The organism is Flavobacterium sp. XS2P24 (genome assembly GCF_030010285.1).
GTDB classification, from domain to species: domain Bacteria; phylum Bacteroidota; class Bacteroidia; order Flavobacteriales; family Flavobacteriaceae; genus Flavobacterium; species Flavobacterium algoritolerans.
The window spans coordinates 1-47493 of sequence record NZ_JASCRU010000023.1; the positions used below are offsets into that span (position 1 = coordinate 1).

Below are 47493 nucleotides of genomic sequence, written 5' to 3' on the forward strand. Positions count from 1 at the left end.
ATTATACCTAAACGAGTTCGTTTACAAGCTTAACAGACGGTATTTTGAGGAAAAATTATTCGATAGGCTAGTAATAGCAAGTATTACAGGATTATGACTAAAAACGGACAATCAAAACGCATTTATTGATTGCGATATTCAGCTCCTAAATCGTAAAGAAACTGAACATTAGAAGTGGCGAAATTAAAATCACCGTTGTGCATTATTAAATTGTAACAGTATCATTTTATTTCCCTTTTTTAAACATTCTAGTTTTTAGCAAAATCTACTTTCCTTTTTTCCACTGTTTCATTTGTTCCAAATCGAGTTTTGCTTTAAAAAACATTCCGAAAACAGAAAAAGCATTAAAAATCAGGGCTTAAATTTCTCATTTTTAGCAGTATATTCAAAAAGTTGTAAACACTACAACGTTTTCGTTAAGAATTAAAAAAAATCGCATACTCATCACGTAAGAATTTATATAAATTAGCTAAAAAAGTGATTTATTATTAAAAAATTAATCGTAAAAATAAATTTATAATAATTATTCCATTTATTTTTTTGATTTTAATAAAATGAGTTTTAATCCCTAACCTTAAAAAAAAATCTAAAATTCATATTACAACTATTTTCAATTAATACTCCAAAATCTATTATTTAACCTAATTTATTCCTTTTATGAAAAAACAAAATTTCAAAGCGTATCTTTTATCAGCCTTATTAGTTGGTATGTATTCGTGTAATTCGAATGACGATCTGACAACTGATTCTGCTGCTGCAGCTTCACAATTCAAAGTAATCAATGTTACGCATCACGACGGACAACCATTCAGCACCGGAAAATCAGCTAATTCCACAACCGGAAGATATGTTGCAAATCCTGGCGGTGGTGTTATGATGCAAGCATTCTATTGGGACGTTCCTGCCGGCGGTAACTGGTGGAATACTGTTAACGCCAAAATAACGGCTTGGTCAAATGCCGGGATTGGTTCTATATGGCTTCCTCCCGTATCCAAAGCACAAAATGGTGCTTTCTCAATGGGATATGATCCTACAGATTATTTTGATTTTGGTAATTACAATCAAAATGGAACTGTAGAAACAAGATTCGGTTCCCGTACAGAACTAGAAAGTCTGATAACAAAAGTACACGCCGAAAACATGCAAGTATATGCTGATATGGTTTTAAATCACAATAGCGGCGGACAATTAGAAAACAATCCTTTTACAGGAACGCAAACCTATACTAATTTTACCGGTGTCGCTTCTGGCAAATTCCCTAGAACCAGTGCTGATTTTTATAAAAATGCATACGGAAATAATGATGAAGGTGCTTTTGGAGGCTTTCCTGACTTAGCTCACGTGGTACCAAATGTTCAAGACTGGCTTTGGAAAAGAGCAGACGGAGTTGGTAAATATTATAAAAATACGATGAAATTTGACGGATGGAGATTTGATTACGTTAAAGGTTTTGCTCCTTGGGTCATAAAAGATTGGAATGCAAACGTGGGTGGATTCTCCGTTGGTGAGTTATGGGATTCTAACGTAAACATACTGAATGATTGGGCAAATAATGCCAATAGTTCTGTTTTTGATTTTGCTTGTTATTATAAAATGAACGATGCATTTGACGGAAACAATTTAAATCTTTTAAATGATGACATGATGTGGAAGAGAAATCCTTACAAAGCGGTTACTTTCGTTTCTAATCATGACACCGATGAAATTTGGAAAAAAGAGTTAGCGTATGCTTATATTTTAACTCATGAAGGATATCCAACTATTTTTTATAGAGATTATGAGGAGTGGCTGAATAAAGCGAAAATGGATAATCTTATTTGGATACACGACAATAAAGGAACTGGAACAACTTCTATTTTATACACCGATACTGATGAATATATCGCTCGAAGAAATGGTTATAATGGAAATCCAGGTTTAGTGGTTTACATTAACAACTCATCAACTTGGCAAGAAAGATGGATTCAAACGAATTGGGCTAATGCACAAATCAAAGATTTTACAGGAAATTCAACTTGGTTTCCTACCACCCAAGGCGATAAATGGGTTAAAATTCAGTGTCCGCCAAATGGATATTCTGTTTGGTCAATCAATATGTAACACATAAACACCGTCAAGGCTGTCTGAAAAGGCAGCCTTTTTTTATCAGTTAGTAAATCTTCACAATACTAATATTGATTTAAAATCACATGAATTGCAACTTCAAAACTCACCTACTCCATTTAGAGTATACAATTTTTTTAATTGGCATTTATAAATAGTACTTTTGCAAACTATTTATACAAATATGGGCTTTTTAGAAGAAATACAACGCAGAAGAACTTTCGGGATTATCTCACATCCTGATGCCGGAAAAACAACACTTACTGAGAAACTCCTCCTTTTTGGTGGCGCAATTCAAGAAGCAGGTGCCGTAAAGAATAATAAAATTAAAAAAGGGGCTACCAGTGACTTTATGGAAATTGAACGCCAGAGAGGAATTTCGGTATCTACTTCGGTTTTAGCATTCAATTATAAAGACAAAAAAATAAATATTCTCGATACTCCCGGACACAAGGATTTTGCCGAGGACACTTTTAGAACATTAACTGCTGTTGACAGCGTTATTGTAGTAATTGACGTTGCCAAAGGTGTTGAGGAACAAACGGAAAAATTAGTAGCTGTTTGTAGAATGCGAAAAATTCCAATAATCGTATTCATCAACAAATTAGACCGTGAAGGAAAAGATGCTTTTGACTTGATGGATGAAGTGGAACAAAAACTGGGCTTAACCGTTACGCCATTAAGTTTCCCAATAGGAATGGGTTATGATTTTCAAGGTATTTATAATCTATGGGAACAAAACATCAACTTATTTAGTGGAGACAGCCGTAAAAATATTGAAGAAACTATCGCTTTCTCCGATGTTCAAAATCCAGAATTAGAGAAAATCATAGGGCAGAAACCTGCTGACAAACTACGTGAAGAACTAGAGCTGATCGACGAAGTATATCCAAAATTTGATCGTCAGGATTATTTAGACGGAAAACTACAACCTGTATTTTTTGGTTCGGCATTGAATAATTTTGGTGTAAGAGAATTATTGGACTGTTTTGTTCAAATTGCTCCATCGCCAAGACCAAAAGATTCTGAAACACGATTGGTAGATCCAAAAGAAGAAAAAATGACTGGATTTGTTTTTAAAATCCACGCCAATATGGATCCAAAACACAGAGACCGTCTGGCTTTTATAAAAATTGTTTCTGGAACTTTCGAAAGAAACAAACCGTATTATCACGTTCGCCAGAAGAAAAACTTAAAATTCTCGAGTCCGAATGCTTTTTTTGCAGAAAAAAAAGAAATTGTAGACATATCCTATCCTGGTGATATTGTAGGATTACATGATACTGGAAATTTTAAAATTGGAGATACATTGACCGAAGGGGAAATCATGAGTTTCAAGGGAATTCCAAGTTTCTCACCGGAACACTTTAGATATATTAATAATGCTGATCCAATGAAAGCCAAACAATTGGACAAAGGAATTGATCAGTTGATGGACGAAGGTGTTGCGCAGTTATTTACACTGGAAATGAACAACCGAAAAATCATTGGTACGGTTGGTGCACTTCAATATGAGGTGATTCAGTATCGTTTGGAACATGAATATGGCGCAAAATGTACCTATGAAAATTTCCCTGTTCACAAAGCATGTTGGGTAAAACCTAACGATCCAAAAAGCGATGAATTTAAAGAATTTAGAAGAATCAAACAAAAATTCTTAGCACATGATAAGTACGGACAATTAGTATTTCTAGCCGATTCTGATTTTACAATCCAGATGACACAAAATAAATATCCGAATGTAAAATTATACTTTACTTCAGAATTTGAATAAAACATATCTTTTAAAATAATTACAAAAAAAACGCTAATTAAAAATTAGCGTTTTTTTTATATACCTTTTAAAATAAACCTCCACTTAAGAAATCATACTGTCAGAATCTACGGCTTTCTTTAAAAAAGCTTTGATCAACAAACGGTTTGGAGCAGAACCAGATGTTATAACCTGTATTTTTGTATTTGTACTTTCTTTAGAGATTGTACCGTTTGGATCTTGTTTTGTCCCCATAAACCATAGTACAAAATTCATACTATTTGAAGATGAAACTGCTGAAACACTTTCTTTTTTTGAATTACTGTTAACTTCAACAGTATTACCATCAACTAGCTTTTGAGCAGATTGACCAAATACAGATACATTTGACATTAATACAAAAACAAACATTATCAAGAGATTAGAAATCCCTTTAGTGTCCGCTTTTAAAGAAAAATATTTCATAACAATTCGTTTTTTTATGATGGATCGGATTTAATTCCCTATCTCGAGAACGAAAGTATATCATTTATTTACGAGCAAAAAATATTTTCGATGAAGCACCTTAATAATCGTTTAAAACACAAACTTGTTATCAAGAGCCTGAATTTAATAGTTTCTTAATATCAATTTATCAAATAAAAAGTATTGTTAGATTTTTTTTCAGAAATACAAAATTTCAAAAGCGATTGCTGGAGAATTTCGAAATTGTTCCGAAATACATATTTAAATCAAAACGTATAGTTGCTAATTAAGTGACTAATATATAAACAAAAAAAGGCCCCATTTCTGGAGCCTTTTTTTTCTTTATAATTTATGCTTGTCCTGCCGGACCGAAGTTAAGCGGTATTGGTGCTTGTTCAGTGTCTTTTATTTCGCCATGAGCGACTTCAAAACGGTGAATATTTTCTCCTATTGCTTTCAACAATCTTTTAGCATGTTGTGGTGTCAAGACAATTCTTGATTTCACCTTAGCTTTAGGAATACCAGGCATGATGCTTACAAAATCTAAAACAAACTCTGATGAAGAGTGATTTATTATTGCCAAGTTGGAATAAATTCCTTCAGCAATTTTTTCATCTAGCTCAATATTAATTTGCTCTTGTTGTTGATTAGAATTACTCATATTTTAATAAATATATTCTTCTTTGTTAGCCATCATGTCGTTATAATCTTCTTTTGAACCTACAATTGTATTGTCATATTCTCTCATACCTGTTCCGGCAGGGATTCTATGTCCAACAATTACATTTTCTTTCAATCCTTCTAAGTAATCGATTTTACCTGCAACAGCAGCTTCATTCAATACTTTAGTAGTTTCTTGGAAAGATGCAGCAGAAATAAACGATTTAGTTTGAAGCGATGCTCTTGTAATACCTTGTAAAACTGGTGTTGCTGTTGCAGTAACAACATCACGAGCTACAACAAGATTTTTATCTGTACGTTTCAATAAAGAGTTTTCATCACGCAACTCACGAGGCGTAATAATTTGACCTTCTTTTAATGCACTAGAATCTCCAGCATCTTCAACTACTTTCATACCATATAATTTATCATTTTGAACGATAAAATCTTTAGTGTGAATTAATTGATCTTCTAAGAATAAAGTATCACCTGGATCCTGAACTCTTACTTTACGCATCATTTGACGTATCACTACTTCAAAGTGTTTGTCGTTGATTTTTACCCCTTGTAAACGGTATACTTCTTGAATTTCGTTAACCAAATACTGTTGAACAGCTGCTGGTCCTTGGATTCTTAAAATATCATCCGGAGTAATTGCACCATCAGATAAAGGCACCCCTGCTCTTACGAAGTCATTTTCTTGAACTAGAATTTGGCTTGATAATTTAACCAAGTATTTTCTAACGTCACCAAATTTAGATTCGATAACAATCTCACGGTTACCTCTTTTGATTTTTCCAAAAGAAACAACACCATCGATTTCAGAAACAACAGCTGGGTTTGAAGGATTACGAGCTTCTAACAACTCTGTAATTCTAGGTAAACCTCCTGTAATATCTCCTGATTTAGAAGAACGACGTGGGATTTTTACCAATACTTTACCTGCTTTAATTTTCTCACCATTTTCAACCATCAAGTGGGCTCCAACTGGTAAGTTATAAGAACGAATTAGTTCCCCTTCTTTACCGTAAACCAATAAAGTTGGAATTAATTTTTTAGCTCTAGATTCAGAAATTACTTTTTCTTGGAAACCAGTTTGCTCATCAATTTCAACCATGAATGATTGACCTTGCTCTAAATCTTCATAAGCAATTTTACCGGTAAATTCAGAAACGATAACTCCATTATATGGATCCCATTTACAAATCACATCTCCTTTAGCAACAGATTGACCGTCTTTAACGAAAATACTTGAACCGTAAGGAATATTATTTGTACTTAATAAGATACCTGTTCTTTCATCGATTAATTTCAATTCAGTAGAACGAGATACAACAATATCAACTGCATTACCTTCGCTATCTTCTCCTTTAACAGTTTTTAAATCTTCGATTTCAAGTTTACCATTAAATTTGGTAATGATGCTTGATTCTTCAGAAATACCACCCGCAACCCCACCAACGTGGAATGTACGTAATGTCAACTGTGTACCAGGTTCTCCAATAGATTGTGCTGCAATAACACCAACTGCTTCTCCTCTTTGTGTCATTTTACCAGTAGCTAAATTTCTACCGTAACATTTTGCACAAATACCTTTTAACGCTTCACAAGTTAATGGTGAACGCACTTCCACTTTCTCGATTGGAGAAGCGTCAATTGCTTTCATTATAACTTCTGTGATTTGTTGTCCAGATTGAACTAAAACTTCATTGTTTAAAGGATTAATTACGTCTTGTAAAACAACACGTCCTAAAATTCTTTCTCCTAATGATTCAACAATTTCCTCATTCTTTTTCAATGCTGATACTTCAACACCTCTTAATGTACCACAATCTTCGATGTTAACAATAACATCTTGAGATACATCATGCAATCTTCTTGTTAAATATCCTGCATCGGCAGTTTTCAATGCCGTATCTGCAAGACCTTTACGCGCACCGTGAGTAGAGATAAAGTACTCAAGGATAGAAAGACCTTCTTTAAAGTTAGAAAGAATCGGGTTTTCAATAATCTCACCACCACCAGCAGTCGATTTTTTAGGCTTAGCCATCAAACCACGCATACCAGTTAACTGACGGATTTGTTCTTTGGACCCCCTTGCTCCAGAATCAAGCATCATATACACTGAGTTGAAACCTTGTTGGTCTTCTCTAATGTTTTTCATTGCTAACTCTGTCAATTGAGCATTTGCTGAAGTCCAAACATCAATAACTTGGTTGTAACGTTCGTTATTGGTGATAAGACCCATGTTATAATTTGCAGAAATACCTCCTACTTGCTCTCTTGCGTCGGCAATTAATTTAGGCTTCTGATCTGGAATTCTAATATCCCCAAGAGAGAATGACAAACCACCTTTGAAGGCAAATTTGTACCCCATGTCTTTCATGTTATCCAAGAAAGCCGCTGTTGTAGGTACATCAGTAGAACTTAAAACGTGACCGATAATATCTCTAAGGTTTTTCTTAGTCAATACATCATTGATATATCCAGCTGCTTCCGGTACTACTTCATTAAATAATACACGACCCGCAGTTGTTTGTATAATTTGGTATACTAATTCACCAGCTTCATTAAAATCTTTTGCTCTAATTTTTACTCTAGCATTCAATTCTAATCTTCCTTCATTCAAAGCAATATTTACTTCTTCAGCAGAATAAAAGGTGATTCCTTCTCCTAAAATTTTAAGCTCTGGAGTAGATAAACGTTCTTTGGTCATATAGTATAGACCCAAAACCATATCCTGAGAAGGTACTGTAATTGGCGCACCATTTGCAGGATTCAGGATATTGTGAGAACCCAACATTAAAAGTTGAGCTTCCAAAATAGCTTCTGGTCCTAACGGTAAGTGAACTGCCATTTGATCCCCATCAAAATCCGCATTAAATGCAGTACAAACTAAAGGGTGCAATTGGATTGCTTTTCCTTCAATTAATTTTGGTTGGAATGCTTGAATACCTAATCTGTGCAAAGTAGGAGCACGATTCAGTAATATTGGGTGACCTTTGATAACATTTTCAAGGATATCCCAAACTACAGGCTCTTTCTTATCTATTATTTTCTTAGCTGATTTTACAGTTTTTACAATTCCTCTTTCTATCAATTTACGGATAACGAAAGGTTTGTATAATTCTGCTGCCATATCTTTTGGGATACCACATTCAGATAATTTCAATTCAGGTCCAACAACAATTACCGAACGAGCAGAATAATCCACACGTTTTCCAAGTAAATTTTGACGGAAACGTCCTTGTTTACCTTTAAGGGAATCAGATAATGATTTTAATGGTCTGTTTGATTCTGTTTTTACTGCAGAAGCTTTACGAGTATTATCGAAAAGTGAATCTACAGATTCTTGCAACATACGTTTTTCGTTTCTTAAAATCACTTCTGGAGCTTTAATCTCCATTAATCTTTTCAAACGGTTGTTACGTATAATTACACGACGGTATAAATCATTTAAATCTGAAGTTGCAAAACGACCTCCATCAAGTGGCACAAGCGGACGTAATTCTGGTGGAATAACTGGTACCACTTTCATAATCATCCATTCAGGACGATTCTCACGGTTCAAGTTAGACTCACGGAAAGATTCAACAACTTGTAATCTTTTTAACGCTTCAGTTTTACGTTGTTTAGATGTTTCATTGTTAGCATTGTGTCTCAATTGGTAAGACAATGCATCAAGATCTATTCTTGCTAATAAATCCATAATACACTCTGCTCCCATTTTGGCAACAAACTTATTAGGATCAAAATCATCAAGATACTGATTGTCAGCAGGAAGTGTATCTAAAATATTTAAATATTCTTCTTCTGTCAAAAAGTCTAGTCTTTGTAATGATTCACCTTCTGCATTTTTAGCGATACCAGCTTGGATTACTACGTATCTTTCGTAGTAAATAATCATATCTAATTTCTTAGATGGAAGACCAAGGATATAACCAATTTTGTTTGGAAGAGAACGGAAATACCAGATATGAGCAATTGGCACAACAAGATTGATGTGACCTACTCTGTCTCTACGTACTTTTTTCTCAGTTACTTCAACACCACAACGGTCACAGATGATTCCTTTGTAACGTATTCTTTTATACTTACCACAAGCACATTCAAAATCTTTTACTGGTCCGAAAATACGTTCACAGAAAAGACCATCACGCTCTGGTTTGTGCGTTCTGTAGTTGATAGTTTCCGGCTTTAATACTTCACCTCTTGATTCTTTCAAGATAGATTCAGGAGAAGCAAGCCCTATTGAGATTTTATTAAACCTTTTTACAGGGTTTTTATCTTTACTATTATTATTTCTATTATTCATCATAGTTTTTACTATTGATTTATTTGCAATTAAAAAATTGATTTTATGGAGACGTAGCCAAACTACTTCTCGACATATTACCTCGGATTACTTCTCTAAACTTCAACAAATTTTTGAAGTGCTAGTTATAAAATCTTTTGAGATTTTATAAAAAATCGGAACGGTTTACGGGTCTAAATCCTAAAAACTCTTATAAATGAGTAATCAGTTTTCAGGTACTACTACCTGAAAACTGAATACTGTAAACTTTTTTTATTCTTCTAAACGAATGTCTAATCCAAGACCTTTCAATTCATGCATCAATACATTGAATGATTCTGGTAATCCTGGTTCTGGCATAGATTCACCTTTTACGATTGCTTCGTAAGTTTTTGCTCTACCGATAACATCATCAGACTTCACAGTCAAGATTTCTCTAAGAGTACTTGATGCTCCATAAGCTTCAAGTGCCCAAACTTCCATCTCTCCAAAACGTTGACCTCCAAATTGAGCTTTACCTCCAAGTGGTTGTTGTGTAATCAACGAGTATGGACCTATAGAACGTGCGTGCATTTTATCGTCAACCATGTGTCCAAGTTTCAACATGTAGATAACTCCTACTGTTGCCGCTTGATGGAAACGCTCTCCTGTACCACCATCATATAAATGTGTATGTCCAAAACGTGGTATTCCAGCTTCATCAGTCAATTCATTGATTTGATCAAGAGTTGCTCCGTCAAAAATTGGTGTAGCAAATTTTCTACCCAAGTTCATACCAGCCCAACCAAGTACCGTTTCATAAATTTGACCAATGTTCATACGTGAAGGTACCCCAAGTGGGTTCAACACGATATCAACTGGCGTTCCATCTTCAAGGAAAGGCATATCTTCATGACGAACGATACGAGCAACAATACCTTTGTTACCGTGACGTCCCGCCATTTTATCCCCAACTTTCAGTTTACGTTTTTTAGCAATATACACTTTAGCTAATTTCAAGATTCCTGCTGGCAATTCATCTCCAACAGTAATAGTGAATTTCTCTCTACGTAATGCACCTTGTAAATCGTTCAATTTAATTTTATAGTTATGAATTAAATCATTAACCATTTTATTAGTTGCATCATCAGCAACCCATTGACCTTTACTTAAGTGAGCAAAATCTTCAACAGCATAAAGCATTTTTTGAGTGTATTTTTTACCTTTTGGTAAAACTTCCTCACCCAAATCATTCATTACACCTTGAGATGTTTTTCCGTTTACGATCAAGAAAAGTTTCTCCACTAATTTGTCTTTTAATTCAACAAATTTAACTTCAAACTCCATTTCAAGTGCTCCTAAAGCATCTTTATCTTGAGTACGCTTACGTTTATCTTTTACTGCTCTTGCAAACAATTTTTTGTCTAAAACAACACCATGTAAAGAAGGAGACGCTTTTAATGAAGCATCTTTTACATCACCTGCTTTGTCCCCGAAGATTGCACGAAGCAATTTCTCTTCCGGAGTAGGATCTGATTCCCCTTTTGGAGTAATTTTTCCGATAAGAATGTCGCCAGGTTTAACTTCAGCTCCAATTCTAATCATACCATTTTCATCTAAATCTTTAGTAGCTTCTTCAGAAACGTTCGGTATGTCGTTCGTTAATTCTTCGTTACCTAATTTAGTATCTCTAACTTCTAATGAATAATCATCAACGTGAATAGAGGTAAAAATATCGTCACGAACTACTTTTTCAGAAATTACAATCGCATCCTCGAAGTTATATCCTTTCCATGGCATAAATGCAACTTTAAGGTTTCTACCTAAAGCTAATTCACCATTTTGAGTCGCATATCCTTCTGATAATACTTGTCCAGGAATAACTCTGTCCCCTTTTCTTACGATAGGTTTAAGGTTGATACTTGTACCTTGATTGGTTTTTCTAAATTTAATTAGATTGTATGTTTTTTCATCTGGCTCAAAACTCACCATTCTTTCTTCCTCAGAACGGTCGTATTTGATAGTGATGATATTTGCATCTACATATTCTATAACCCCATCTCCTTCAGCATTAATCAATACTCTAGAATCAGAAGCTACTTGACGCTCTAAACCGGTTCCAACAATTGGAGCTTCAGGACGAATTAATGGTACGGCCTGACGCATCATGTTAGATCCCATCAAGGCTCTATTCGCATCATCATGTTCCAAGAAAGGAATCAAAGAAGCCGAGATAGAAGCAATTTGATTTGGAGCAACATCCGTATAATCAACTTTTGTTGGTTCAATTACCGGGAAATCACCTTCTTGACGTGCAATTACGTCTTCGGCAGTAATTTTTCCAGTAGCATCCATTTGAATATTTGCCTGAGCAATCATCATTCCTTCTTCTTCTTCTGCGCTCAAGTAAACTGGAGTAGACACTAAATCTACAGTTCCATTAGTTACTTTACGGTACGGTGTTTCGATGAAACCCATTCCGTTTACTTTAGCATAAACACCAAGAGATGAAATCAAACCAATGTTTGGTCCCTCAGGAGTTTCAATTGGACATAAACGTCCGTAATGCGTATAGTGAACGTCACGTACCTCAAAACCTGCTCTTTCTCTCGAAAGTCCACCTGGTCCTAGTGCAGATAATCTTCTTTTGTGCGTAATCTCAGCAAGTGGATTCGTTTGATCCATAAACTGAGACAACTGGTTTGTTCCAAAGAAAGAGTTGATAACAGATGATAATGTTTTAGCATTAATCAAATCTATTGGTGTAAACACCTCGTTATCTCTAACGTTCATTCTCTCACGAATAGTTCTAGCCATACGCGCTAAACCAACACCGAATTGTTGAGACAATTGTTCTCCAACTGTTCTTACACGACGGTTTGATAAGTGATCAATATCATCAATCTCTGCTTTAGAGTTGATCAATTCAATCAAATATTTCACAATAGTTATGATATCTTCTTTGGTCAAGACTTGCTTTTCCATTGGAGTATCTAAACCTAATTTTTTATTTATTCTATAACGACCTACTTCACCTAAATTGTAACGTTGGTCAGAGAAGAATAATTTATCTATAATACCACGAGCCGTTTCTTCATCAGGCGGTTCAGCGTTACGTAATTGTCTGTAGATATGTTCAACAGCCTCTTTTTCAGAGTTTGTTGGATCTTTTTGCAACGTATTATGAATGATGGCATAATCACCTTGATTAGCATCTTCTTTATGTAACAAAATAGATTTAACGTTAGAATCAATGATTTCTTCTACATTATCTTTGTCGATAATTGTATCTCTATCAAGGATTATTTCGTTACGTTCGATAGAAACTACTTCACCAGTGTCCTCATCTACAAAATCTTCATGCCATGTATTCAATACACGGGCAGCTAATTTTCTACCGATATATTTTTTTAAACCTGTTTTAGAAACCTTAATTTCTTCAGCAAGGTCAAAAATTTCTAGAATATCTTTATCTCTTTCAAAACCAATTGCTCTAAAAAGAGTGGTAACTGGTAATTTTTTCTTTCTGTCGATATAAGCATACATTACGCTATTAATATCTGTAGAAAATTCTATCCAAGAACCTTTAAAAGGAATTACTCTCGCAGAATATAATTTTGTTCCATTTGCATGGAATGATTGACCAAAGAAAACACCTGGAGATCTGTGTAATTGAGAAACAACTACACGCTCAGCACCATTAATAACAAAGGTACCACTCGGTGTCATATAAGGAATTGTACCAAGATAAACATCTTGAACAATAGTTTCAAAATCTTCATGTTCTGGATCTGTACAATATAGTTTTAACCTAGCTTTTAAAGGCACACTATAGGTAAGACCTCTTTCTATACATTCTTGAATTGTATAACGTGGTGGATCTACAAAATAATCAAGAAATTCTAATACAAAGTTATTTCTTGTATCAGTAATTGGGAAGTTTTCCATGAAGGTATTGTAAAGCCCTTCGTCGCCTCTTTCGTCAGATTTAGTTTCTAATTGAAAAAAATCTTTGAACGATTTAACCTGAACATCAAGAAAATCTGGATAATCAGGAATATTTTTTGTTGAGGCAAAATTCAATCTTTCAGTCTGATTTGTTATCATCAATGGACAAAATTTTGATTAAAAAAGTAATTTTTGGTGTAAATAATAATTTATTTACATTTAAATTTTACGACCATTACATCTTTAAAAAATCAATTTAAGATAACTACTTTCTTATTATCTATTGATTTATTTTCTCGTAATGGGCAAAATTATTGTATTAAAAAGTATAAATTGTAAGAATACAAGCTAGACTTTTGTTATACGAAAAATGGTTTAGGTCATTGGGTGACTAAACCCAAGACCTAAACCTTATTCTTTAAACTGAGTTTAACTATTTAAGCTCAACAACAGCTCCAGCTTCTTCTAAAGATTTTTTAAGCCCTTCAGCTTCTTCTTTAGAAACACCTTCTTTTACATTACTTGGTGCGCTATCAACTACATCTTTAGCTTCTTTCAAACCTAAACCTGTAAGTTCTTTTACTAATTTCACAACAGCTAATTTAGAAGCACCAGCTTCTTTCAATACAACTGTGAATTCTGTTTGTACTTCTTCAGCAGCAGCTTCTCCACCACCTGAAACTACTACAGCTGCAGCAGCTGGTTCGATTCCGTACTCATCTTTTAATATTGTTGCTAATTCGTTAACTTCTTTTACCGTTAGGTTAACTAATTGTTCTGCGAATTGTTTCAAATCTGCCATTTTTTCTATCGTTTTAAAATGATTTGTAAAAATATAATTTATTTATTGTGCGCTTTTTAAAATAAAACTGAGACTATAAAGTCGGTTTTATTATGCTTCTACTTCTTCTGTAGCCTCTTCGCTTTTTGCGAATTGGTTTTGAAGAGCAGAAATAACTCTTTGAGCTGGTGATTGAAGTAATCCAATGATTTCGCCGATAAGCTCTTCTTTAGATTTAATAGTTGCTAATGCATCTAATTGATCATCTCCAATATAAATTTCAGAGTTAATATAAGCTCCCTTTAATACAGGCTTAGCTGATTTTTTTCTGAAATCTTTAATTATTTTTCCAGGTGCATTTGCAACATCTGAAATAAATATAGCACTGTTACCTGTCAATACAGAAGGTAAGTCACCATAATCATTATCAGAAGCTTCCATTGCTTTTGCAAGCAAAGTGTTTTTTACAACCTCTAATTTTATACCTGCTTTAAAACAAGCTCTTCTCAAGCTTGAAGTATTCTCTGCATTAAGTCCTGAAATATCAGATATGTAAATGATATTTGTACCAGCTAACTGTGCAGTTAAATCTTCAATCGCGATTGATTTTTCTTCTCTAGTCATACTAAAAATTATTAACTACCAATTATACTGCTTTTGGATCCAATGCAATTGCAGGACTCATAGTGCTTGTAAGGTGAATACCTTTAATGTAGGTACCTTTAGCAGCAGTTGGCTTAAGTTTGATTAATGTTTGAATAATTTCGTGTGCATTGTCATAAATTTGCTCAGCTCCAAAAGAAACTTTACCAATTCCTGCATGTACGATACCAGTTTTATCAACTTTGAAATCGATTTTACCAGCTTTAACTTCTTGAACAGCTTTTGCAACATCCATAGTTACAGTACCTGTTTTAGGGTTTGGCATTAAACCTCTAGGTCCTAAAATACGACCTAATGGACCTAATTTACCCATAACAGCAGGCATAGTGATGATAACATCAACATCTGTCCAACCGTCTTTAATTTTTTGAAGGTAATCGTCAAGACCTACATAGTCTGCACCAGCTGCCAAAGCTTCCGCTTCTTTATCCGGAGTAACTAATGCTAATACTTTAACATCTTTACCAGTTCCATGAGGTAATGTTACCACACCTCTTACCATTTGATTCGCTTTTCTTGGATCTACACCCAATCGAACTGCGATATCAACAGACTCATCAAATTTTGCAGAAGCAATAACTTTTATCAATGCAGCTGCATCTTTTAAAGAGTATAATTTGTTCTTTTCAATTTTTGAAGCAGCCTCTTTTTGCTTTTTTGTCAATTTTGCCATGTCTTTCTCTTAATTAAAAAGGAGAATCTCCTGATACAGTTATACCCATAGATCTAGCTGTTCCAGCAATCATGCTCATAGCAGATTCGATTGTGAATGCATTTAAATCTACCATTTTATCTTCAGCAATTGCTTTGATAACATCCCAAGTAACGCTAGCTACTTTTTTACGATTTGGTTCACCAGATCCTGACTTTAGCTTTGCAGCTTCCAATAACTGGACTGCCGCTGGAGGAGTTTTTACAACAAAATCAAATGATTTGTCTTTATACACAGTAATTTGTACTGGGCATATTTTGCCGGGTTTATCTTGAGTTCTAGCATTAAATTGCTTACAGAATTCCATGATGTTTACCCCAGCAGCTCCTAAAGCAGGTCCAACCGGTGGCGACGGGTTCGCAGCACCTCCCTTAACTTGTAGTTTAACTACCTTACTAATTTCTTTAGCCATTTTTTAAAAAATTTAACACTACAATCATTGGAAGCGATTGTAATGGATATTATAGATGTAACAAAAAATTATACTTTTTCAACTTGCATAAAACTTAACTCTAATGGAGTTTTTCTTCCGAAAATCTTAACCATTACTTCCAGTTTACGCTTTTCTTCATTGATTTTTTCAACAGTACCGTTAAAACCATTAAAAGGTCCATCAACAACCTTAATAGTCTCTCCTATGTTAAAAGGAATAGAACGAGTATCTGTATTCACAGCCAGCTCATCTACTTTACCTAACATTCTGTTTACTTCAGAAATTCTCAATGGCACAGGCTCTCCACCTTTGATTTCACCTAGAAAACCAATAACACTTGTTATAGACTTAATAATATGAGGTATCTCTCCAATAAGATTAGCTTCAATCATAACATAACCAGGAAAATAAACTTTGTCTTTGATTATTTTTTTCCCCTCTTTTACTGTAACTACTTTTTCAGTAGGCACTAAAACTTGCGAAACATAATCTCCCATTCCTAGTCGCGCGATTTCGGTTTCAATATAAGCTTTCACTTTATTTTCTTGCCCGCTTACCGCTCTAACAACATACCACTTCTTAATATTATTATCTGCCATAACAAAAAAAATTATGCTTTTATCCAGTTAAAAAATCCAGCCAAAGCTTTTGCGAAAATTTCATCTACTCCCCAAGTTGCCAAAGCGAATAATACTGAAAAAACAGCAACAACAATCGTTAGACGTTGCACCTCAGCCCAGGCTGGCCAAGTAACATTTGACTTTAATTCCTCAAATGCTTCTGATATGTAATTAACAACTTTTGTCATTATGATTTATTTTTTTTGCACGGGCGGAGGGATTCGAACCCCCATCAACGGTTTTGGAGACCGCTATTCTACCCTTGAACTACGCCCGTAGAATAAAAAGTAGTGTCATCGTTAAACGACACTACTTTTTGAATTTATCTTTAGTAGATTATCCTACAATTTCAGTTACTTGACCAGCACCTACTGTTCTACCACCTTCACGGATAGCAAAACGTAAACCAACGCTCATTGCGATTGGGCTTAACAAAGCAACATTAATAGTTAAGTTATCTCCTGGCATTACCATCTCTACACCTTCTGGCAAAGTAATAACTCCAGTTACATCAGTTGTACGTACGTAGAACTGTGGACGGTAGTTATTATGAAATGGAGTATGACGACCACCTTCTTCTTTTTTCAAGATATATACCTCTGCTTTAAAAGTAGCGTGTGGTTTAACTGATCCTGGCTTAATGATAACCATTCCTCTTTTGATAGATTCTTTATCAACACCACGCAACAATAAACCTACGTTATCTCCTGCTTCACCTCTATCAAGGATTTTACGGAACATCTCAACTCCTGTAATAGTAGAAGTTAATTTTTCAGCTCCCATACCAATGATTTCAACAGCATCTCCTGTATTAGCAATACCAGTTTCGATACGACCTGTAGCAACAGTTCCACGACCAGTAATTGTAAATACATCCTCAACTGGCATCAAGAATGGTTTTTCTGTATCACGAACTGGCTCTTCAATCCAGCTATCAACAGCTTCCATCAATTCAATAATTTTTGGTACCCAAGCTGGATCATTATTCAATCCTCCAAGAGCAGACCCTTGAACAACTGGACAATTATCTCCATCATATTCGTAGAAAGACAATAAGTCTCTAATTTCCATTTCAACAAGTTCCAACAACTCAGCATCATCAACCATATCCACTTTGTTCATGAATACTACCATTCTAGGAATACCAACCTGGCGACCTAAAAGGATGTGCTCACGTGTTTGTGGCATTGGTCCATCAGTTGCAGCTACAACAAGGATAGCACCGTCCATTTGAGCAGCACCAGTAACCATGTTTTTTACGTAATCCGCGTGACCAGGACAGTCAACGTGTGCGTAGTGACGGTTAGCAGTTTCGTACTCAACGTGTGATGTGTTAATTGTAATACCTCTTTCTTTTTCTTCAGGAGCATTATCAATTTGATCAAATGATTTTGCTTGACAGTAACCAGCATCAGATAACACTTTTGTGATTGCTGCTGTTAAAGTAGTTTTACCGTGATCTACGTGTCCGATCGTACCAATATTTAAGTGTGGTTTCGAACGGTTAAAGGTTTCTTTTGCCATTTTACTTAATTTTTAATCTAGTTTATATATTTATTTCAATTTCCTTCTTACTTGAGCCAACTACGGGAATTGAACCCGTGACCTCTTCCTTACCAAGGAAGCACTCTACCTCTGAGCTAAGTCGGCAGAACCCTTGATTAAAGAGCTTAGACTCCTAACTTTAGACTTTCAATCTAAAAATTTGCAATCCAACAATTAATTCTTGTGGGGAGAGCAGGATTCGAACCTGCGAAGTTCACACAGCAGATTTACAGTCTGCCCTCGTTGGCCGCTTGAGTATCTCCCCTACTTTTTTTATCGTCAAACCTTTACAGTCTTGAGCCGGCGGAGGGACTCGAACCCACGACCTGCTGATTACAAATCAGCTGCTCTAGCCAACTGAGCTACGCTGGCGAATCAATAAAAAAAGTCCGCTATTTCTAACGGACTGCAAATGTAGAGATTTTATCTCTCAATCAAAACATTTTTTAAAAAAAATTCATATTAAATGTGCGAACTTATTCTTTCTTTCCTTTTTACCAACATTCTCTCTAAGGATTCCGCCGAAAGCTCAACTGCCTCTTCAAAAGTTTTACATTGCTTTTTTACCAAAAAATCATCTCCAGGAACATTGATTTTTACCTCGGCAATTTTATTTTCTTTATCACTTGTTTTTTCAACCTTTAAAAAAACATCTGCTGATACTACTTTGTCATAATACTTTTCCAACTTGTCCATTCTTTCTTGAACAAAATCTACTAGCTTTTTGTCAACAGCAAAGTTAACTGCATGAACACTTACCTTCATAATCATTTTTTTTAATAGTTAAACATTTCTCAAAATTACTTCCGTCCTCGTGGATGCGCTTCTTTATATACACTTTTCAGTTCCGATAAACTACTGTGCGTATATATCTGCGTCGATGCCAGACTAGAATGACCTAATAATTCCTTGACTGAATTTAAATCCGCTCCATTATTTAACAAATGCGTTGCAAAAGTATGTCTCAATATATGGGGGCTCTTTTTTACTTTTTCAGAGACAGTACTAAAGTAAGAATTTATTAATCGATACACAAAGGAATCATTTAATTTTAACCCTTTTTTTGTGAGAAATAAATAATCACAATCCACAATAGATAACAAACCTCCTCGCTCTTCCAAGTACGAAGCAAACTGATCTTTTATTATTGGCAAAACAGGAAGAATTCGCTCCTTATTTCGCTTACCCAACACTTTTATTGTGCTACCAGACAAATCAATGTTTGAAATTTTCAAACCTATCAACTCCGCTCTACGCATTCCTGTAGTGTAAAACAAATCAACAATAAGTTTATTTCTAATCCCTTCAAAACCAACAGTATTTTGCATCACACCCAAAGCATCAACAACCTCCTTTTCAGAAAAAGGAATCTGCAACAACTTCGTAGCCTTTAATGCCTTGTGCTTCAACAACGGACTCACTTCTATCTGCTTAGTTTTTAATAGAAATTTATAAAATGCTTTTAAGGATGCAATTTTTCTATTAACTGAAGTATTTGATATATCATTATCAACAAGAGACACAATCCAACTTCTAATTTGACTGTAATTAACTTGCTCTACGTTCTCTTGGTCAAAATGTATCGTATTGAATGATTCGAAAGAAGTAATGTCATTACAATACCCTGTAACGGTATGTGAAGAATATTTTTTCTCCAACTGTAGATAATCCCGAAATGCGTCTTTATTAGTAGCCATAAAAAAACCGTTAGCATCAAAGTTATAAAACTTTTAATGACTAACGGTATTTTATTTTAATAGATATTGACTAACTCTCTAAGTTATCTCTCATATTTTGGATATAAGCCGCTTTTTGAATTTTGATTCTATTTGTAACTGAAGGCTTAATAAAAGCAGTACGTGCTCTTAGTTGACGAACAGTTCCTGTTTTATCAAATTTTCTTTTGTAACGTTTTAACGCTCTATCGATATTTTCTCCGTCTTTAATTGGTATAATTAACATAATATAGACACCCCCTTTCTTTAAGTGTGCAAAAGTAAACATTATTTTTACTTTATCGCTATTTATTGTTATTTATTTTGGGTGTGCCGGCTATGACGTGTTTTGGTTCCTTGAACGTAACTGCTTGCCGTCAGGCTATGCGCTACAATCTTTATTTGCTGCTACGCATCTATAAAGGATTTCCACTTCTATCCTTCACACAAAAAAAGAGCCTTGAAAAACAAGACTCTTACTATTATTTACAACTCGTGCCTTAACACATGAAAACCAAACTATTTTACAGCAGGCTCATAATTTTGATTGTCAATAATCATTTTCCCTAAAATTTCTTTTAAGATTTCTGATGTTCCTCCACCGATAGGCCCTAAACGACTATCTCTAAACAAGCGTGCTAACGGATACTCTTCCATGTAACCGTAGCCTCCTAGCATTTGTAAACAACTGTAAATGGTCTCATCGGCTACTTTTGTAGATTTCAATTTTGCCATTGTTGCTTCTTTAACTACATATTCCCCTTTATCAAGACGGGCTACCGCAGCATAATTGAAAATTTTACAGTGCTCTACTTCAGTTGCGTGCTCCACAAGTGTGTGACGCAAGGCCTGAAACTTACTTATTTTTTTTCCAAAAGCCTCACGTTGTGACATATAATCAATAGTATAATCAATAGCATATTCACCTCTAGCGTGTGCATTAATAGCCATAATTAAACGCTCTAAAGCAAAATGCTGCATGATATAAGCAAATCCTTTTCCTTCTTCACCCATTAAATTTTCAGCAGGGATTTCTACATTATCAAAGGCAATCTCTGCTGTATCCGATGCTCTCCAACCTAGTTTATCAAGTTTTGAAGCTGATATCCCTTTCAAACCCGTATCCATCAAAAAAATACTAATTCCCTTGTTACCCAGTTCTGGGTTTGTTTTTGCAGCTACAATGTAATAATCAGCATAAACACCATTAGTTATAAACGTTTTAGAACCATTTATAATATACTTATCTCCTTTTTTTACAGCATTTGTGCGCATTCCCGCAACATCACTACCTCCAAAAGGCTCCGAGATACATAAAGCACCTATTTTCTTTCCAGCGATACTTGACACTAAGTAGTCTTGTTTCATTCTTTCGTCACCTTCGGCATTTAAGTGTGTCATAGCCAAATAAGCATGAGCCCACATGGCTGCGGCAAAACCAGATGATTTTATTTTTTGTAATTCCTCAAGAAAAATAACCGTGTAAAACAAATCTAAATCAAGTCCGCCATAAGCTTCTGGATAGGCAATACCAAAATATCCCATTTCTCCGAATTTTTCCCAAATAAAACGTTCTATTGTACCAGTTTTTTCCCATTTCTCAATATGAGGAACAACTTCTTTTTGCAAAAAATCTTTTAAACTTTCTCTAAACGCTTGGTGTTCTTCAGTGAAATAAATTGAATTCATATATTATATATATTTTTTTTTAACAAATAGTATTAATTGAAACATAATGATGCAGTAATGCCTCAGATTTCTTTTTTTTTAACGGTTAAAATAATTAGTGAATAAAAGTGCTACATCAATTTTAAAATGTCTTAAAACACAATTTTCACGAGCTTAAAATTTGATTCTTCTAATTAAAGTCCAAATATAAGCCAATTACTTTTGCTTTATCAACAGGAAATCCCTTAATTTTTGTTAAATCCTCAATATTACTAATATTTCCTCTCATACTTCTATGAGTAACAATTTCTTTTGCTAAAGCGTATCTGAAATAATAAAACTGGGAAAGCTCTTTTAAAGAAGCGTTATTAATATCTATTTTCTTAAAATTTGGAAGTACTGAAACTTTAAAATGAGTGTTTAGATTCTCAATCACTTCAGGTGATAATCCCCAAACATCTTTCATTTGTTCCATGGAAACAAATCCTCCTAAACTTTCTTTTTGTTTTAAAATACGTAAAGAAATCGCCTCACCTATTCCGTAAATTTTTATCAAATCCTCCTTGGATGCCTGATTGATATCGATTAAAACGATTTTTTCTTTTTTGGCGAAAGCCTGATTTGGATATTCTTTAAATTCTTTCTTATTATTTACCCAATCAGGAAATTTAAAATAAGGAGCCATCACATTTAACAATGAGTCCGAAATTTTAGTTACGTTTTGAAATTCCTTAGGCGAATTAACATATTTATTTTGTTTTCTAAAAGCCAACAAGCGGTCAATTTCTTTCACTGACATTCCTAACTTGTATCCTTTATAATCAGTTATGAAATTAGGATTAAAAAGATACATTTTAGGCAACTTCCTGTTATTATCTACTTTCATAGAATCAACTTTAGACTGAAGAGAAAGCCATTTTTGCTTATCAGGATATTCTTTTGTTTCAAAACCAAAGTCCACAAAAAAGTAAATCATTTGTAAAAGAATTATGATTACGAACAATGTGAAAATACCCGTGCGTTGCTCTCGAGTATAATTAAAGAAAATTCGCACAGTTTTAAAATTCATTTATAATATGAGGATTATATAGAGTAAATTAAGATTCATAAATTTATAAATTAAATCAAGACCTATCACTTTCTAAGAAAAAATATTTAAAAGAAGTCAAACTTATTTCAAAAACAGAGTGACAATCAGTACAGCTACATTCAAAAAAAGTTTTTTCTCATACTAAACCCCAAATAAAGACAATTAAATTACTTTTTTATAACTTAAAATTAAATTATTGTTTTTATTTTTTATAAAAAACTATACATTTGGAGCTTAATAACAAACAAAACCATATAACCCATGTCAATTTGGAAAACTAAACCACTCTCGGTATTGCTAAATGAAGCATCAGAATCCGAAAAAGGATTAAAAAGGACTTTGTCTTCACGTTCATTAGTAGCACTTGGAGTTGGAGCAATTATTGGAGCAGGATTATTCTCATTAACAGGAATTGCTGCCGCAGAACATGCTGGTCCAGCAGTTACACTTTCATTTATTTTAGCCGCCGTAGGATGTGCTTTTGCAGGACTTTGTTATGCTGAGTTCGCATCAATGATACCTGTAGCAGGTAGTGCTTACACGTACTCATACGCAACTATGGGAGAATTTATGGCTTGGATTATCGGTTGGGATTTAGTCCTTGAATACGCATTAGGAGCCGCTACAGTAGGTGTGAGTTGGTCGCGATATTTACTGGAATTATTAAACAAATACGGAATACATCTCCCTCATGATTTGATATGTTCTCCCTGGGAAACATTAAAATTAAGCGACGGAACTGTAATAGAAGGCGGAATCATTAATCTTCCTGCTATTTTTATAGTTTCGATGCTATCTTTATTACTGATAAGAGGAACTAAAGAATCTGCATCTATAAACAACTTTCTGGTTGTTGTAAAAGTAATAGTGGTTATCATGTTTATTGTTTTAGGTTGGAGCTTTATTGACACTGCTAATTACACACCTTACATTCCTGAAAACACAGGAGTTTTTGGAGAATTTGGATGGTCAGGAATTGCTGCAGGAGCTGGAACTGTATTCTTTGCCTTCATTGGTTTTGATGCTGTTTCTACAGCTGCTCAAGAGGCAAAAAATCCACAAAAAGGGATGCCAATTGGTATTTTAGGATCTCTTATTATTTGTACTATTCTATATGTATTATTTGCTCACGTAATGACTGGACTTGTTCCTTATAATGAATTTGCCGGAGATGCTAAACCAGCAGCAACTGCATTTGCAAGAACTGGATATACCTTTTTACAAACTGGTTTAATCGTAGCTATTTTAGCGGGTTATACTTCGGTAATGCTTGTGATGTTAATGGGACAAAGCCGTGTTTTTTATACGATGAGTAAAGATGGTTTATTACCTTCTTTCTTCAGTGATATTCATGCAAAATTCAGAACACCGTGGAAAACAAATCTTTTCTTTATGGTATTTGTAAGCCTTTTTGCAGGTTTTGTACCAGTAAGTGATTTAGGTCATATGGTAAGTATTGGAACATTATTAGCCTTCGTTTTAGTATGTATCGGAGTTTTAGTAATGCGTAAAAAAATGCCAGATGCGCCAAGATCTTTCCGCACGCCTTTAGTACCATTTGTACCAATTGCAGGAATCCTAATCTGTTTAGCCTTGATGTATTCATTACCAAATGAAAGCTGGGCGAGACTTGTTATTTGGATGGCATTAGGTGTTGCCATTTACTTTGTTTACGGAAAGAAAAACAGTAAATTGAACAATCCAGACAAATAAAATTTCATCATAAATAAAAAAGGGATTATAAAGTATCAACTACTTTATAATCCCTTTTTTTATTTATAGCTATTTACAAATCAAAAACCGAGGTCCGCTTGGCGCGAATTAAATCCTTCAAACGAATCCAAAAAGCCAACGTGAGGTAGACTGCAAACCACAACCCTACAGTAACAAAAGACAAATAGATAAAAAACAATCGCACACTACTGGCACGCATTCCCAAAGTATCCGCTAAACGAGAGGAAACATGAAAACCATGTTTTTCAAAAAAGAACTTTAGTTTAATTACTACTGACATTTTATGAGTTATGAATTATGAGCAAAATTACGATTTTTTCGAATAAACTAATGACCGAATCAACAAATCAACATTTTTTCATCAATTCCGAACCTATAACGCATTCTAAACACTTACTTTTATTACAATACTCATTCTTGAGTTGCAACAAAGATTGCGTTTCAAAAGCAGTTTTTGACTGTATTCCAAAAGAAGTAAATTTTTCAATAATGGCATTTTTCTCCGCAACAACTTCATTTAAAAGCTGTATTAAATCCTCCGAAATTTCTTTTCCCTGACTTTTAGCAAAAGTAAATTGAATTGGAATTATAGTATTTATAACAATTAAATCAATGAAAGATTTAGATAGTTTTCTCTGTTTCATCGGACTTTCTTTATCAAACTGATAATGGTTTTGCCAATACTCCGAAGCCACAATTTGAAATAATTCGTAAGTACTTTTTAATGAACTTAAACTATTTATTTTCGAAAATAAATTCTGGTGACTATGGTATAAATTAGCTAATTGTGAGAGTCTTATCGTCGGAAAATTATCTGGACGATGCTTGAAAAACTGTACAGGTTCTATACAAAATTTCTCTATTTGATACTTATGCAACAAGTAGAAATACCTGAATTTTAAATCCTTAAAATAGTTATCTTCTTTTTCGGAATCCAATAATCCGGCAGTACCAAAAATTAATGCTTCTATATTTTCCACTTCAAAACTTTCCTTTCTAATTATCGAAAAAGGAATAGATTGTGCCATTCTATAAAAAATTTCACCGTTTGTATTTAAACCAAAATTCTTAGCCAACAGACAGAACAAAACTCCTTCCCAATCTTGATTGGTTTGTTCCAATAAATCAAATATAGGCTGGGATTTCCTTTCTAACCGTTCAAAAAACAACCTTTCTTGCCAGTTTTTCAATGCAAACTCGTCAACATCTTTTAGCTGCTTTTCGCAAAAAATCCATGATTTTGGAGTCATTAAAGACTGATAATTTTCCAGAATAGCTTTTTCGACATATTCTTTTAATGCTAAAACAGGAATTTCAGAATTATCGCTTCTAAAAACTGCTACATCATGTTCCCAAACCACATGCAAAATTACATTTTCATAACCCACATCTTTTTCGTGATGATGCACATACCAATCCGAAGACTTAATATGAATTTCAACATTACCAGCCCATTTTTGAGTACCAATAACTATCTGAGCATTAAAAAAATCAGGACCTGCCAATTCAAGATATTGACCTACATTGACAATTGTAATTTCCTCGTTGTTGACAGTCTTTAAATTCAGAACATCAAACTTCTTAAACTTCCAGAGGTAATGTAGAAAATCTTCTTTCATTTTTTTTCAGATAATAGAGTATATACTTGGAGACAGGAGACTTCTAAAATAAGGAAAAAAAACTAAAATGAAAGAATTTTATTTCAACATATATAATTTGGCACAAGCCCGAGCATCTGATAATGCTTCGTGATGGTTTAAAGCTATATTCATTTCTCGACAACAATCACTTAATTTAGTTGGTTTCAATCCTTTGGCTTTGTAAATTTTTACAGTGCATTCCCAACGCGAAGCGATATTCAAATCGGCATAATCAAAACCATAAAGTGCCATCGATTTAGCAAGAACATTTCTGTCAAAACTTTCATTATGAGCCACAACCACTCTATTTTGCAAACGTTTTTGAATTTCAGGATACACTTGTGCAAATGATTTTGCATGCACCGTATCTCGTGGATATATCCCGTGAACTTGAATCGTAAAAGGAGAATACAGATTATTTGGAGGCTTAATTAAACTAACAAACTCATCTACAATTATTCCGTTTTCAACGGTAACAATTCCTACCGAACACGGATGGTATGCGGTTGCGGTTTCAAAATCTATGGCAGTGAAAGTCATATTATATGTTTGTTATAAATCTGAAAAGCCACAAATTTAACGAAATAAACTCGTCAAATTTATGGCTTTAAAAATTTTAATATTTTGATTCTAAAATTTTTACTTTATAGATCCAATAATATCATATTTAGTAATAATATGGTGACTTCCATTTTCTAATTCAATCAAAACTGCTTCATTCTCTTTAGTAAATAATCGAGAAACTTCTTCTATTGAAGTTCCAAATTTCACTATTGGAAATGGTTTTCCCATAACTTCTTTTATAGGTTTATCAGCAACATTTTTATCGGCAACATAACTTTGAAACAAATCACTTTCATCAACAGAACCAACAAAACCTGTAACATCAATCACCGGAATTTGAGAAATTTTGTATTTACGCATTCTTTCAATAGCGTGCGAAACTAATTCCTCGGTACGCACAACAATCAATGGTTTATCGATATGATCTTTGATTACATCTTCGGCTTTTGTAATTTCTTCGTCCAGAAAACCACGTTCACGCATCCAATCATCGTTGAACATTTTACCTACGTAACGACTTCCTGAATCATGAAAAAGAACCACAACAACATCTTCAGGCTTAAAATGTTCTTTAAGCTGCAACAATCCTTTTATTGCTGCTCCTGCTGAATTACCTACAAATATTCCTTCTTCAAGTGCAATTTTACGGGTATAAACCGCTGCATCTTTATCAGTTACTTTTGTAAATCCATCAATCAAAGAAAAATCAACATTTTTGGGAAGAATATCTTCTCCAATTCCTTCTGTGATATACGAATAGATTTCATTTTCATCAAAAATTCCTGTTTCATGGTATTTTTTAAATACTGAACCATACGTATCAATTCCCCAAATTTTAATGTTTGGATTTTTCTCTTTCAAATATTTAGCCACTCCGGAAATTGTTCCGCCAGTTCCTACACCAACAACAAAATGAGTAATTTTACCTCCTGTTTGCTCCCAAATTTCCGGACCCGTTTGCTCGTAATGTGCGATAGCATTTGAAGGATTATCGTATTGATTCACATACCAAGAATTAGGTGTTTCTTTGGCTAATCTTTTGGAAACTGAATAATAGGAACGTGGATCAGTAGGCTCGACATCAGTAGGACAAACCACTACTTTAGCACCAACAGCACGAAGTATATCCATTTTCTCTTTAGACTGTTTATCAGAAATCACACAAATCAGTTTGTATCCTTTTATGATGGCTACTAATGCTAATCCCATTCCTGTATTCCCAGAAGTTCCTTCAATAATGGTTCCGCCCGGTTTTAATCGTCCATCAGCCTCTGCATCTTCAATCATTTTTACTGCCATTCTGTCCTTTACAGAATTTCCCGGATTGAAAGTTTCTACCTTAGCAAGTACCAAAACATCTACTTCTGCAGTTACTTTATTCAGTTTTACTAAAGGTGTGTTCCCTATTGTGCCTAATATATTTTCTGCGTAGCGCATTTTATGTTGAATTTAAGATTGTGATTTGTTGTAAATACTAATACAAAGATAGTATTTTGTTATAAAAATATTCTGGTTTACGGAATTTTGCGTTAGTGATGGTAGCGACATCCTTTACTTGCTTCCTTTAAGCAAGTAAAGATACAGTGGACAGCGCGGGAAACGCCCAAGAAAAAACATTTAAAAGGTATGTTATTGCCCGAAATTAATTAAAGAAGTTCCAAATTAACCCGAAACGAATCGTGAAATCACGCGATGGATTATTTGGTGAGGAATAAAAATTATTACCCATTAGAGATGAATTAAAATGCTCCGCTTTGAAATAAATACGTGTTCTTTGAATTTTTGCGTTTATAAAAAAATCAAAGTTTGGATGATTTCCAATTTGTTTATCATTTTGCACAAAAAACTCTCCAATAACCGGATTGTAATCACTTGCATAATATTTCGTGAAATAATTTAATACAATTCCTGTTTGCAAAAATAAAGCACGTTTGAATAAATAATTGGAGTAATAAAACGTATTTCTTATTACTATTTCAGGAACATTTAAAATGGCATCTTGCTGCTCTACTTTTTGATATAAAATAGTGTTGTCTAAAGCAAAGTTTCCAAATGTCAATTCTCTACTTAATTTTACAGATAAGTAATTTATAGTCCCATCGTATTGTGACGGAGCCACTATTTGTGTTTTTGCGAGTGCTTGTTCAGAAGTTGACGCATCGTTAAAATACAAATGATCTTTTAAAACTGAAAATTGTACTTCTGCATCTACCCATGGAGTAATTGCATTAGCGCTAATTGTATTTATTTTTTCGTTCTTGAAATCATTTGACCAATTGTACTGAACGTAACTACTTTGATGTAGATTGTAATTACTGTTTGGCAGTTTATTTATGTTCTGGTATTGAAATGAAAATTGGGTTTCGTCATTAAGATCATAATCTAATTTAGCATCAAGATTTGACAATGACTGCGCCGTTACTGATCTTGAGTATAAAAATTTACCATTCCATTTATTTTTTCTATATTCATATTGACCACCAACACTATTAATTTCCTGACTGAATGAACTTGGTATCACATTTTGATTATCAAAAATCAATATCTGGTCGTAATAATAATTCGATCTAAAATCATCTGCAAAAAACTGGAATTTACCTAAAATAGCATTCTCATAAACCAACCCAACTCTATTATACATTTTATTATAACGCGTTTGGTCATTTATCCCGCTATTTTTAAAAGATTCGCCAAATCTATATACAATTGTGTTACCTACTGTTGATGGAACGGTGGCCTGATTGTATTCGAAAAATTTATTTTCATAATTGAACTGATGGGTTAAATACAAGTTATTATTCCCTTTTTCTGAATTTATCCTGAAATTATGGTCCAGAAATATTCTTTTTCCTTTAAGAAAAGACTTAGCATCTGAAAAGTAAACTTCAAATCGTTGGCGATTATTATAGTTTGGATCTTCACTTTCGAAATCATCTATTGTTGTTATTCCCCCATTTTCCTCATTCAGAATGTCTTGAAAAGTATAATGCACTTTAGCAAAATAGCGCTTATTTTTGGTGTTAAAATTTGTCGTAAATCTAAAATTACCTGTACTGGACAACTGATTAATATATTCCCCTTCTGAACGCAAACCTTTATATGCAATAGAAAAATTAAGATTTTCAGAAGTATTCAAGGTTATAAATGCATCTACAGATTGTCCTTTTCTAACAGTAGTTTTAAAATACAATTCGGTCACAGGGGTAGCTACAGAACTGTACCTTATTTGGTTAGCTTCTAAAAAATTGAAATGTTTTGCTTTAAAACCGAATTCCGGATAAGGTGAAAAATCGGTTAAACTATATTGTAATGTATTATAGGTTTGTCCATCATTTGCAAAAGGTAAAAGCCCAAAAATATCTTTTCGCAAATAATTATGACTGTATTCTTTTTGAATGGTAAGAGAAGTATCAATATAAGTTGTATCATTTTCGATTGTAATAAAACGATACATGTCAATGGTAGCGATTTTTTCACTTATCTTTTTAATCGAATCAGAACTGTTGTATCTACTATCAATTCTCAATTTTTGAATCTTTTTCTCTTGAGAAAATAATAGCGTTGGGGATGCTAAAAAAAATAAAAAAAAGAGAATTCTCATTTGTAGGGATATATAATTAAGCAATTATTTTAAATCTTATAATTGAACAAAGGTAAATCATTAGGAGTTATGAATAAAAAAAGAAGCACAAATATGAAATTAAAAAAATAAAATTAAAATGAGAATCTATAAAAAAAACAGTAGTAAACATAAGTTCACTACTGTTCTAAAACTGTACTTTATTTATTATTAATCCTCTATCACTTTTTCAGGAATAGACAATTTAATAACCAGGATTTTGTTGAGCCCTTAAAGTTGGGTTTGAATTAGTTTCTAATATCGGTATTGGCCAAATAAATTTAAAGTCTGTGTAAGGAATCGCATTCACAGTTAATGCTCCTGTATAAGGCGTTCCTAATGCATAAGCAGGTGATGCAAGTGCTAAACTTGAAAATCCACCATTTGCTACTTTTGCAGGTATACCCACAATTGGAGCTAAGTCATCATTTTGCAACCTGCTAATATCCGCCCATCTACGCCCTTCCATTACAAATTCAATTCTTCTTTCTACTAAAATGGCTCTCAATAATTCTACATTGTTAGCAAATGACGTAGCAGTATAAGATTGAGTTACTGGTGCTGCTAACGAACGATTTCTAACTGAGTTCAATCGTGCTAATCCATTAACCAAATCATTTTGCCTAGCATAAGCTTCAGCCATATTTAATGCAACTTCCGCATATCTTATAACAGGTGAAGCGTCTGTCTTATTTACACCATCTTTATACTTTTTAGTAAATTTAGTTCCTGGATAGTAAGCAGTTGCTCCGGTTACAACCATGGTTCCCTCTGCTCTACGTTTATCATCGGATAACCAACTTGGATTTCTCCAAATTATTGGACTGATCGCTACTAGACCTCTACCATTTGAGGGAAGAGGAAATGGAGGGTGATACATACTTGCTAATGCACCGTTTGGTCCAGGATTGTTTACTGCACTTTGAGCAAGAGAGAAAATTGACTCTGTATTGCTTAAGTTACTCGAAAAAGGAGTATCTGGGTTAGCCGTAATTGTATACAATCCATTTAGTTTAATTCCTTCTGAAATTACCTTATCCCATCTGCGCATATGCAAATACACTCTAGTTTTGTAAGCGATTGCTGCTTCTTTAGTTATTCTCTCAATTTTAGCTGTTAGCGATCTTACGCTTTTTGATGCAGTTAATGCTTCAGCATCGTCAAGATCTTTTAAGATTTTATCATAGCACTCAGCAACGGTATTTCTACCTTGTAAAAGACTTGCCTCAATATTTGTAGCAGTATTATTTGGAATTTCTCTGTAGGGAATCCCAAGATTAGTACTTGGATTATCTTGGAATGGTCTCGCATGATGTATTAAAATTTCATTGTGTGCAATAGCTCTAAAAAACTTGGCCTGTCCTATGTAATCATCAGCAACTGCTTGAGTAATGGTACCCGCTTGTAATGCATTAGTTACTCCTTCAATTATTATGTTAGCTCTGTTGATTAAACGATATCCATCTGCCCAATAGAAAGTATTGTTAGCGGTAGTAGTGTCATAAGTCCCTGTGTAAGTTAATTGGTAAAAAGTAGCTAAGTTCACAGCGTCTTCACCTCTATTATCTCCTTGTTGCACAAATGCAGCACCAAAAATATAGCCTCTCGGATTTCCACCATTAAAGTCTCCTAGTGCAGCCGCGTTGTACATACCAGTTACAGACAGCTCAATTAAAGCTGGAGTTGTGAAAGCAGCAGTTTCGGAGATACTGTTAAACGGTTCTAGTTCGATAGTTTTTTCCTCGCTACATGACGTGAATAACGTAGTTGTCAAAAATACTGAAGCTAATAATTTTGAACCCCAACTATTTAAGAATTTATTTTTATTTTTCATCTTATTTATTTTTTGAATTAGAAACTAACATTTAGCCCCATTGTAAATATTGTCGTTCTTGGAGTTCCATTTAAATCTACTCCTCCAATTTCCATTTCTGGATCTAAACCTTTATACTTTGTAATTACAAGTAGATTTTGTCCTTGTACATAAAATCTAAATTTATCGATGTTTAATTTTTCTATAAAGTTTCTACCAAAACTGTAACCAAGCGTTATATTATCAAGCTTTACAAAGTCACCATTTTCTAAGAATCTAGTTGATGCTTGATTTATGTTAATAAAAGTTTCTCTGTCATCTCTAAGCCTTGGTGTCCATCCATCTCCAGGATTTGCAGCACTTTGCCATCTACCGAGAATCTCAGTACTGTTATTGTTAAAGTTTTGTCCTAAACCTTCTCTTCTTGTTGAATTGAAAATTTTATTTCCTCCACTAAAACGAAACATGAAAGTAAAATCTAAATTTTTATATTTCATTGTGTTTATAATGGACCCAAAGTAAGTAGGAAGTACGTTACCTATAATGCTTTTGTCTGCTGCTGTTAACGATGATGCGACAGAGATATCAGCTGGATTGGCTGGGTTAAAAACCCTGTAAGCTTGAGTGTCAATATTTCCTTGAACTAAAGATCCGTCGCTTTTGTAGTATACTGGATTTCCGTTTGTAGGATTCACTCCGAAATATTTAAATCCAAAAATAGAGTTCGGCGATTCTCCTTCTCTTAGTAAATTGTCACCAGATAAGATGTCTTGCCCATTAACCAATGTTACGACTTCACTTTTAACAAATGAGACGTTAGCGTTGATGTTCCAAGTAAATTTGTCACCTCTAAAAGCGTCAAAATCCAAAGATAATTCATGTCCAGTATTTCTCAAAGCTCCAATATTTTGAGATATTGAGTTACCTGGTACACCTAAAGAAATTGGTTGTGGCACTGCTAAAATTAAACCATTCTGATTATTAATGAAGTAGTCATAAGTTAATTTTAAGCGATTACTAAATAAACTTAAATCAACTCCGTAGTCTGTTTTTAGAGATGTTTCCCATCTTAATTGATCGTTTCCTGCTTGTGAATAAGCGATACCGTTATAATCTGCATATTTTGCATTATTATATAATCCTAGATAAGGATAGTTACCTATGTTCACATTTCCAACTTCAGCATAAGATGCTCTTAATTTAAAGTCAGAAACGATATTTTCTAGACCAGACATGAAGTTTTCTTTACTTACTGTCCAACCTGCAGATACCCCTGGGAAAGTTCCCCATTTATTTGCAGTTGGTAATGAAGAAATTCCATCTGTACGGATCGAACCTTGTACAAAATATTTCTCTTTGTAATTGTAGTTCAATCTAGCTGCATAAGATATAATTCCATTTTCTGAAAGTGATCCTCCCGAAACTGGTGTCGTGTATGATCCAGAAATTACATTTTCATTGAAGAAAGTTGATGATAAACCATTACCACCAGCAAAGAAGTTACTTACTCTTTGTTGTTGCGCCTCATATATACCCGTCGCTGATACATTGTGTGATTCTCCAAATGTTTTATTATAAGATAAAACGTTTTGAACATTCCAACGCGTTAAGTTAGAAAAGTCATTTCGAATGAGTCCTGCTACACCAACTCCATCTCCATTAATAGGATTTAAGTAAGTAAACCCTTCAGTTCCTATTGCATCAACACTTGCTTGAGTTTTAAAGTTTACGCTGTTAGAAAATCTAATATTCGCGTACAAGCTTGCCAAAGTTCTATCTATTTTAGATCGTAAAACATTATTATCTAAAACATATCTTATGTTTGGTATGTTATTTGCAATTATTGAAAAATTTTCTCCTTGCCCTACAGACGGACCGCTTATGTTATAGCCCGTTGGATTTGTTGGGTCGAATACTGGTGTATTTGGCAGTTGTCTTGCTGCATTAAACATTAATCCAGATAAACTGTTTGTACCAACATTTAATCCTGTGTTTGTAGTTCTAGAAACAGCAATGTTTGTTCCTATTGTTAACCAAGGTCTAATCTTTTGATCAACATTTCCTCTAAGATTGTATCTTGTTTGCTCATTAGCTAGTGCTACACCCTCTTGATTGTTGTAACCCATCGAGAAGTAATAGCTTGTTTTATCTGTTGAACCAGATAAGGATAAATTGTGATCTACTTGTAAAGCACTTGATCTAAGAACAGCTTTTTGCCAATCAGTGTTGAAAGTAGTTCCGTTAGCCCATGCTGAAACTCCTCTGTTGCTTCTTTTCTCGTTCGAAATTGTTATGAAATCAGGTGTTTTTAATAAATCAAGGAATTTTACTGGTTGTAAAACTCCAATGTAAGTATTGTAATTTGCTGTAAATCTACCACCTTTACCTTTTTTCGTTGTAATTAAAATTACTCCGTTTGCCGCTCTAGACCCATAGATAGCTGTTGCTGATCCGTCTTTAAGAACTTCAGTTGATTCGATATCTGCTGGGTTGATATCACCTAACGCGTTTGTGTTAGCGTATCCACCTACATCGCCAGTAAAAATCGGCACACCATCTACCACTACTAATGGAAAAGTACCAGATGAAATAGATCCAACTCCACGGATACGTATTACAGGTGCTTGACCTAATACTCCAGAGTTAGTTGTAACTTGTACTCCGGCAGCTCGACCAGCAAGTTGCGATTCAAAACTAGGTGTAGCTAAATTTGCTATAGCACTACCCTTAATTGATGTAATAGAACCTGTTACGTCTTTTTTCTTTTGTGTACCGTAACCAACAACAACAACTTCCTCTAAAGTATTATCTTGTTGCTCCATTTTAATACTAAGTGTAGAAGAAGCTCCAACACTTGCTGTAGTCTCTTTCATACCTACAAAAGAAAATACTAAAACTTCACCTGCACTAGCCTTAATGGAATACTTTCCGTCAAAATCAGTTTGTGCACTTCTATTTGTACCTCTAACAACAACGTTAGCTCCAGGAACTGGCCCAGTAGCATCTGTAACCACACCAGTAACAGTCTTTTCTTGTGCAAACGCAAATTGCATTGACAATGCCAATAGCAACGAAAAAATCCATTTGAATTTTGATCTCATATTAATTTTGTTTTGAATTAGTTATTTCACAAAAATCATAATAATTTCTTAAAGCAGCAAATTTATTTCATAAATAACGAAATTAACATTTGTTAAAGTTTCCGCTCAAAATAGTAGAGTAACTCACTATTTTTTGATATTTACTCTTATTAAATATTGATATTCTTACATAAATCAATATTTTTGTCAAAATTAATACAATGTTAAGCCCCTTTTTTTTAACACAAAATTTAGAAACTGGAACTGACGAAGCGGGTCGTGGTTGCCTTGCAGGACCAGTTACTGCAGCAGCTGTGATTTTACCCTCTGATTTTCAAAACAATACACTAAATGACAGTAAACAACTATCTGAAAAAGCGAGAGAAAAATTAAGACCTATTATAGAGCAAGAATGCATTTCATTTGCGGTAACTCATCTGGAACCTTTAATAATCGATGAAATAAACATTCTGAATGCATCTATAAAAGCAATGCAGGAAAGCATTCTAAAATTAGACCCAAGACCTGAATCTATTATTGTAGACGGAAATAGTCCATTAATACCTAAAGGAGGAATTAAAAATCGCGGAGGAAAGATTTTTACCGATGCTGAGATTGAAATCCTAAATTCGATTCCGAATGCGAGTATTATAAAAGGCGATTCCAAATACATGAGTATTGCAGCCGCTTCTGTACTGGCAAAAACATATCGTGATGAATATATGAATCGGATTCATGAGGAATACCCAATGTACAACTGGAAACAAAACAAAGGTTACCCTACCAAAGAACACCGAGAAGCAATTCGGATCTACGGAGTTACAAAATACCACCGAATGACATTTCGCTTATTGCCGGAACAGTATACTTTTGATTTTTGATTGTAGATTAATGATTTTTGATTGCAGATTTCTCAAAAGTCGCTTCAAAAAGAATGGAGAAATGTTTCAGGATTTTTTCTTTGACATCTTCTTCATTAACTTTTTCTACGCCAAGTTCTACATTTAATGAAGTTACCGCTTTACCGCGAATACCACACGGAATGATATTATCAAAATAACCTAAATCGGCATTTACGTTTAAAGCAAATCCGTGCATGGTAACCCAACGGGAAGCGCGAACACCCATAGCACAAATTTTTCTTGCAAATGGAGTTCCTGCACCTAACCAAACTCCAGTTTCACCTTCGCTTCTGCCGCAAGCAATTCCATATTCCTGAAGAGTAAGAATAATGGCCTCTTCCAGAAAACGCAAGTATTTATGAATATCAGTAAAGAAATTTTCTAAGTCTATAATTGGATACCCTACAATTTGCCCCGGTCCATGATAGGTAATATCGCCACCACGATTGATTTTGTAGAAAGTTGCTCCTTTGGCTTCCAATTGTTTTTCAGATAAAAGCAAATTACTCAAGTCCCCACTTTTTCCCAAAGTATAAACGTGTGGATGCTCCACAAAAAGAAAGTAATTTGGAGTTTCTAAGTCAAGTTCTTCTCTGCGATTTCGAATTTTCAAGTCTACGATTCCTTTGAACAATTCTTCTTGGTATTCCCAAGTTTCCTTGTAATCTTTGCTTCCTAAATCTTGAAGTTGGATGGTTTTATTCATTTGTCATTGCTAGGAACGAAGCAATCCTATTTCGTCCACTTATTTTTGAATTGCAAAGGTACAAAGTTTTTAAGAAAAGTTACAGAGAAGAAAAACTTCCAATTAAGTTACTCTAAAACAACTTCCAGATTCGTACTCTCAGGATTTACCAAACAATCCGCTATTAAAAATTGTAATTCCAATGATTTTCTATCTTCACTGATTTTTGCATTCAAATTGGATACTGACTTTATTTTTCTGGGAAAATGATATTTTAGAACATAAGGCTGTGTGATTTTGAATTTAGAAACTTGCGTTTTATAACCTTCAATCTTATCCTGCTGTTTTTTTAGCTCAACTGCATCGGTAACTTTCACTATTCTTTTAAAAAGACTTCCGTCAAAAACATAGTTTACACTATAATAATGTTCTTCGGCAACCAGTGCGTAATTGTTTTCTATATCATCCGCATATTCCTCGGTTTTGTATAAATCGGCAACATTTTCTATTTTACTGAAGTTTTGAGTGATTGCTGTGCGGAATTCTTTCTCGAAAGAACTTTTCTTGCTATGTACTTTTACCGTAGCAAATTTTTGAAAAATGGCTTTTTCAAATGCTGGCAATCTGGAAAAAGTTTCGGAATGTTTCGCTATCAAATCCTGAAAAACATAAGTGGTATCTCTAAAAATTTCTTCTTTGGAGTAGTTTTCACCCGCTAATTGCATATAACTGTGTTCATCGCGAAGTGATACCATTTCTATTTTTCCGGTTCCGTCTTCGTTTAAATATATGGTTTCTGTGACTTGGCAACTTGTTAAAAAGAATACTAAAAGTAGTAAAGCGTATTTTTTCATTTGGTAATTCCGAGTATTTATTGGTTTTCAAATATACATGATTTGTACTATTTTTCACGCTGTTTTGAAAAAGAAAAAATAGTTAAATAGCCCCGATAGTCCCGAAGCTTCGGGAGGCATCCTTTTTTTCTTGTTTTTTATTCAACAAGAAAAAAAGATAGAACGAATAGCGGGACAAGTTGTCTTGAAAAACAAAATTATCTGCGCCAAAAAACTAAAACCCTTTATGTATTGCTGTCTTTGCAACTTTAGAACTTATATAGTATCTTTGCCCTCTTAAAATCAGAATATAATGGCATTATCCGAACAAGAAACTCTACGTAGAGAAGCACTTACAGAATTACGCAATTTAGGCATCGAACCTTATCCTGCAGCCGAATTTATCACAACCGCATATTCTAGCGAAATCTTAGCCAATTTCGAGAAGTACGAAGGAAAAGAGGTTGTTTTAGCAGGACGTTTGATGGGTAAACGTATCATGGGAAAGGCGTCATTTGCGGAATTGAAAGATGCTGAAGGACGTATTCAAGTATATGTTTCCAGAGATGATATTTCGACTGATGAAGAAAAAACAATGTACAATGTGGTTTTCAAAAAACTATTGGACATTGGCGATTTTATTGGGGTTCGCGGAACAGTTTTCAAAACGCAAGTTGGCGAAATCTCGGTTCATATTTATGGTTTGACGGTTTTGGCAAAAGCCTTAAAACCTCTTCCTGTAGTAAAAACGGATGCCGACGGAAAAACGCACGATGCATTTGCTGATCCGGAACAAAGATACCGTCGTCGTTACGTGGATTTAACGGTGAACGATCACGTGAAAGAAACGTTTATCAAAAGAACAAAATTGTTTAATGCAATGCGTTCGTTCTTTAATGACAAAGGATATCTTGAAGTTGAAACCCCAGTTTTACAACCAATTCCTGGGGGAGCTGCAGCGCGTCCTTTTATCACGCATCATAACTCGCTTGACATGCCATTATACATGCGTATTGCAAATGAGTTGTACTTAAAAAGATTGATTGTTGGTGGTTTTGAAGGAGTTTATGAGTTTTCGAAAAATTTCCGTAACGAAGGAATGGACCGTACACACAACCCTGAATTTACTGCCATGGAAATATATGTAGCCTACAAAGACTACAACTGGATGATGAAATTTGCCGAGGACCTTTTAGAACATTGCGCGATTGCCGTAAATGGAACTTCAGAAGTGACTTTTGGAGAACATACCATCAATTTCAAAGCGCCTTACGCACGAGTTACAATGACTGATTCTATCAAACATTTTACAGGATTTGATATTTCAGGAAAAAGTGAAACAGAGCTATTTGATGCTGCCATAGGCATGGGAATTGACGTGGATAAAACCATGGGTAAAGGAAAATTGATTGATGAAATCTTTGGCGCTAAATGCGAAGGAAATTATATTCAACCTACTTACATTACAGATTATCCAAAGGAAATGTCACCATTGTGTAAGCAACATCGTGATAATCCGGAATTGACAGAACGCTTTGAATTAATGGTTTGTGGTAAAGAAGTTGCGAACGCTTATTCTGAATTAAACGACCCAATTGATCAAAGAGAACGTTTTGAAGACCAAATGAGATTGTCTGAAAAAGGAGATGATGAAGCCACTGGAATTATCGATGAGGATTTCTTGAGAGCTTTGGAATACGGAATGCCTCCAACATCCGGTATGGGAATTGGAATGGACCGATTGATTATGTATTTGACTAATAATGCTTCTATTCAGGAGGTATTATTGTTCCCGCAAATGCGACCAGAGAAAAAACAAGTTCAAATTGAATTAGAAGAAGACGAAAAATTAATTATTGATCTTTTGAAAGTCAATGAAAACCAAATGGAATTTGGTCTTTTAAAAATCAAATCAGAATTGAGCGGTAAAAAATGGGACAAAGCCATGAAAAATTTATCTTCTTTAGGATTGACAGAAGTTGTCGTGAATGGTGACAGTAAAGCGTGTCGATTGAAAGAATAAGTTTATTCAAGTATAAATTTAAAAAAAGGAGCTTCAATTGAAGCTCCTTTTTTTATAGAATAAACTAAAAAATTACAGATGATACCTGAATACGATGTAATCACATAAAAAAGCCGGCTCTAAAAAGAGCCGGCTTACTAATTCAAATAAAACCTTACGATTAAAATCCTAAACCAACAGCCATTGCTGTAGCTTGAATATTTATATCAGAAACCTTAGTTGCAGCACCCGTTGCCATATTAATACTGTATACAGAAGTAACACTGTTTACTTTCAATAAAGCAAAAGCAGTAGCACTATTTCCACCAATATCAAATCCGCTATCAGCATCAACATTTACTCCTAAATTTCCAATAGCAACTAATGTCCCATTATTTGGTGGGTCTTGACGGAATAACATATCCGTTTGTGAGTCAATTACAAACAAAGCTGTTGTAGTTGCTCCAGCAATATTATTTGTATATGCAGCACCCGTTATAAATGGTGTTCCAGGATTTAAATTGCCATCAACTGCTACTACTGTTCCCAAATCTGGGTGTAAACGTAGGTTTTGACCTGTATTACTTACTAATCTTATTCTGTCCACCGTTGGATTAAAATCAAAACCAAAAGCTGTACCTGATAATCCAGGCACTAATGTTGAACCAACTACTGTTAATGCTCCACTTGCAGTATTCACAGAAAACAACCTGCTTTGATTTGAGATCGCATACAATGCTCCATTTGCTGGTCTAAAATCTAAACCTACAATACTTTCGCTTGCAGCTAAACCAGTTAATGCTACAGAATTATTATTCCCGCTTGTAGGATTAAAACGAACCAACATATTTCCAGTAGTTGTTGCATAAGCGATTGGATTAGTCTTAAATGCTAAACTTATTACAGGAGCAGTAAATTTACCAACATCAACGGCTTTTCCTGTAGTTAAATCAATTGTATATAATGTGGATACATTAGCATTGTTTGTTACAGCAAGAGCAGTAGAATTATCCGCTAAAATATCCATATCTCCTACACCTTGAAAGTTAACTCCTAAGTCACCAACAAGTTGAAGCGTTCCGTCGTTAGGCGGCGTTTGCATGTATAATTTATCTTGTTCAAAATCAATGTCATACAACATAGTTGCTGTAGCTCCCGCCATACTATTAGTATATGCCACAGCACCAATTTTAGCATTTGCACCACCATTAATAATACCATCAGTTACCACAACGGTTCCTAATTCTGGATGCAATCTTAAATTTTGACCTGAATCTGTTACCAAACGAATTCTATCTACTGTAGGATTAAAATCTAATGAGGCATTACCTCCCGCAAGTACAGGCGAGAAAGATGCTGCGCCTAGTGCCGTTGCCACTCCGCTTTTTTCATTGATAAAGTAAAGACGGCTAGAAGAACCTAATCCATACAATTGCCCAGTTGCAGGTCTATAATCAATACTTACAATAGTCTCTGATGCAGCCAAACCAACAATTGGAGTAGTTGAAGTTGGAGTTCCTAAATTTCTCGCATTGAATGTAAGAATGGTGTTATTACTCGCTAATGCTGTAAAATTTACATCCGGTGCTATAACAGCAGGCGTCATCATATCATTGTTATCATCATTGCATGAAATTGCGGTAAAAGATAACAGTGCTAGTCCAAAAATGGTAGCAAATCCTAAATTAAGTTGTTTGTTTTTCATCGTTTATTTATTTAGTTATGTTATTACATACGAAGCGTACTTCATTATGGTTTTAAAATTTTGAAAAAAAATTTCAAATAACTATCTAAATTGAAACGGATTATAAGAACAAAAAGCTCCTTCAAATTGTAGCGTATAAAAAGATTCCGATCATTTTGAGAACATAATAGTGATAATTAAAAATTTCTTTAAATTCTTTTTTTACTTTACAAACTATAGTTAAAGTTGACACTCCATCGATAATTTGCTTCAACATTGCCGCCAGTAAGGTTTTGATTGATAGGTAACATTGCATTAGCTCCAAAAGAAAGTCTTTCCTTCCCTACTTCGAAACCAACTTTCCCAAAAAGAACATCACCGTTTGTATTTCTTAATTTTTGATTGTACTGGTAATTGCTTTCATAAACTTCCCCTGCAAAACCAAGTTGTGGAACAATAGAAAAGCTATTTTTCTCGTATAAATAGAAAAAAGTTCCTGCATAATTGAACTGATTTCCAAAACGGTAGTTCTTTTGATTTTTCGTTTTTATCACATAATTCAGCATAGAGTTCAAACCAAACTGTTTTCTTTTTACGACATATTCAGTTGCCAAAAGATAATCCCAACTTCCTGTTCCTACTTGAAAACTTGGGTTTATACTTCCGGAATTTGCTTCATTGAATTTTCCGGTTGGCGCTTTTATTCCTGCTCCCAATTGTAACGTATGTACCAAAAAAGTGCTGTCTTTATGCGTTTGATACAAACGATACATCGCCAAAACTGTGATGTCGCCAATTCCCTTGATGTTTTTATTGCCTGTTGCCGTTTCTCTTTCATGAAAATGATACGGTAGTAATGCCGAAACCTGAACTCTTTCACTAACCGGAATTCGGCCCCAAACCTGAACAGTATTGAAGTTTTCTTTGTACCAAGGCGAATTGCTGTACAAGCCATCCATGGATTTGTATTGTTGCTTGAAATACCGAATTCCGACGAAGTTAGAGTTCAACATCGAGGCGAATCCCATGCTTCCGCCACTGGCGGAGCAACCACAGGCATCGCAAAAATCCTCTTCTTCAAGCAAGGAATGGTATTTTATAAATGGGTTTATGGTGTTTAAACTGTCTTTCTCAGTGGCGTTTGCCAATTGAAAAAGTAGTAGTAATAGTAGTGTATATTTTTTCATGTTTGTTGTTTTTAGCCCTGATGGAAACGGAAAGCCCGAAGCGGAAAAAGCTTGTTTTTCTTGTCCTGAAAAAGCGACCAAGGGAAGCTCTTTTCAGGACATAGAAAAACGGCTTTTTTAGCGAGGACTTGTAGTGTACAGCAGGAAATAGCTTCTGAAATTAATATTCGGAAAAGCGTTTGTCCGTTAGGTATTGCGTGTCTGTCAGTGTTTTTAGAAAAGCAATTATTTTTGATTTTTCGGTTGCTGTTAAAGGAATTCCAAGCGACCCATTTTTATTTAAAATTGGGTCTAAAGTAGCTGAATTGACTACCCCAGAATTGTAATGTTCCAAAACGGCTTCTAATGAAAATAAGCGACCGTCGTGCATATAAGGCGCTGTTTTTTCTATATTTCGAAGACTTGGCACTTTGAATTTATACTTGTCCTGAGGCAACTCAGTAACACGGAAACGACCAACATCTTTGTACGCGGGATCTACTGGCAAACCATTGTTTCTAAAAGAATTATCGGTAAATAAATCCGTGGCGTGACAACTGGAACATTTCTGGTTGAAAATTGGATAACCGTCCCGCTCGTCTTGAGTGAGCGTTCCTCCAGATTCATTACGACGATACTTATCAAAACGGGAATTAGAGGAAGTGATCATCACCATGAATTGCCCCAAGGCTTTTAGCATGTTTTCGGAATTAATTTGTCCATCAGAAAAAGCCACTTTGAATAGCTTTTGGTACTCTGAATCACTTTTCATCATCGTGATGGCTTTGGCAAAATCGCCATTCATTTCGATAGGACTTGTAAACGGAATAATGGGTTGCAAATCTAAATATGATGTTGCTCCATCGTACATAAAAGTGGTTTGATAGGCCAAATTCTGGATTGGTGGCGTGTTTCGCATTCCTATGGCATCATCTACACCGTGGCTCAAAGTATGTCCGTGATGCGTAAATGCATCTTCCTGAATGTGACAAAATCCGCAAGAAACAATCCCATCTGAAGCTAATCGACCGTCATAGAAAAGTTTTTTTCCAAGTTCAAATCCTTTTTCGGTGGGTGGATTATTTGCCAGATTGTATGCCAATGGCGGGAAATTTGCCGGAACCTGAAAGTCCAAAGGAACGTCCTGATAATCCTCTTTTTCATCAGTTGAACAAGACCAAAGCAACGGAAAAATGAGCAATATGATATATTTTGCTTTCATTTTATTTTATTTTAAAAAGCGGTCAGACTTTGATATCCAACCGCTACTAGATTAAAATTTAGTCGTTATGAACGTGGTCTATTGTAAACATAGAGGAAACATTAGCGGTAACTAACGCCAATTTTGCGCCACCCATAACGGTTGCAGATTCTGAAAAATTGATTTTATTGGTTCCATCAATAAGTTGAGACAAATCAGCCATAATATGAACTTGAGGTGTAATTGTAGTTCGTACCAAAGCATTTTCAGGAAAATCTAAAGTAACTTCAGTGTAGTTATAATCCGTTCCCGTCTGTCCAGTATGCACTTTAAACTCTTTCGCAGTTGTTACCGTAGGAGCTGTAAAAGAACCCTCGAAAGCAACAAACTTATAACCGGCACTCCAAGACCACATCATTCCGGCCGTTTGGGCTATTGCCAAGAAATCTCCTTGACCGGTTGCTCCTGCTTCCCATTGCGTTTTATCAACTCCTATTCCGTATTTTACTTTAGTATAATTTCCGGCAGGGATATTGGAAAGATTCAACGTCAAAGTTGCTGGCGTTGCTTCATCTACAATAAAATAACTTTGGCTTTTTGGGTAGGTAAATGTGGTTCCATCTGCTTTTATCAAGACAATATTACTCACAATGTATTTCACTTTAGAAACCGTAACAACCTCAGCATTAGAATTTGTATAATTTGTATTGAAAGCAAAATTCGCTGATTTGTATACGTTATCGAATTCTAATTTAAGATTTCCATTACCGGTAATCGTTTCATTATCATCATCATTTGAGCAAGAAAATAAGGTAACTGAGATAGCCATTACAGCTAGTATATTTTTTAATTGAAATTTCATTTCTTTAGGTTTTATTTTAAATATAGGTATTCATTTGCATGCCATTTTTGGACTATTTATTTCCAAAAAAACAGCAAACAGAATCTCGTCCGTTGTATCAAACGGAAGAAAAAAAGCACACTACGTGCCTAAAAATTTAAGAAATGAAAGTGGGTGGGTGAAAAACAGAAGTGCTATTCAAGTGAAAGTATAAATTAGAATAGTATGGGTTTATTTTTTCTTTGGTACCAAAACAAACGGGTACAATTACAAAAGATTTAATTTCCTCAAAAATGAGTACGTCAAGTATTGGAGTAGTTCCTTTTTTATCCGAAGAAAGAGGCTTTTCAGCATCAGAAGCTTTTGCTAATTCTTTCATCAAATGACATTTTCCGTTACATTGCATTTTAGGTTTATCCTTATTGATACAAAGCACTTTTGAGATATATTCATAATTCACGACATACTCTAAAACCGGCAGAATGGGCTTTACAAGCATGATCAATACAATGATGAATATAATTTTTTTCACGGTGCAAATTTACACAATCATTGAGTGATAAAAAATGTTTTTAAATAGAATAATCAGGTAAAAATCATTCTATTTAAAAACAAATATCTGAAGCCTTTATGCCAATTTTAATTCGGGGATTTCAATCTCTCCTAACTCTAATTTATAGGAATTAATTTGACTAAGAAACTCTTTTTTAGCACTTTCAAAAAAAGGAGTTACTAAAAACAAATCTTCATAATAAGCAATTCCCTGCAGTAAATTATTTTTAAATGAATTCCATTTTTTAATTTGCCCCAAAGTTATTTCTTCAGAAACGGATACAATTTCATTTTTCAGATAATCCAAATACATTTTTAACTCTTTCACAAATAGATTTGGTCGATTATTAACCGTCAATACAGAAGTGTTTCCATAAATATGCTGCACCATTTTAGACAGTGAAACTTCTTGGTCAAAATAAGCCATATTGGGTCCTGGACAAATAATTACACCCTGCGCCTGCCCTTTAATTTTAATATCATTTTCAAGATACGAAGCATTGGCTAAACCCACACAAAGACAAGCTTTCTCCGTAATGCTATTTTTCTTTTTTTCGAAAACTTCCGCAGTTAAAATATCTTTTTGTTGTAATAATTCTTCCAGTTTCAAATCTTGGTATTTCTTGGAAGAGGTACAAATTCCTTTTGCATCGTATTCTTTGCTCAACGCCAAAAATCGTTTTGGACATGAACTTCCCGCTTTGCTTTCTTCAATTCGTTTCAATTTTAATTTTTCATTCGTCGTCCCTCGCAACGTATTGAAAGGAATTCCCAACGGTGAAATATGACTTAAATACAAATCATCATCTTTGGCTCCAGCCAATAATGCTCTGGTATGTTTATCTACCGAAGTCGCCTCGGGAACCAATAAAAACGGCGAACCCCAACCCACGGAATCAACTTTATAAGTTTCCAACAGGAAATCATGTTCCTCAGCAGTTCCTACACCGCCTTGAACGGTAATTTTTAAATCCAAAGGCTGTTCCGGAACATGCATTTCTTTTTGTCCCAAGGCTTTCACCATCAACTCATGCGCTGATTGAATCAATTGCTCTTTTTTCTGTTTGAATTCTTCTAGAATTGGTCCCAATAAAAAGCCTTCGGTGGCAAAAGCATGTCCCCCACAATTCAATCCGGATTCGATTCGATATTCAGAAACCCAAAGTCCTTTTTTCGCTAAAAAATTCCCTTGAATCATCGCCGAACGGAAATCGCTCACTTTCAGCGTAATTTTCTTTTTCAGTTTGTTATTCGAATCTGGAAAGAAAGCCGAAAAACTTTCGAAATAGCTGTATAATCTTGGATTCATCCCCGCCGATAAAACTACCGAAGATTCTAATGTGCTATTGACAAACCCTCGCAGGGCAGCATGTGCATCATTGAAAGCAATGGGTAATTGTTCGTCTTTGATGAAATTATCCTTATCCAATTTGGTCATAATATTAACATCTATATCGCCCGGATAAAGATTCTTCTCCAGATAATTTTTGATATTTTCTTTGAAAGTAAAACCGTCTTCCATCACGTTTTGCAACCCTGTTTTAATCTCGGATTTGTTGGGCAGCATGGCGATGTAATTTTCCAAAGCTAATTTACTTTCGGATAATTCCACTTTGAAGTTTTCAAATTTTTCCTTGACGATTTTGTCTACCAAATTCAAATAAGAAGTAATGCGTTCTGCGCGATAATCATGTATTTTTTGGGTAATTTCCTGATAAGGCAAATCGAATTTCTTGCTGTAAAAAGCATTCATTTTTTCGATAAGCTCATCATCCATAATAGAAATTACAGACGATATACCATACTTTGCCACTCGTATCGGACTATCAATCGTATAAGCAAGTCCCATAACCGGGATATGAAAAGTATGAAGTGGATTATTTTTTGTCATGCTAAAATGATTTAATAAATAAACCACAAAAGTCAAGAAAGAAAACTGGATAAAAGCTGATAAATATCATGCTTTAGCATTCACAAAAGGTACTTTTTTGATGCCTTTTACACAAACCATTGCAAGTATAAATATTCACTTACGATTAAAATCAAACGATAAACTTTTGTTAACGATTAAACTTTTCTAATCTATCCTCGTCCTATATGCATAAAACTTAAAACTATACATATGAAAAAATTATTTATCGTTGCATTATTAGTTGTCGGAATGACAAGCTTTGCACAAGAAAAAAAAGCAAGACCAGAGAGAGCCAAAATGGAGCAAATGACTCCTGAGCAAAGAAACCAATTGCACTTGAAAAAGATGACTTTGGAATTAGATTTGAATGCTTCACAGCAAAAAGAAATGAGTAAAATCATTGCAGAACAAAGTGCCAAAAGAGAAGCTAAAATGGCGGAACGAAAAGCAACTAAAGATTCAGTCAAAAAACTTACTTCAGACGAAATTTTTGCTAAAAAAAGTAAAATGTTAGACGAGCAAATTGTTATGAAAGAAAGAGTAAAAAAAATTCTTACTCCAGAACAATATAAAAAATGGGATGATATGAAATCGAAAAGACATCACGGAATGAAAAAAAGAATGATGCAACATAAAGACAGAAAACCAGCAGAAACGGGTGATAAAAAATAATTCGTTCACTTGAAATACTTCATCTTATTTCATAAAAAAAGCCCCTATTTGAACATGCCCCAAAAAGTTAGACACTATTTGGGGCATTTTTTATGGAAAGAAAAGTTAAGTATGATTACGCATTTAAGCTAGAATGCGCAGAATTAGTCTTGAAGAAACATTAT

The 47493-nt window shown here is 34.4% G+C and carries 37 protein-coding genes, 4 tRNA genes and 1 pseudogene; 7 read left to right on the plus strand and 35 right to left on the minus strand.

Annotation, left to right across the window (positions count from 1 at the left end):
• From QLS31_RS12815 to QLS31_RS12825, 3 genes and pseudogenes are all read left to right on the plus strand, one after another.
• Nucleotides 1-97, plus strand: a pseudogene (locus QLS31_RS12815) (IS1595 family transposase); the annotation flags it as partial.
• Nucleotides 98-657: 560 nt separating this feature from the next.
• A complete protein-coding gene (locus tag QLS31_RS12820) occupies nt 658-2100 on the plus strand; it encodes an alpha-amylase (protein ID WP_282744189.1) in 1443 nt (480 codons plus the stop codon).
• 187 nt (nt 2101-2287) lie between these two features.
• Nucleotides 2288-3877: a peptide chain release factor 3 gene (locus tag QLS31_RS12825; RefSeq protein WP_099714549.1), complete on the plus strand. Its 1590-nt coding sequence runs from the start codon at nt 2288-2290 to the stop codon at nt 3875-3877.
• Between the two features lie 84 nt (nt 3878-3961).
• On the opposite strand, the gene QLS31_RS12830 is transcribed toward QLS31_RS12825, so the two are convergent.
• From QLS31_RS12830 to QLS31_RS12925, 20 genes are all read right to left on the minus strand, one after another.
• Nucleotides 3962-4321 carry a hypothetical protein gene (locus QLS31_RS12830; protein WP_099714548.1) on the minus strand — a complete coding sequence of 120 codons (360 nt, stop codon included), beginning with the start codon at nt 4319-4321 and terminating at the stop codon, nt 3962-3964.
• 349 nt (nt 4322-4670) lie between these two features.
• Nucleotides 4671-4982 carry a DUF3467 domain-containing protein gene (locus tag QLS31_RS12835; RefSeq protein ID WP_073354716.1) on the minus strand — a complete coding sequence of 104 codons (312 nt, stop codon included), beginning with the start codon at nt 4980-4982 and terminating at the stop codon, nt 4671-4673.
• Nucleotides 4983-4985: 3 nt separating this feature from the next.
• The gene (rpoC, locus tag QLS31_RS12840; RefSeq protein WP_121342704.1) at nt 4986-9299 is read right to left on the minus strand and encodes a DNA-directed RNA polymerase subunit beta'; all 4314 of its coding nucleotides are present in this window, start codon (nt 9297-9299) and stop codon (nt 4986-4988) included.
• A 249-nt stretch (nt 9300-9548) separates the two neighbouring features.
• On the minus strand, nt 9549-13361 hold the full coding sequence (gene rpoB, locus QLS31_RS12845; protein ID WP_099714546.1) for a DNA-directed RNA polymerase subunit beta: 3813 nt from the start codon (nt 13359-13361) through the stop codon (nt 9549-9551).
• Between the two features lie 274 nt (nt 13362-13635).
• Nucleotides 13636-14004: a 50S ribosomal protein L7/L12 gene (gene rplL, locus QLS31_RS12850; RefSeq protein ID WP_035670434.1), complete on the minus strand. Its 369-nt coding sequence runs from the start codon at nt 14002-14004 to the stop codon at nt 13636-13638.
• Between the two features lie 90 nt (nt 14005-14094).
• Complete coding sequence (gene rplJ / locus QLS31_RS12855) at nt 14095-14607, minus strand: 50S ribosomal protein L10 (protein WP_282744191.1); 513 nt, start codon at nt 14605-14607, stop codon at nt 14095-14097.
• A 22-nt stretch (nt 14608-14629) separates the two neighbouring features.
• Nucleotides 14630-15319 (minus strand): 50S ribosomal protein L1, encoded by a 690-nt coding sequence (gene rplA, locus QLS31_RS12860; RefSeq protein WP_039111376.1) that lies wholly within the window; start codon nt 15317-15319, stop codon nt 14630-14632.
• A 13-nt stretch (nt 15320-15332) separates the two neighbouring features.
• Nucleotides 15333-15770 carry a 50S ribosomal protein L11 gene (rplK, locus tag QLS31_RS12865; RefSeq protein ID WP_035639405.1) on the minus strand — a complete coding sequence of 146 codons (438 nt, stop codon included), beginning with the start codon at nt 15768-15770 and terminating at the stop codon, nt 15333-15335.
• Nucleotides 15771-15838: 68 nt separating this feature from the next.
• The gene (nusG, locus tag QLS31_RS12870) at nt 15839-16390 is read right to left on the minus strand and encodes a transcription termination/antitermination protein NusG (RefSeq protein ID WP_126455879.1); all 552 of its coding nucleotides are present in this window, start codon (nt 16388-16390) and stop codon (nt 15839-15841) included.
• 11 nt (nt 16391-16401) lie between these two features.
• On the minus strand, nt 16402-16599 hold the full coding sequence (gene secE / locus QLS31_RS12875; protein WP_039109059.1) for a preprotein translocase subunit SecE: 198 nt from the start codon (nt 16597-16599) through the stop codon (nt 16402-16404).
• An 18-nt stretch (nt 16600-16617) separates the two neighbouring features.
• Nucleotides 16618-16688, minus strand: a tRNA-Trp gene (locus QLS31_RS12880).
• A 59-nt stretch (nt 16689-16747) separates the two neighbouring features.
• Nucleotides 16748-17935: an elongation factor Tu gene (gene tuf, locus QLS31_RS12885; protein ID WP_099714543.1), complete on the minus strand. Its 1188-nt coding sequence runs from the start codon at nt 17933-17935 to the stop codon at nt 16748-16750.
• A 54-nt stretch (nt 17936-17989) separates the two neighbouring features.
• Nucleotides 17990-18061, minus strand: a tRNA-Thr gene (locus QLS31_RS12890).
• Nucleotides 18062-18140: 79 nt separating this feature from the next.
• A tRNA-Tyr gene (locus QLS31_RS12895) sits at nt 18141-18221 on the minus strand.
• Nucleotides 18222-18254: 33 nt separating this feature from the next.
• Nucleotides 18255-18328: transfer RNA gene (locus tag QLS31_RS12900), tRNA-Thr, on the minus strand.
• Between the two features lie 90 nt (nt 18329-18418).
• Nucleotides 18419-18721 (minus strand): ribosome-associated translation inhibitor RaiA, encoded by a 303-nt coding sequence (gene raiA, locus QLS31_RS12905; RefSeq protein WP_282710507.1) that lies wholly within the window; start codon nt 18719-18721, stop codon nt 18419-18421.
• Between the two features lie 35 nt (nt 18722-18756).
• Nucleotides 18757-19653: a tyrosine-type recombinase/integrase gene (locus tag QLS31_RS12910; protein WP_282744192.1), complete on the minus strand. Its 897-nt coding sequence runs from the start codon at nt 19651-19653 to the stop codon at nt 18757-18759.
• A 70-nt stretch (nt 19654-19723) separates the two neighbouring features.
• Complete coding sequence (gene rpsU, locus QLS31_RS12915) at nt 19724-19918, minus strand: 30S ribosomal protein S21 (protein ID WP_035670421.1); 195 nt, start codon at nt 19916-19918, stop codon at nt 19724-19726.
• Nucleotides 19919-20190: 272 nt separating this feature from the next.
• On the minus strand, nt 20191-21360 hold the full coding sequence (locus QLS31_RS12920) for an acyl-CoA dehydrogenase family protein (RefSeq protein ID WP_282744193.1): 1170 nt from the start codon (nt 21358-21360) through the stop codon (nt 20191-20193).
• A gap of 169 nt (nt 21361-21529) precedes the next feature.
• Complete coding sequence (locus tag QLS31_RS12925; protein ID WP_282744194.1) at nt 21530-22408, minus strand: helix-hairpin-helix domain-containing protein; 879 nt, start codon at nt 22406-22408, stop codon at nt 21530-21532.
• Nucleotides 22409-22690: 282 nt separating this feature from the next.
• On the opposite strand from QLS31_RS12925, the gene QLS31_RS12930 reads away from it, so the two are divergent.
• On the plus strand, nt 22691-24142 hold the full coding sequence (locus QLS31_RS12930) for an amino acid permease (RefSeq protein WP_282744195.1): 1452 nt from the start codon (nt 22691-22693) through the stop codon (nt 24140-24142).
• 73 nt (nt 24143-24215) lie between these two features.
• Here the strand turns inward: QLS31_RS12930 and QLS31_RS12935 are convergent, their stop codons facing one another.
• The 7 genes from QLS31_RS12935 to QLS31_RS12965 all read right to left on the minus strand — a co-directional run bounded on the left by QLS31_RS12935 (nt 24216) and on the right by QLS31_RS12965 (nt 34900).
• Nucleotides 24216-24443: a PspC family transcriptional regulator gene (locus QLS31_RS12935; protein WP_099714538.1), complete on the minus strand. Its 228-nt coding sequence runs from the start codon at nt 24441-24443 to the stop codon at nt 24216-24218.
• A gap of 67 nt (nt 24444-24510) precedes the next feature.
• On the minus strand, nt 24511-25782 hold the full coding sequence (locus tag QLS31_RS12940) for a DUF2851 family protein (protein ID WP_282744196.1): 1272 nt from the start codon (nt 25780-25782) through the stop codon (nt 24511-24513).
• A 78-nt stretch (nt 25783-25860) separates the two neighbouring features.
• A complete protein-coding gene (locus tag QLS31_RS12945) occupies nt 25861-26343 on the minus strand; it encodes a 3'-5' exonuclease (protein WP_282744197.1) in 483 nt (160 codons plus the stop codon).
• A 99-nt stretch (nt 26344-26442) separates the two neighbouring features.
• Nucleotides 26443-27804 (minus strand): pyridoxal-phosphate dependent enzyme, encoded by a 1362-nt coding sequence (locus QLS31_RS12950; protein WP_282744198.1) that lies wholly within the window; start codon nt 27802-27804, stop codon nt 26443-26445.
• Between the two features lie 205 nt (nt 27805-28009).
• Nucleotides 28010-29893, minus strand: coding sequence for a putative porin (locus QLS31_RS12955; RefSeq protein WP_349238941.1), 1884 nt, complete (start codon nt 29891-29893; stop codon nt 28010-28012).
• A 298-nt stretch (nt 29894-30191) separates the two neighbouring features.
• The gene (locus QLS31_RS12960) at nt 30192-31820 is read right to left on the minus strand and encodes a RagB/SusD family nutrient uptake outer membrane protein (RefSeq protein ID WP_282744201.1); all 1629 of its coding nucleotides are present in this window, start codon (nt 31818-31820) and stop codon (nt 30192-30194) included.
• Between the two features lie 17 nt (nt 31821-31837).
• Nucleotides 31838-34900 (minus strand): TonB-dependent receptor, encoded by a 3063-nt coding sequence (locus QLS31_RS12965; protein ID WP_282744202.1) that lies wholly within the window; start codon nt 34898-34900, stop codon nt 31838-31840.
• Nucleotides 34901-35100: 200 nt separating this feature from the next.
• Between QLS31_RS12965 and QLS31_RS12970 the strand changes: the two genes are divergently transcribed.
• Nucleotides 35101-35760: a ribonuclease HII gene (locus QLS31_RS12970; RefSeq protein ID WP_282744203.1), complete on the plus strand. Its 660-nt coding sequence runs from the start codon at nt 35101-35103 to the stop codon at nt 35758-35760.
• Nucleotides 35761-35767: 7 nt separating this feature from the next.
• Here the strand turns inward: QLS31_RS12970 and lipB are convergent, their stop codons facing one another.
• Both lipB and QLS31_RS12980 read right to left on the minus strand, forming a co-directional pair.
• Nucleotides 35768-36487 carry a lipoyl(octanoyl) transferase LipB gene (gene lipB / locus QLS31_RS12975; RefSeq protein WP_282744204.1) on the minus strand — a complete coding sequence of 240 codons (720 nt, stop codon included), beginning with the start codon at nt 36485-36487 and terminating at the stop codon, nt 35768-35770.
• A gap of 107 nt (nt 36488-36594) precedes the next feature.
• A complete protein-coding gene (locus tag QLS31_RS12980; RefSeq protein ID WP_282744206.1) occupies nt 36595-37320 on the minus strand; it encodes a hypothetical protein in 726 nt (241 codons plus the stop codon).
• A 292-nt stretch (nt 37321-37612) separates the two neighbouring features.
• Between QLS31_RS12980 and lysS the strand changes: the two genes are divergently transcribed.
• Complete coding sequence (lysS, locus tag QLS31_RS12985; protein ID WP_282744207.1) at nt 37613-39322, plus strand: lysine--tRNA ligase; 1710 nt, start codon at nt 37613-37615, stop codon at nt 39320-39322.
• A gap of 160 nt (nt 39323-39482) precedes the next feature.
• Here the strand turns inward: lysS and QLS31_RS12990 are convergent, their stop codons facing one another.
• From QLS31_RS12990 to QLS31_RS13015, 6 genes are all read right to left on the minus strand, one after another.
• Nucleotides 39483-41006 carry a DUF4394 domain-containing protein gene (locus QLS31_RS12990; RefSeq protein ID WP_282744208.1) on the minus strand — a complete coding sequence of 508 codons (1524 nt, stop codon included), beginning with the start codon at nt 41004-41006 and terminating at the stop codon, nt 39483-39485.
• 206 nt (nt 41007-41212) lie between these two features.
• Nucleotides 41213-42172 carry a transporter gene (locus QLS31_RS12995; protein ID WP_282744209.1) on the minus strand — a complete coding sequence of 320 codons (960 nt, stop codon included), beginning with the start codon at nt 42170-42172 and terminating at the stop codon, nt 41213-41215.
• A gap of 160 nt (nt 42173-42332) precedes the next feature.
• On the minus strand, nt 42333-43373 hold the full coding sequence (locus QLS31_RS13000; RefSeq protein WP_282744210.1) for a cytochrome c peroxidase: 1041 nt from the start codon (nt 43371-43373) through the stop codon (nt 42333-42335).
• A 58-nt stretch (nt 43374-43431) separates the two neighbouring features.
• On the minus strand, nt 43432-44214 hold the full coding sequence (locus tag QLS31_RS13005; RefSeq protein WP_282744211.1) for an MbnP family protein: 783 nt from the start codon (nt 44212-44214) through the stop codon (nt 43432-43434).
• A gap of 136 nt (nt 44215-44350) precedes the next feature.
• Entirely contained in the window at nt 44351-44725 is a 375-nt protein-coding gene (locus QLS31_RS13010; RefSeq protein WP_282744212.1) for a hypothetical protein, read from the minus strand.
• 96 nt (nt 44726-44821) lie between these two features.
• Nucleotides 44822-46636: a hypothetical protein gene (locus QLS31_RS13015; protein WP_282744214.1), complete on the minus strand. Its 1815-nt coding sequence runs from the start codon at nt 46634-46636 to the stop codon at nt 44822-44824.
• A gap of 231 nt (nt 46637-46867) precedes the next feature.
• On the opposite strand from QLS31_RS13015, the gene QLS31_RS13020 reads away from it, so the two are divergent.
• Entirely contained in the window at nt 46868-47329 is a 462-nt protein-coding gene (locus tag QLS31_RS13020; RefSeq protein ID WP_282744217.1) for a hypothetical protein, read from the plus strand.
• The last annotated feature ends 164 nt before the right edge of the window (nt 47330-47493 follow it).

Coding starts and splice junctions, on each gene's coding strand:
- QLS31_RS12820 (WP_282744189.1), top strand. CDS start 658: ATGAAAAAACAAAATTTCAAAGCGTATCTTTTATCAGCCTTATTAGTT.
- QLS31_RS12825 (WP_099714549.1), top strand. CDS start 2,288: ATGGGCTTTTTAGAAGAAATACAACGCAGAAGAACTTTCGGGATTATC.
- QLS31_RS12830 (WP_099714548.1), bottom strand. CDS start 4,321: ATGAAATATTTTTCTTTAAAAGCGGACACTAAAGGGATTTCTAATCTC.
- QLS31_RS12835 (WP_073354716.1), bottom strand. CDS start 4,982: ATGAGTAATTCTAATCAACAACAAGAGCAAATTAATATTGAGCTAGAT.
- rpoC (WP_121342704.1), bottom strand. CDS start 9,299: ATGATGAATAATAGAAATAATAATAGTAAAGATAAAAACCCTGTAAAA.
- rpoB (WP_099714546.1), bottom strand. CDS start 13,361: ATGATAACAAATCAGACTGAAAGATTGAATTTTGCCTCAACAAAAAAT.
- rplL (WP_035670434.1), bottom strand. CDS start 14,004: ATGGCAGATTTGAAACAATTCGCAGAACAATTAGTTAACCTAACGGTA.
- rplJ (WP_282744191.1), bottom strand. CDS start 14,607: ATGACTAGAGAAGAAAAATCAATCGCGATTGAAGATTTAACTGCACAG.
- rplA (WP_039111376.1), bottom strand. CDS start 15,319: ATGGCAAAATTGACAAAAAAGCAAAAAGAGGCTGCTTCAAAAATTGAA.
- rplK (WP_035639405.1), bottom strand. CDS start 15,770: ATGGCTAAAGAAATTAGTAAGGTAGTTAAACTACAAGTTAAGGGAGGT.
- nusG (WP_126455879.1), bottom strand. CDS start 16,390: ATGGCAGATAATAATATTAAGAAGTGGTATGTTGTTAGAGCGGTAAGC.
- secE (WP_039109059.1), bottom strand. CDS start 16,599: ATGACAAAAGTTGTTAATTACATATCAGAAGCATTTGAGGAATTAAAG.
- tuf (WP_099714543.1), bottom strand. CDS start 17,935: ATGGCAAAAGAAACCTTTAACCGTTCGAAACCACACTTAAATATTGGT.
- raiA (WP_282710507.1), bottom strand. CDS start 18,721: ATGAAGGTAAGTGTTCATGCAGTTAACTTTGCTGTTGACAAAAAGCTA.
- QLS31_RS12910 (WP_282744192.1), bottom strand. CDS start 19,653: ATGGCTACTAATAAAGACGCATTTCGGGATTATCTACAGTTGGAGAAA.
- rpsU (WP_035670421.1), bottom strand. CDS start 19,918: ATGTTAATTATACCAATTAAAGACGGAGAAAATATCGATAGAGCGTTA.
- QLS31_RS12920 (WP_282744193.1), bottom strand. CDS start 21,360: ATGAATTCAATTTATTTCACTGAAGAACACCAAGCGTTTAGAGAAAGT.
- QLS31_RS12925 (WP_282744194.1), bottom strand. CDS start 22,408: ATGAATTTTAAAACTGTGCGAATTTTCTTTAATTATACTCGAGAGCAA.
- QLS31_RS12930 (WP_282744195.1), top strand. CDS start 22,691: ATGTCAATTTGGAAAACTAAACCACTCTCGGTATTGCTAAATGAAGCA.
- QLS31_RS12935 (WP_099714538.1), bottom strand. CDS start 24,443: ATGTCAGTAGTAATTAAACTAAAGTTCTTTTTTGAAAAACATGGTTTT.
- QLS31_RS12940 (WP_282744196.1), bottom strand. CDS start 25,782: ATGAAAGAAGATTTTCTACATTACCTCTGGAAGTTTAAGAAGTTTGAT.
- QLS31_RS12945 (WP_282744197.1), bottom strand. CDS start 26,343: ATGACTTTCACTGCCATAGATTTTGAAACCGCAACCGCATACCATCCG.
- QLS31_RS12950 (WP_282744198.1), bottom strand. CDS start 27,804: ATGCGCTACGCAGAAAATATATTAGGCACAATAGGGAACACACCTTTA.
- QLS31_RS12960 (WP_282744201.1), bottom strand. CDS start 31,820: ATGAAAAATAAAAATAAATTCTTAAATAGTTGGGGTTCAAAATTATTA.
- QLS31_RS12965 (WP_282744202.1), bottom strand. CDS start 34,900: ATGAGATCAAAATTCAAATGGATTTTTTCGTTGCTATTGGCATTGTCA.
- QLS31_RS12970 (WP_282744203.1), top strand. CDS start 35,101: ATGTTAAGCCCCTTTTTTTTAACACAAAATTTAGAAACTGGAACTGAC.
- lipB (WP_282744204.1), bottom strand. CDS start 36,487: ATGAATAAAACCATCCAACTTCAAGATTTAGGAAGCAAAGATTACAAG.
- QLS31_RS12980 (WP_282744206.1), bottom strand. CDS start 37,320: ATGAAAAAATACGCTTTACTACTTTTAGTATTCTTTTTAACAAGTTGC.
- lysS (WP_282744207.1), top strand. CDS start 37,613: ATGGCATTATCCGAACAAGAAACTCTACGTAGAGAAGCACTTACAGAA.
- QLS31_RS12990 (WP_282744208.1), bottom strand. CDS start 41,006: ATGAAAAACAAACAACTTAATTTAGGATTTGCTACCATTTTTGGACTA.
- QLS31_RS12995 (WP_282744209.1), bottom strand. CDS start 42,172: ATGAAAAAATATACACTACTATTACTACTACTTTTTCAATTGGCAAAC.
- QLS31_RS13000 (WP_282744210.1), bottom strand. CDS start 43,373: ATGAAAGCAAAATATATCATATTGCTCATTTTTCCGTTGCTTTGGTCT.
- QLS31_RS13005 (WP_282744211.1), bottom strand. CDS start 44,214: ATGAAATTTCAATTAAAAAATATACTAGCTGTAATGGCTATCTCAGTT.
- QLS31_RS13015 (WP_282744214.1), bottom strand. CDS start 46,636: ATGACAAAAAATAATCCACTTCATACTTTTCATATCCCGGTTATGGGA.
- QLS31_RS13020 (WP_282744217.1), top strand. CDS start 46,868: ATGAAAAAATTATTTATCGTTGCATTATTAGTTGTCGGAATGACAAGC.